50 protein-coding genes, 2 tRNA genes and 1 other RNA gene (2 of these 53 cut by a window edge) are annotated in these 57671 nt (G+C 65.4%); 27 read left to right on the top strand and 26 right to left on the bottom strand.

Going from position 1 to position 57671, the window contains the following annotated elements; genetic code table 11:
- A protein-coding gene (locus AC13GF_RS02910; protein ID WP_483003180.1) for a glycosyltransferase family 9 protein crosses the window boundary here: on the bottom strand, positions 1-673 show its 5' portion. It extends 374 nt beyond the left edge of the window; 673 of the gene's 1047 nt are visible here — the first part of the coding sequence; its start codon is at positions 671-673; its stop codon lies off the left edge, out of view.
- A gap of 20 nt (positions 674-693) precedes the next feature.
- On the opposite strand from AC13GF_RS02910, the gene AC13GF_RS02905 reads away from it, so the two are divergent.
- From AC13GF_RS02905 to AC13GF_RS02895, 3 genes are read left to right on the top strand one after another with little or no spacing between them, the layout of a single operon-like run.
- Complete coding sequence (locus AC13GF_RS02905) at positions 694-1443, top strand: 3-deoxy-D-manno-octulosonic acid kinase (protein ID WP_295554485.1); 750 nt, start codon at positions 694-696, stop codon at positions 1441-1443.
- The gene (locus AC13GF_RS02900) at positions 1443-2210 is read left to right on the top strand and encodes an MBL fold metallo-hydrolase (RefSeq protein ID WP_126930337.1); all 768 of its coding nucleotides are present in this window, start codon (positions 1443-1445) and stop codon (positions 2208-2210) included. Before AC13GF_RS02905 ends, AC13GF_RS02900 begins: the two co-directional genes overlap by 1 nt.
- Complete coding sequence (locus AC13GF_RS02895) at positions 2207-2596, top strand: nuclear transport factor 2 family protein (protein WP_483003177.1); 390 nt, start codon at positions 2207-2209, stop codon at positions 2594-2596. The genes AC13GF_RS02900 and AC13GF_RS02895 overlap by 4 nt, the downstream gene beginning before the upstream one ends.
- A gap of 78 nt (positions 2597-2674) precedes the next feature.
- Here AC13GF_RS02895 and ffs read toward each other — a convergent pair.
- An RNA gene (ffs, locus tag AC13GF_RS02890) (signal recognition particle sRNA small type) lies at positions 2675-2771 on the bottom strand.
- 300 nt (positions 2772-3071) lie between these two features.
- On the opposite strand from ffs, the gene AC13GF_RS02885 reads away from it, so the two are divergent.
- The gene (locus AC13GF_RS02885) at positions 3072-3389 is read left to right on the top strand and encodes a DMT family transporter (RefSeq protein WP_099553816.1); all 318 of its coding nucleotides are present in this window, start codon (positions 3072-3074) and stop codon (positions 3387-3389) included.
- Positions 3390-3747: 358 nt separating this feature from the next.
- On the top strand, positions 3748-14631 hold the full coding sequence (locus tag AC13GF_RS02880; RefSeq protein WP_483003175.1) for an autotransporter-associated beta strand repeat-containing protein: 10884 nt from the start codon (positions 3748-3750) through the stop codon (positions 14629-14631).
- Positions 14632-14687: 56 nt separating this feature from the next.
- Here AC13GF_RS02880 and AC13GF_RS02875 read toward each other — a convergent pair whose 3' ends face one another.
- From AC13GF_RS02875 to AC13GF_RS02865, 3 genes are all read right to left on the bottom strand, one after another.
- Positions 14688-15131 carry a GNAT family N-acetyltransferase gene (locus AC13GF_RS02875; protein ID WP_483003173.1) on the bottom strand — a complete coding sequence of 148 codons (444 nt, stop codon included), beginning with the start codon at positions 15129-15131 and terminating at the stop codon, positions 14688-14690.
- A 75-nt stretch (positions 15132-15206) separates the two neighbouring features.
- Positions 15207-16316, bottom strand: coding sequence for a DUF3667 domain-containing protein (locus tag AC13GF_RS02870; protein WP_483003702.1), 1110 nt, complete (start codon positions 16314-16316; stop codon positions 15207-15209).
- Positions 16317-16945: 629 nt separating this feature from the next.
- Positions 16946-17038 (bottom strand) — tRNA-Ser (locus AC13GF_RS02865).
- A 144-nt stretch (positions 17039-17182) separates the two neighbouring features.
- Here AC13GF_RS02865 and dnaX point away from each other — a divergent pair.
- The 4 genes from dnaX to AC13GF_RS02845 all read left to right on the top strand — a co-directional run bounded on the left by dnaX (position 17183) and on the right by AC13GF_RS02845 (position 20737).
- The gene (gene dnaX, locus AC13GF_RS02860; protein ID WP_483003701.1) at positions 17183-19243 is read left to right on the top strand and encodes a DNA polymerase III subunit gamma/tau; all 2061 of its coding nucleotides are present in this window, start codon (positions 17183-17185) and stop codon (positions 19241-19243) included.
- 6 nt (positions 19244-19249) lie between these two features.
- Positions 19250-19570 (top strand): YbaB/EbfC family nucleoid-associated protein, encoded by a 321-nt coding sequence (locus AC13GF_RS02855; protein ID WP_004154630.1) that lies wholly within the window; start codon positions 19250-19252, stop codon positions 19568-19570.
- Between the two features lie 141 nt (positions 19571-19711).
- Positions 19712-20311 (top strand): recombination mediator RecR, encoded by a 600-nt coding sequence (gene recR / locus AC13GF_RS02850; RefSeq protein WP_057501949.1) that lies wholly within the window; start codon positions 19712-19714, stop codon positions 20309-20311.
- Between the two features lie 66 nt (positions 20312-20377).
- Positions 20378-20737 (top strand): histidine triad nucleotide-binding protein, encoded by a 360-nt coding sequence (locus tag AC13GF_RS02845; RefSeq protein WP_126930620.1) that lies wholly within the window; start codon positions 20378-20380, stop codon positions 20735-20737.
- Positions 20738-20817: 80 nt separating this feature from the next.
- On the opposite strand, the gene AC13GF_RS02840 is transcribed toward AC13GF_RS02845, so the two are convergent.
- Genes AC13GF_RS02840 through AC13GF_RS02825 form a run of 4 tightly spaced genes read right to left on the bottom strand, consistent with a single transcriptional unit; the run spans position 20818 to position 25184 of the window.
- Positions 20818-21345, bottom strand: a complete 528-nt coding sequence (locus tag AC13GF_RS02840; RefSeq protein ID WP_032127773.1) for a Slp family lipoprotein — start codon at positions 21343-21345, stop codon at positions 20818-20820.
- The gene (locus AC13GF_RS02835) at positions 21342-23291 is read right to left on the bottom strand and encodes a transglutaminase TgpA family protein (protein ID WP_483003170.1); all 1950 of its coding nucleotides are present in this window, start codon (positions 23289-23291) and stop codon (positions 21342-21344) included. The genes AC13GF_RS02840 and AC13GF_RS02835 overlap by 4 nt, the downstream gene beginning before the upstream one ends.
- Positions 23284-24198 carry a DUF58 domain-containing protein gene (locus AC13GF_RS02830; protein WP_483003699.1) on the bottom strand — a complete coding sequence of 305 codons (915 nt, stop codon included), beginning with the start codon at positions 24196-24198 and terminating at the stop codon, positions 23284-23286. The genes AC13GF_RS02835 and AC13GF_RS02830 overlap by 8 nt, the downstream gene beginning before the upstream one ends.
- A 32-nt stretch (positions 24199-24230) precedes the next feature.
- Entirely contained in the window at positions 24231-25184 is a 954-nt protein-coding gene (locus AC13GF_RS02825) for an AAA family ATPase (RefSeq protein WP_049400642.1), read from the bottom strand.
- A gap of 42 nt (positions 25185-25226) precedes the next feature.
- Between AC13GF_RS02825 and AC13GF_RS02820 the strand changes: the two genes are divergently transcribed.
- Positions 25227-27062 carry a glycosyltransferase family 39 protein gene (locus AC13GF_RS02820; protein WP_483003168.1) on the top strand — a complete coding sequence of 612 codons (1836 nt, stop codon included), beginning with the start codon at positions 25227-25229 and terminating at the stop codon, positions 27060-27062.
- Between the two features lie 102 nt (positions 27063-27164).
- On the opposite strand, the gene AC13GF_RS02815 is transcribed toward AC13GF_RS02820, so the two are convergent.
- Positions 27165-27734 (bottom strand): Maf family protein, encoded by a 570-nt coding sequence (locus AC13GF_RS02815; RefSeq protein ID WP_483003166.1) that lies wholly within the window; start codon positions 27732-27734, stop codon positions 27165-27167.
- A gap of 113 nt (positions 27735-27847) precedes the next feature.
- Here AC13GF_RS02815 and AC13GF_RS02810 point away from each other — a divergent pair, with 113 nt between their 5' ends.
- The 15 genes from AC13GF_RS02810 to AC13GF_RS02740 all read left to right on the top strand — a co-directional run bounded on the left by AC13GF_RS02810 (position 27848) and on the right by AC13GF_RS02740 (position 39655).
- Positions 27848-28357, top strand: a complete 510-nt coding sequence (locus AC13GF_RS02810; protein WP_032127767.1) for a YceD family protein — start codon at positions 27848-27850, stop codon at positions 28355-28357.
- A 107-nt stretch (positions 28358-28464) separates the two neighbouring features.
- Positions 28465-28659 carry a 50S ribosomal protein L32 gene (rpmF, locus tag AC13GF_RS02805; RefSeq protein ID WP_004154640.1) on the top strand — a complete coding sequence of 65 codons (195 nt, stop codon included), beginning with the start codon at positions 28465-28467 and terminating at the stop codon, positions 28657-28659.
- 91 nt (positions 28660-28750) lie between these two features.
- On the top strand, positions 28751-29728 hold the full coding sequence (locus AC13GF_RS02800; protein WP_049434317.1) for a beta-ketoacyl-ACP synthase III: 978 nt from the start codon (positions 28751-28753) through the stop codon (positions 29726-29728).
- Positions 29729-29805: 77 nt separating this feature from the next.
- Positions 29806-30588 carry a BUD32 family EKC/KEOPS complex subunit gene (locus AC13GF_RS02795; protein WP_126928557.1) on the top strand — a complete coding sequence of 261 codons (783 nt, stop codon included), beginning with the start codon at positions 29806-29808 and terminating at the stop codon, positions 30586-30588.
- Positions 30589-30755: 167 nt separating this feature from the next.
- Positions 30756-31700, top strand: a complete 945-nt coding sequence (gene fabD, locus AC13GF_RS02790) for an ACP S-malonyltransferase (RefSeq protein ID WP_483003164.1) — start codon at positions 30756-30758, stop codon at positions 31698-31700.
- An 82-nt stretch (positions 31701-31782) separates the two neighbouring features.
- On the top strand, positions 31783-32526 hold the full coding sequence (gene fabG / locus AC13GF_RS02785) for a 3-oxoacyl-ACP reductase FabG (RefSeq protein ID WP_004146899.1): 744 nt from the start codon (positions 31783-31785) through the stop codon (positions 32524-32526).
- A 152-nt stretch (positions 32527-32678) separates the two neighbouring features.
- Positions 32679-32918 (top strand): acyl carrier protein, encoded by a 240-nt coding sequence (acpP, locus tag AC13GF_RS02780; RefSeq protein WP_005415509.1) that lies wholly within the window; start codon positions 32679-32681, stop codon positions 32916-32918.
- A gap of 143 nt (positions 32919-33061) precedes the next feature.
- Entirely contained in the window at positions 33062-34324 is a 1263-nt protein-coding gene (gene fabF / locus AC13GF_RS02775) for a beta-ketoacyl-ACP synthase II (protein ID WP_333579293.1), read from the top strand.
- A 191-nt stretch (positions 34325-34515) separates the two neighbouring features.
- The gene (locus AC13GF_RS02770) at positions 34516-35880 is read left to right on the top strand and encodes an aminodeoxychorismate synthase component I (RefSeq protein WP_483003162.1); all 1365 of its coding nucleotides are present in this window, start codon (positions 34516-34518) and stop codon (positions 35878-35880) included.
- 214 nt (positions 35881-36094) lie between these two features.
- The gene (gene mltG / locus AC13GF_RS02765; protein WP_483003161.1) at positions 36095-37156 is read left to right on the top strand and encodes an endolytic transglycosylase MltG; all 1062 of its coding nucleotides are present in this window, start codon (positions 36095-36097) and stop codon (positions 37154-37156) included.
- Entirely contained in the window at positions 37153-37818 is a 666-nt protein-coding gene (tmk, locus tag AC13GF_RS02760) for a dTMP kinase (RefSeq protein WP_005408317.1), read from the top strand. The genes mltG and tmk overlap by 4 nt, the downstream gene beginning before the upstream one ends.
- The gene (locus AC13GF_RS02755; protein WP_483003159.1) at positions 37815-38771 is read left to right on the top strand and encodes a DNA polymerase III subunit delta'; all 957 of its coding nucleotides are present in this window, start codon (positions 37815-37817) and stop codon (positions 38769-38771) included. The genes tmk and AC13GF_RS02755 overlap by 4 nt, the downstream gene beginning before the upstream one ends.
- Positions 38768-39121: a PilZ domain-containing protein gene (locus AC13GF_RS02750; RefSeq protein WP_005412452.1), complete on the top strand. Its 354-nt coding sequence runs from the start codon at positions 38768-38770 to the stop codon at positions 39119-39121. The genes AC13GF_RS02755 and AC13GF_RS02750 overlap by 4 nt, the downstream gene beginning before the upstream one ends.
- A 133-nt stretch (positions 39122-39254) precedes the next feature.
- A tRNA-Val gene (locus tag AC13GF_RS02745) sits at positions 39255-39329 on the top strand.
- 101 nt (positions 39330-39430) lie between these two features.
- On the top strand, positions 39431-39655 hold the full coding sequence (locus AC13GF_RS02740) for a hypothetical protein (RefSeq protein ID WP_483003157.1): 225 nt from the start codon (positions 39431-39433) through the stop codon (positions 39653-39655).
- A 716-nt stretch (positions 39656-40371) separates the two neighbouring features.
- Here AC13GF_RS02740 and AC13GF_RS02735 read toward each other — a convergent pair.
- The 3 genes from AC13GF_RS02735 to AC13GF_RS02725 form a co-directional block, all read right to left on the bottom strand.
- A complete protein-coding gene (locus AC13GF_RS02735; protein ID WP_483003155.1) occupies positions 40372-42864 on the bottom strand; it encodes an SIR2 family protein in 2493 nt (830 codons plus the stop codon).
- A gap of 171 nt (positions 42865-43035) precedes the next feature.
- Complete coding sequence (locus AC13GF_RS02730) at positions 43036-43410, bottom strand: hypothetical protein (protein WP_483003153.1); 375 nt, start codon at positions 43408-43410, stop codon at positions 43036-43038.
- A gap of 10 nt (positions 43411-43420) precedes the next feature.
- Positions 43421-43834 carry a hypothetical protein gene (locus AC13GF_RS02725; protein ID WP_483003152.1) on the bottom strand — a complete coding sequence of 138 codons (414 nt, stop codon included), beginning with the start codon at positions 43832-43834 and terminating at the stop codon, positions 43421-43423.
- Between the two features lie 584 nt (positions 43835-44418).
- Here AC13GF_RS02725 and AC13GF_RS02720 point away from each other — a divergent pair.
- Positions 44419-44628: a YegP family protein gene (locus tag AC13GF_RS02720; protein ID WP_099783034.1), complete on the top strand. Its 210-nt coding sequence runs from the start codon at positions 44419-44421 to the stop codon at positions 44626-44628.
- A 286-nt stretch (positions 44629-44914) separates the two neighbouring features.
- Here AC13GF_RS02720 and AC13GF_RS02715 read toward each other — a convergent pair whose 3' ends face one another.
- On the bottom strand, positions 44915-45811 hold the full coding sequence (locus AC13GF_RS02715) for an AbiTii domain-containing protein (protein ID WP_483003150.1): 897 nt from the start codon (positions 45809-45811) through the stop codon (positions 44915-44917).
- A 531-nt stretch (positions 45812-46342) separates the two neighbouring features.
- Here AC13GF_RS02715 and AC13GF_RS02710 point away from each other — a divergent pair.
- A complete protein-coding gene (locus AC13GF_RS02710) occupies positions 46343-46723 on the top strand; it encodes a tautomerase family protein (RefSeq protein ID WP_014036197.1) in 381 nt (126 codons plus the stop codon).
- A 31-nt stretch (positions 46724-46754) separates the two neighbouring features.
- Here the strand turns inward: AC13GF_RS02710 and AC13GF_RS02705 are convergent, their stop codons facing one another.
- The 12 genes from AC13GF_RS02705 to AC13GF_RS02650 all read right to left on the bottom strand — a co-directional run.
- A complete protein-coding gene (locus tag AC13GF_RS02705; protein ID WP_483003149.1) occupies positions 46755-47828 on the bottom strand; it encodes a phage late control D family protein in 1074 nt (357 codons plus the stop codon).
- Positions 47819-48034 carry a tail protein X gene (locus AC13GF_RS02700; protein ID WP_483003148.1) on the bottom strand — a complete coding sequence of 72 codons (216 nt, stop codon included), beginning with the start codon at positions 48032-48034 and terminating at the stop codon, positions 47819-47821. The genes AC13GF_RS02705 and AC13GF_RS02700 overlap by 10 nt, the downstream gene beginning before the upstream one ends.
- On the bottom strand, positions 48018-48485 hold the full coding sequence (locus AC13GF_RS02695) for a phage tail protein (protein WP_483003147.1): 468 nt from the start codon (positions 48483-48485) through the stop codon (positions 48018-48020). The genes AC13GF_RS02700 and AC13GF_RS02695 overlap by 17 nt, the downstream gene beginning before the upstream one ends.
- A gap of 2 nt (positions 48486-48487) precedes the next feature.
- Positions 48488-50959 (bottom strand): phage tail tape measure protein, encoded by a 2472-nt coding sequence (locus AC13GF_RS02690; RefSeq protein ID WP_483003145.1) that lies wholly within the window; start codon positions 50957-50959, stop codon positions 48488-48490.
- A 120-nt stretch (positions 50960-51079) separates the two neighbouring features.
- Entirely contained in the window at positions 51080-51370 is a 291-nt protein-coding gene (locus AC13GF_RS02685; protein ID WP_005412456.1) for a phage tail assembly protein, read from the bottom strand.
- 80 nt (positions 51371-51450) lie between these two features.
- A complete protein-coding gene (locus AC13GF_RS02680; protein ID WP_005412457.1) occupies positions 51451-51954 on the bottom strand; it encodes a phage major tail tube protein in 504 nt (167 codons plus the stop codon).
- 2 nt (positions 51955-51956) lie between these two features.
- Positions 51957-53156 carry a phage tail sheath C-terminal domain-containing protein gene (locus AC13GF_RS02675; protein ID WP_010483787.1) on the bottom strand — a complete coding sequence of 400 codons (1200 nt, stop codon included), beginning with the start codon at positions 53154-53156 and terminating at the stop codon, positions 51957-51959.
- 107 nt (positions 53157-53263) lie between these two features.
- On the bottom strand, positions 53264-53860 hold the full coding sequence (locus AC13GF_RS02670; RefSeq protein WP_483003143.1) for a hypothetical protein: 597 nt from the start codon (positions 53858-53860) through the stop codon (positions 53264-53266).
- Between the two features lie 4 nt (positions 53861-53864).
- Positions 53865-55382: a tail fiber protein gene (locus AC13GF_RS02665; protein ID WP_483003142.1), complete on the bottom strand. Its 1518-nt coding sequence runs from the start codon at positions 55380-55382 to the stop codon at positions 53865-53867.
- Positions 55383-55389: 7 nt separating this feature from the next.
- Positions 55390-56691: a phage tail protein I gene (locus AC13GF_RS02660; RefSeq protein WP_483003140.1), complete on the bottom strand. Its 1302-nt coding sequence runs from the start codon at positions 56689-56691 to the stop codon at positions 55390-55392.
- Positions 56684-57580 carry a baseplate assembly protein gene (locus tag AC13GF_RS02655; protein WP_483003139.1) on the bottom strand — a complete coding sequence of 299 codons (897 nt, stop codon included), beginning with the start codon at positions 57578-57580 and terminating at the stop codon, positions 56684-56686. The genes AC13GF_RS02660 and AC13GF_RS02655 overlap by 8 nt, the downstream gene beginning before the upstream one ends.
- A 2-nt stretch (positions 57581-57582) precedes the next feature.
- Positions 57583-57671, bottom strand: partial view of a GPW/gp25 family protein gene (locus tag AC13GF_RS02650; RefSeq protein WP_483003137.1) — the end only. The gene runs 250 nt beyond the window's last position; only the last 89 of its 339 coding nucleotides appear in the window; the start codon falls outside the window, past its right edge; it ends in the stop codon at positions 57583-57585.

Genomic DNA, 57671 nt, shown 5'->3' with positions numbered 1-57671 from the left:
CGGCCATGCTGCGCTCCAGTTCGCTGCGGCCACCGCACAGCACCACCTGCCAACCGCGCTGTGCGGCGTGGTTGGCCACGGCTGCATAGCGGTCTGCATACCAGTTGCGGCGCACGTGGCTGGAACAGGGCGAGATCATCAGCACCGGGCGGCCATCGTCCTGCCATTGCGCGGCGGCCCACTCATACGCGGACTGCGGCACCGCCAGGTCCCAGCTGACCTCGGTCTGGCGCAGGCCAAGTGGTTCACAGAAACTGCCGATGGCGTCCAGCACATGGATGCCGGGGCGGTCGGGGATGCGCTCGTTGACGAAGAGACCGTGCAGATCCTTCGATCGGCTGCGGTCGTAGCCGATGCGGCGCTCTGCGGGAATGAAGGCCGACAGCAGGTTGGCGCGGAATGCCACCTGCATCTGCAGCAGCGCTTCAAAGCGCCCCGGCGGCAGCTGCCTGCGCAGTTCCTTGACCCCGGCCATGCCGCTCTTCTTGTCGTAGGCATGGAAGGTGACGCCGGGCAGGCCGTCGAGCAGCTTGTGGCCGGCCTTGTCGATGATCCAGTGGATCGGCGTGTCCGGACGCGCAGCCTGCAGGGTGCGCACAAGGGGCACCACGTGGGTGACATCGCCGAGTGCAGACAGGCGCAGGAGGCACAAGGAGGAGGACGCTGATGCCATGTGTTGTTAGACTCAATGAAATGGTCGCATTCGACGCCAATGAAGCGCTGACGCCATGCCGCGAGGGTCGCGGCATCGGGGCCATTCTGTTCGACCGCGAGCGGCTGCGGCAAGCCGAGATCGGCCTGTTCTCGCCCCAGCACTGGGGAAGCAGGGCCCGGCCGGTGGGTGAGGGCGGCCGTGGCAGCGCCTGGTTGGTTGATGCGCCGTTCGGCCCCAGTGTGCTGCGCCACTACCTGCGCGGTGGCCTGGCGGCGAAGATCAGCCATGACCAGTACTTCTGGCGTGGCGCGGACCGGACCCGCAGCTTCGCCGAATTCCGGCTGATGCGCGCGCTGCGCGAGAAGAAGCTGCCGGTGCCACGGCCAATCGCCGCGTTCTACATGCGCGAGGGCCTGCGCTACCGGGCCGCGATCCTGATGGAGAGGATCGAGGGTGTCCGTTCGCTGGCCGACCGCGCGCTGGTCGCCGGCCGGGGCGCACCGTGGGAGGAGACCGGGCGGCTGATCGCCCGCTTCCATCGTGCCGGCCTGGACCATGCCGACCTCAATGCGCACAACATCCTGTTCGACGGCAATGGCCATGGCTGGCTGATCGACTTCGACCGCGGGGTGATCCGCATCCCGGCCACCGCCTGGCGCGAACGCAATCTCAAGCGCCTGCTGCGCTCGCTGATCAAGCTGCGCGGCGAGCGCAGCATGGAAGACGTGCAGAAGGACTACGCGCGGCTGCGCCGCGCCTATGACATGGCCTGGAACCGGGGCACCTGATGGACTGGTCGTTGCGTTTCCTCGGCGTCGGCAATGCGTCGGCGGTCGAGCTGGGGTCGCCGATGTCGGTGATCGAGCGGGACGGGCGTCCGTGGCTGACCATCGACTGCGGCGGCGAAGGCCTGACCGCGTTCAAGGCGCACTACGGCCACATGCCGCAGGCGTTGTTCGTCACCCATGTGCACCTGGATCACGTGGCGGGCTTCGAGCGGCTGTTCGTCGATACCTTCTTCAACGCGCACCGGCGCGGCAAGGTGCGCCTGTATGTGCCTGCCACCGTGGTGCCGCTGCTGCACAGGCGCATCGGGGACTACCCGAACGTGCTGGCCGAGGGCGGCGCCAACTTCTGGGATGCCTTCCAGCTGATCGTGGTGGGGGAGGCGTTCTGGCATGAGGGCGTGCGCCTGGAGGTGTTCCCGGTGCGCCACCACTGGCCGGAGACCGCCTATGGCCTGCGCCTGCAGGGCGCGCTGACCTGGAGCGGCGATACCCGGCCGGTTCCGGAGATGCTGGCCCGCTTCGCCAATGACAACGAACTGATCGCGCACGACTGCGGCCTGCACGGCAACCCGTCGCATACCGGCGTGGACGACCTGGAGCGCGAGTACAGCGCGGAACTGCAGGCGCGGATGATGCTCTACCACTATGCCAGCGTGGCCGATGGTCAGGCGCTGGCCGCGCGCGGCCACCGCGTGGCGCAGCCGGGGCAGTGCGTGCCGCTGGCCAACCCCACTGCACCGCACGTGCTGGCGCAGGATCCGCCGTGAGCGGTGCCGGCCAGCCCGCCGACGCGACGCTGGCCGCCGAACTGGAGGCGCTGGAGCGCGCGCTGCATGCGCCGCAGGTGCGGGGTGATCGCGCGTCCCTTGCGGCCCTGCTGGACGAGGATTTCAGCGAGATCGGCAGTTCCGGGCAATGCTACGGCCGTGATGCGGCGTTGCAGGAAATCCCATTGGAGCGCGCGCAGGTGCTGATCGAATCGGAACAGTACGCGGTGTGGTTGTTGGTCGAGGATCTGGCCCAGGTGCGCTACCGCAGCCGCTATCACGTCGATGGCCAGGCGCAACGCTGGGTGCTGCGCAGCTCGCTGTGGCGCCGGCATGGGCAAGGGTGGCGCGTGGTGTTCCACCAGGGCACGCCCGAGGCACGGTAGCACCGGGCCATGCCCGGCGAAGGGCGCCAACCAAGGCTGGCATCTACCAGAGGCGGGGCGTCGCCGGAAAAGGCGATGGCCCCGCCGGCTGACCTCGGCGCCCGCGTCGATCGATACCGTTGCTGCCTTCCGGCCCTGGCGGGATTTTCGACCTAGCGTCGCGAGGGGCCGACGGGGCCACCATAGAGACGTTGGCCGCCCAGTGGGCGGCCGGTTCACGGATCAGGGGAAGCAGCGCGCGATGCGCCGGAGACCACAGCCGGACTGCACATCGGCTGGCCGATGGCAGACGACAACTATAGCGCAGGCAGGTACATCGACGCCAGCTTCGTGCACTGAATCGGCTGTAACCCGCGTCTGCTGGCAACGCCCCGGGCCGACCGGCGTTGCTAGAATGCCGGCCAGGAGGAACGACCTCCCCCACATTGGGAATCAATGACCAGGACGGCCTGGCCCTACCAAGAGGAGGGCTGTCATGGCCTGGATCTATCTGTTGTTTGCCGGCCTGCTGGAAATCGTCTGGGCCGTGTCCATGAAGCAGTCCGAAGGCTTCACCAAGCTCACCCCCACCGTGGTTACGATCATCGGCATGATCGCCAGCTTCTGGCTGCTGGCGGTGGCCATGCGCAGCCTGCCGCTGGGCACCGCCTACACGATCTGGACCGGCATCGGCGCGGTCGGCGCGTTCGTGGTCGGCATCGTCTTCCTCGGCGAGCAGGTCAACCCGATGCGCATCGGCGCAGCGGTATTGATCGTTTCCGGCCTGGTGCTGATGAAACTCTCGAGCAGCTGAACGCATCTGGTTGGGCGGAGAAGGGAATCTCCGCCTGCTGCAGGTATATGCATTTTCGGCAAAATCATTTTGTCCGCCCGTTTTATTTGACGCGCGTCATGAAAATAACGAGCGTGATTCACATGCCGCTGGCGCCATCGGCCGCACAGTGCGGCCATTCGTCATGCGAAATCGGGGAGTTTTCGCCTTGACGGACACGTTGGCCTGCCTGTTCCAGGTGCGGTCGCGTGAAGATGTGAAGATTTTCAGAAGTTAATGGAGCCAGGCCTTGTTCCCGTGCCGGGAGCCGGGGTGGGCCGCATTGTCTTCAAAAAAACCTGCCTGCAATGCCATCCGGTCTTTTCATGGAGATTTACCGATGAACCGCATTTACCGTCTGGTTTTCAATCGTGCCCTCGGCGTAATGCAGGTTGCTTCGGAGGTCGCCCAGAATCCCGGCGGAAGCGCGGTCTGTACGGCACGGGTGCCGCGATTGCGGGCGCACCAGCTGGCGGTGGCACTTGCGGCCACGATGGCCAGCGGATCGGCATTCGCGGCGTGCAACACGGTGACCAACACGGTGACCTGTGACCCCGGAACCACCATCAACAACTACAGCAACAGCACGTCAGGCATCACGCTGAATGTCCTGGCGGGCGCGACACTGCGCACGCCGCCCGTTGTCGGCGGCGGCAACGCAGCAACGCTGACCGGCGACAACGTGACGGTCAACAACAGTGGCACGATCGATCCGAGCTCGATCATCCTCGCGTCGCCCGGCCTGGTGGTCGGCAATGGCCTGGCCAACAACAGCGCGATCATCGTCAACAACAATACCGGCGGGCAGATCAAGGGTGTCGTCAACCTTGCAACCCTGCTGGGTTTTGGTGGGCAGGCACTGGTTGCGCAGAACGTCAACGGCACGACCACCATCAAGAATGATGGCCTGATCAGCATGTCGTTGATCGGGCTGGGTAGTGTTTCCGATGCGACTTCGGTGGTGACCTATGGTGGCGCTGCCGCCAACGTGACCAACAACGACACGATCAACGGGCGGGTCGGCCTGGGCGCTTCGACGGGCAATACGTTCCTCAATGCAGGAACGGTCAACGGCAGCGTGCACCTTGGCGATTCGACCGGGGGAAATACCTTTACCGCGCTGGCCGGCTCTGCCATTTCCGCCGCTGGAGGCGTTGCCGCCGCCGGCACGATCACCGGCGTTACCGGGGTCAAGGTTGCCGCTGCAGGCACCGTCAATGCAGGTGCCGGTACCGGTGCCGCCAACAACACGCTGGTACTGCAGGACAACGCCACCAACAACGGTCCGCTATCGAGCATCGGATGGACCAACTACATCGGCTTCCAGAAGCTGACCGTCAACAGCGGCACCTGGAACCTGCAGGGACCGTGGTCGGGAGCCGGCGCGGTGACGCTCAATGGCGGCCTGGCCAACTTCAACGATGCCGGCGCTTTCGGTTCCGGCACGATTACAGGTGCCGGCGGCAGCATCGCTGCGAGCACCGGCGGCCTCAATCTGGCCAACAACTTCACGCTCAACAGCGGCCTGGGCCTGACCCTCGGCGGCAGCAACGCCTTCAGTCTGGGCGGTGTGCTGGCTGGCGCTGGCGGCCTGGCGATCAACAACACCGGCATCGTCACTCTCGGCGGCGCAAACCTGTTCTCCGGCGGCGTCAACCTCAATGCCGGCGGCCTGCTGCTGGGCAATGCGGGGGCTCTGGGCTCCGGCGCCCTCACCGTTGGGGGCACGGCGTCGCTGGACACCACCGCCGCGTTCAACCTGAGCAACAACCTGATCGTCAGCGGGGGCGGCACGCTCAATCTGCTCGGCAACAACAGTCTTGGCCTCAACGGTTCGATCTCCGGCGCCGGCAACCTGGTCAAGGCCGGTCCGGGTACGCTCACCCTGAATGGTGCCAACCTGCTCACGGGCTCCTTCTCGATCACCGGTGGTGCGTTGGCATTGGGTGCCGGTGGCAGCCTGTCGCCGACCAGTGCGATCTCGTTGAGCGCAGGTACCAACCTCGATCTCTCGGTTGCGGCCAGCCAGACCATCGGCTCGCTTGCCGGATCCGGTGCGCTCAACCTCGGCGCGCGCAGCCTCACGTTGGGCGGCCTGAACACCAGCACCACCTTCTCCGGCGTCATCGGCGGTGTCGGTGGCGCGCTGGTCAAGGTCGGCACGGGTACCCAGACCCTGTCTGGTGCCAATACCTTCACCGGCGGCGTCGCGCTCAACGGCGGCGGCCTGCTGCTGGGCAATGCAGGCGCGCTGGGCACCGGCGCACTCAGTGTCGGCGGCAACGTGTCCCTCGATGGCACCGGGCCGCTTGCTCTCGCCAACGCGGTCAATCTGGGCGCCGGCAGCATCCTCAGTCTGTCCGGGAACCAGGCGTTGACCTTCAACGGCGTCATCGGCGGTACCGGCAGCCTGGTCAAGAACGGCGCGGCTACCCTGACCCTCAACAACGCCAACACGTTTGGTGGAGGGCTGTCGCTCACCGCCGGTGGACTGGTGCTCGGCAACGGTGGTGCGCTGGGAACCGGCGCATTGAATGTGGGTGGTGCAGTGACGCTTGATGCCAGCTCGGCACTGACCGTGGGCAACGGCATCAACCTGGGGTTGGGTGGTTCGCTCAATGTGCTGGGGGGCAACGCGCTGACGCTGGGCGGCGTGATCGGTGGTACCGGCAGCCTGGTCAAGAACGGCGCCTCCACGCTGACGCTGGGTGGGGCCAACGGGTTCACCGGCGGCCTGAACGTGAATGCAGGCAAGGTGGCGTTGGCCAGTGGCGGCAGCCTGGCGGCAACCGGGGCGGTGAGCCTGGCGGGGGCCGGCGCCGAACTGGATATCTCGCTCGGTGGCAACCAGACCATCGGTGCGTTGTCCGGTGTGGTGGGCAGCACGCTTTCGCTGGGCAGCAGTACGCTCACCTTCGGTGATGCCACCAACCAGACCTTCGCCGGTGCGATCGGCGGCACCGGTGGCCTGATCAAGCAGGGCACCGGCGTGCAGACGCTGACCGGCGCCAATACCTTCAGCGGTGGGGTGAATCTTGCGGCCGGTGGCCTGGTGCTGGGCAATGCCGGTGCGCTGGGAAGCGGTGCGCTGACGGTCAGTGGCACCGGTTCGCTGGACACCACTGCTGCGCTGAACCTGGGCAATGCGATCAACCTCGGCGCGGCGCTGACCCTGCCGGGCAGCCAGAACCTGACGCTGGGCGGCGACATTACCGGCACCGGCAGCCTGGTCAAGAACGGCGCGTCGACACTGACCTTGAATGGCACCAACACCTTCAATGGTGGCTTGAGCGCAAGCGCCGGCGCCCTGCTGCTGGGCAACAGCGGCGCACTCGGCACGGGGACGCTGGGCATCGGCGGCAGCGTCTCGCTCGATGGCAGCGCCCCGCTGAATCTGGCCAACAATGTGTCCCTGGGCGCGGGTGCCGCGCTGTCGCTGCCCGGCTCGCAGGCGATCACGCTGGGTGGGGTGGTCTCCGGTGCGGGCAGACTGGTGAAGAACGGCGCCACCACCTTGACCCTCAATGGCGCCAACACCTTCGGCGGCGGGGTGACCGTCAACGGTGGCGGCCTGCTGCTGGGCAATGCCGGTGCGTTGGGCACCGGTGCACTATCGGTGGGCGCCAATACCACGCTGGACAGTTCGGTGGCGCTGAATCTGGCCAACAACGTCAACCTTGGGACCAGTGCCGTACTGAACCTGCTGGGCAGCCAGAACGTTTCACTGGGCGGTGTCATCAGCGGCACCGGCAGCCTGGTCAAGAATGGCGCGGCGACACTGGCGTTGAATGGGCCCAATACCTTCAGCGGGGGTGTTGGCCTCAACGCGGGTGTGCTGCAGCTGGGCAATGCACTGGCATTGGGTACCGGTCAGCTGGACGTGGGCGGCAACGCTTCGCTGGACGCCACAACGGCGCTGACCGTAAGCAACAACATCGGCCTCGCTGCCGGTGCCAATCTTTCCGTGCTGGGCAGCAATGACCTGACGCTCACCGGGCCGGTATTTGGTGCAGGTGGGTTGACCAAGGATGGCGTGGCACGACTCACCCTGTCCGGTGCCAATCTCTATACCGGCGGCACCACGATCAATGCCGGTGTGCTGGCGTTGGGGGCAGGCGGCAGTCTGGCCGCGACCGGTGCGGTGAACCTTGCTGGTGCGGGCGCGATACTGGACATCTCCGCAGCCGGTGCAGCACAGACCATCGGCACCCTGAGCGGCGTGGCGGGCAGCCAGCTTGCACTGGGCGCGCAGTCGCTCACCTTCGGCGGTGCCAGCAACGGCAGCTTTGCCGGTGTGATCGGTGGTACCGGTGGCCTGATCAAGACGGGTACGGGCGTGCAGACGCTGTCCGGTGCAAACACCTTCAGTGGTGGCCTTGCGCTCAACGCGGGCGGATTGGTGCTGGGCAATGCCGGCGCCCTGGGTACCGGTGCGCTGGGCATCGGCGGCACCACCACGTTGGACAGCACGGTGGCGCTGAACCTGGCCAACGCGGTGAACTTTGGCGCAGGCACGCAGCTGACCCTGGGCGGCAGCAGCGATGTCACCCTCGGTGGCGTGGTGGCCGGCAACGGCAGCCTGATCAAGAACGGTGCCGGCCTGCTGACGCTCAACAACACCAATACCTTCGGTGGCGGCCTGACCTTGAACGGCGGTGGCCTGGTGGTCGGTGCGAATGGTGCGCTCGGTACCGGCGCGCTGGCGGTGAATGCCAGCACCACGCTGGATGCGGGCGCGGCGGTGACGCTCGGCAATGCGGTCACGCTGGGCTCGGGCGTTGCACTGACGTTGCCGGGCAGCAATGCGCTGACGCTGTCGGGTGTGGTCGGTGGCAACGGCAGCCTGATCAAGAACGGCGCTACCACGCTGACGCTGTCCGGTGCCAATACCTACACCGGCGGCACCACCATCAATGCCGGTACGCTGGCGCTGGGCACGGGCGGCAGTCTTGCCGCAGCGGGTGATATCACGCTGGGCGCAGGTGCTGGCTTCGATATCTCCGGTGCCGGCAGCAGCCAGACCATCGGCGCGCTCAACGGTGCGGGCGGAAGCACGCTGACGCTGGGCGGCAATTCGTTGACCTTCGGCACGGCCGGCAATGCCGCCTTCGACGGCGTGATCAGTGGCGGTGGCGGTCTGGTCAAGGTAGGCGCGGGCGTACAGACGCTGTCCGGCGCCAACACCTTTGGCGGCGGCGTGACGCTCAACGCCGGCGGGCTGGTGCTCGGCAATGACGCGGCCCTGGGCACGGGGGCATTGACCGTCGGCGGTGCCGCCACGCTGGATACCACCGGCCTGGCAACGCTGGCCAACAACATCGCGCTCAACGCCGGGCTGACCGTGCTCGGCAGCAATGCGCTGACGCTCAACGGTGTTCTTTCCGGGGCCGGCAGCCTGACCAAGAATGGCGGCGCAACGCTGACCTTGAATGGCATCAACACCTATACCGGTGGCACCAACATCAACGCCGGCACGCTGGCGCTGGGTGCTGGTGCCAGCCTGGCGGCGAGCGGTACCGTCAACCTCGCCACCGGTGCCACGCTGGATCTGTCTGCTGGCAGCGGCACGCAGGTGTTCGGCACGCTGGTCGGCAACGGTACGGTGAACCTCGGTGCCAACTCGATCGAAGTCGGCGGCGCCACCAATGGCACCTTCAGTGGCTCGATCGCAGGTACCGGTGGCCTGACCAAGGTCGGTACGGGCATCGAAACGCTGACCGGTGCCAACACCTACACCGGCGGCACCTTCATCAATGCTGGCACGCTGGCGATTGGCCCGGGCGGCAGCCTGGCGGCGACCGGTGCGGTGACGCTGAGCGCTGCAGGCACCGGCTTCGATATCTCCACCGCAGGGGCCAACCAGACCATCGGGTCGTTGAACGGCGTGGCCGGCTCGACGGTGAGCCTGGGGGCACAGACGCTGACACTCGGTGGTGTGGGCAGCAGCCTCTTCGATGGCGCGATTTCCGGCACCGGTGGCCTGGTCAAGAACGGCGCCGGCATCCTCACGCTGGGCGGCGCCAATCTGTTCAGTGGTGGCGTTGCACTCAACGGCGGTGGACTGGTGGTCGGCAACAACGCTGCGCTCGGCAGCGGTGCGTTGACGGTCGGAAGCAACGCGACACTGGATGCATCGACCGGCGTCAACCTGGCCAACAACATCAACCTCGCATCGGGTGCCAATCTTGACCTGCTCGGCAGCCAGGCGCTGGCGCTGGGCGGCGTGATCTCGGGTACGGGTGGGTTGATCAAGGACGGTGCGGCCACCGTAACCCTGAGCGGTGCCAACACCTACACCGGTGGTACCACCATCAACAGCGGCACGCTGGCGATCGGTGCCGGTGGCAGCCTCGCCGCAACCGGCGCGGTGAACCTGGCCGGCACCGGCACGCTCGATATCTCGGCGGGCAACCAGGCCATCGGTTCGCTGGCCGGCGTGGCTGGCAGCACGGTGGCTCTGGGCGGCAGCACGCTGACCCTGGGCGGCACGGTGGACAGCACCTTCAACGGTGCGATCAGCGGCAATGGTGGCCTGATCAAGAACGGCGCAGGCGTGCAGACGCTCAATGGCGCCAGCACCTTCAGCGGTGGCGTGGCGCTCAACGCCGGTGGCCTGGTGGTCGGCAACAACGCTGCGCTGGGCACCGGTGCGGTGACGGTTGGAGGCGCGGCTACGCTCGATTCGAACACCGCGGTGACGCTGGCCAACAACTTCATCCTCAACAACGGATTGACCGTACTCGGCAGCAACAACCTCACCCTCAACGGCAACCTGAGTGGTACCGGCAGCCTGACCAAGGAGGGAGCAGCGACGCTGACCTTGAACGGCACCAATACCTATACCGGTGGCACCAACATCAACGCCGGTACGTTGGCACTGGGCGCCGGCGCGAGCCTGCACGCCAGTGGCATCGTCAACCTGGCCTCGGGTGCGACCTTCGATCTGTCGGCGGGTAGCGGCACGCAGCAGTTCGGTACCCTGATCGGCAGCGGTACGGTGAACCTGGGCGCGAACACGCTGACGATCGGAGGCGCTACCAATGGCACCTTCAGTGGTTCGGTGGCGGGCTCCGGTGGCCTGATCAAGGAAGGTTCGGGTACCCAGACGTTGACCGGCACCAACACCTTCACCGGTGGCACCACCATCAACGCTGGCACGCTGGCGATCGGCGCCGGTGGCAGCCTGGCTGCGACCGGTGCGGTGAACCTGGCCAACGCCGGTACCGCCTTCGACATCAGTGCGGGTGGCCCGCAGGCCATCGGCTCGCTGGCCGGCGTGGCCGGCAGCACCGTGGCGCTGGGTGGCAGCACGCTGACACTCAATGGCGTGGGCAACACTACATTCGCTGGTGACATCACCGGCACCGGCGGCCTGGTGAAGAACGGCGCTGGCATCCAGGGCCTGACTGGCAGCAATACCTTCAGTGGCGGCGTGGCACTCAATGCCGGTGGCCTTGCCTTGGGCAACAACGATGCACTGGGAACCGGCACGCTGACCGTGGGCGGCAATGCCAGCCTGGACGGCACCACCGCGCTGACCCTGGCCAACACCGTGCAGCTGGCCAGCGGCACGCTGACCCTGGCCGGCAGCAATGCGCTGACCTTGAACGGCCCGATCAGCGGCGCTGGCGGCCTGCTCAAGGATGGCGCAGCGACGGTCACCCTGGGCGGTGCCAGCACCTATACCGGTGCCACCACCATCAACAGCGGCACGCTGGCGGTGGCGGCCGGTGGCAGCCTGTCCGGTGCCAGCACGGTGAACCTGGCCGGCGCTGGCACGTTGGACATCAGTGCCGGTGGCAGCCAGAGCATCGGTGGCCTGGCTGGCGTAACCGGCTCCAGCGTGGTGCTGGGTGGTGCAACCCTGACCACCGGCGGCAACAACGGCAGCACCACCTTCGGCGGCGTGCTCAGTGGCACCGGCGGCCTGGTGCAGAGCGGCACCGGCACGCTGACCCTGAGCGGCGACAACGTCTATACCGGCGGCACCACCATCAATGGCGGCAGCACGCTGCAGATCGGCAACGGCGGCAGCACCGGCTCGGTGCTGGGAGACATCACCAACAACGGCAGCCTGGTCTACAACCTCGGCACCACGGCAACCGTGGGCGGCGTGGTCAGCGGCAGCGGCGGGCTGACCCAGGCCGGCGGTGGCACGCTGGTGCTGACCGGCAACAACACCTACACCGGCGGTACCACCATCAATGCCGGTGGCACGCTGCAGGTCGGCAACGGCGGTGCGAGCGGTGCGATTGTCGGTGACATCACCAACAACGGTGCGCTGGTGTCCAACGTGACCGGCAACGCCACGCTGGGCGGCACCATCAGCGGCGCTGGTGGCCTGACCCAGGCCGGTGCCGGCACGCTGACCCTGACCGGCAACAACACCTATACCGGCGGCACCACCATCAATACCGGTGGCACGCTGCAGGTGGGCAATGGCGGTGCGACCGGCGCCATCACCGGCAACGTCGCCAACAACGGCAGCCTGGTGTTCAACGTCGGCGGCAACACCACGGTCGGTGGTGCGATCAGCGGCAGTGGTGGCCTGACCCAGGCCGGCGCCGGCGTGCTGACCCTGGTCGGCAACAACAGCTACACCGGCGGCACCACCATCAATGCCGGCGGCACGCTGCAGGTGGGCAACGGCGGGGCAACCGGCGCCATCGCCGGTGACATCACCAACAATGGTGCGTTGATTTCCAACGTGGCCGGCAACACCGCGCTGGGCGGCACCATCAGCGGTACGGGTGGCCTGACCCAGGCGGGCAGTGGGTCGCTGGTGCTGACCGGCACCAACACCTACACCGGCGGTACCACCATCAACGCCGGCGGCACGCTGCAGCTGGGCAATGGTGGTGCGACGGGGTCGATCGTCGGTGACATCACCAACAACGGTTCGCTGGTGTCCAACGTGGCCGGCAACACCACGCTGGGCGGCACCATCAGCGGCAGCGGCGGCCTGACCCAGGCTGGCAGCGGCACACTGACCGTGACCGGCAACAACACCTATACCGGCCCGACCACCATCACTGCCGGTGGCACCCTGCAGGTGGGCAATGGTGGCGCCACCGGTGCGATCGGCGGCAGCGTCACCAACAACGGCAGCCTGGTGTTCAACGTGGGGGGCAACACCACCGTCGGCGGCGCCATCAGCGGCAGCGGTGGCCTGACCCAGGCCGGCAGCGGCACACTGATTCTGGGCGGCAACAACACCTATACCGGCGGCACCACCATCAACACCGGCGGCACGCTGCAGGTTGGCAACGGCGGCGCGAGCGGATCGATTGCCGGCAACGTCAGCAACAATGGCAACCTGGTGTTCAACGTCGGTGGCAATACCACCGTCGGCGGCACCATCAGTGGCAGTGGTGGCCTGACCCAGGCCGGCAACGGCACCATCACGTTGACCGGCAACAACACCTACACCGGCGGCACCACCATCAATGCGGGTGGCACGGTGCAGGTCGGCAACGGCGGGGCCAGCGGTTCCATCACCGGCAACATCAGCAACAACGGTGGCCTGGTCATCAACACCGGTGGCACCACTACGCTGGGCGGCACCATCAGCGGTGGCGGCAGCATCGTGCAGGCTGGTCCGGGCGGTCTGAACCTCGGCGGCAACAGCGGTGGTTTCAGCGGTACCGGCCAGGTCACCGGCGGCGGCCTGAATGTCACCGGCAACATCGGCGGCCAGTGGACCATCGGCAGCGGCACCACGCTGTCCGGCACCGGCACCATCGGTGGCACCGGCGGTGGCGTGACGGTATCCACCGGCGGCGTGCTGTCGCCGGGCAATGGCCCGGGCAACGGCAGCGGTGCGGGCAATGGCACCAGCACGATCACGGTGGGGGGCAACCTGACCCTGTCGCCGGGCAGCACGCTTGGCATCGATCTGGGTGCCACCGGCAGCGACACGGTGCAGGTGGGCGGCAGTGCCAACGTGGGTGGCAGCACTGTGCAGGTGAACACCATTTCGCCGAGCACCAGCTACCAGCAGGGCCAGCAGTACACCGTGGTCAACGCGGGCGGTGGCGTGAGCGGGCAGTTCGCCTCGGCGACCACGCCGTCGGCCTTCCTGACCATCACCCCGGTCTATACCGCCAACACGGCCAACCTGCAGATCGACGTGGCGCAGACCGCGGCATTCACCACGGCGGCGAAGACGCGCAACCAGTACAACACCGCTGCAGCGCTGGACAGCCTGCCGCAGAGTGGTTCGGCACTGGGCCTGTACAACACGCTGTTGATGTATGACGCGGGTACCGCGCGCGCGGCGTTCGACCAGCTGTCCGGTGAAGTGCATGCGGCCAGCCGTGCGGTGCTGCTGTACGACAACTACCTGGAAGAGGGCATCCGCCAGCGTCTGGGCAGTGAGCTGCCGACCGTGCGTGGTGAGCGTGCCTCGGCCTGGCTGGCCGGTAGTGGCAAGGTGTTCCGCCAGGACGGTGACGGCAACGGCGATGACATCCGCTCCAACCGCAATGCGCTGATGGCGGGCGTGGACTGGCAGCTGGGCGAGCACGTGGTGCTGGGCGCGGCCGCAGGCAACGAGCGGCTGGATACGCGCCTGTACGATCGCAGCTCGCGGGCCCGCCTGCGCGGCAACACGTTCGGCCTGTATGCGCAGGGCCAGTGGAACAACGGCTTTGCGGTCGGTGGCAGCGTATCGCGCGGTGATTACCGCACGCGTACCACGCGTGAGGTGCCGCTGCTGGGCCAGACCCTGTACAGCCGCCAGGACTCGGATGTGACCATCGCGCAGGTGGAGGGCAGCTGGACCTGGACCCACGGCAAGACCCAGCTGCAGCCGTACGTGCAGTTCACCAAGCACTGGGTCGACAGCGATCGCGCAGTGGAGCAGGGCGGCACCGCTGCACTGGAGCTGGAAGGCGGCAAGGACACGCTCAATGTCAGCACCGTGGGCGTGCGTGGACGCTGGGACGTGGGCAGCGGCGAGCGCTTCCCGGCGCAGCTGACCGTCGGCCTCGGCTGGCAGCACGCTTCGGGTGACACCGATGTGGCCAGCCGCAACCGCTTCGCCGTCGGTGGCAATGCCTTCGACGTCTACAGCGCGGTGATGGCACGCAATGCGCTGGTCAGCCAGGTGGGCGTGGCGGTTGGGCTCGGCCGCAACAGCCAGCTGTCGATGTTCGTGCAGGGCCAGCACGGCGATGGCCGCCGCGATGTCGGCGGGCAGATCAACCTGCGCGTCGGATTCTGAGCAGGGGATGCCAGCGGTAGATCCACGCAAGGCGTGGATCTACCGGCCGCAGGAGGCTACAGCACCCGTTCCATGTCCACGGCGTCGATCCCGGCGCCGTGGCCATCGGGCACGATCCGCGTCACCTGGAAGCCCAGGCCGGCATAGAAGCCCTGGGTGTGCTGGCTGGTACTGAGCGCGATGCGCTTGATCGAGGGATCCGCTTCGGCCTGGCGCAGGCGTGCCAGCGCCAGTTCGCGGCCCAGTCCATGCCGGTGCAGCGCGCGCTGCACCATGCCCCAGCAGAAACCGGCACTGCCATCGTTGCGTCGCGACAGGCCGCCACAGGCAACGATGCTGCCATCGCGCTCGATGACCTGGAATGCACAGTCCATGGCCTGTTCGCGCAGGAAGCGTTCGAAGTCGCTGCGCTCTTCGGGCGCGAAGAATGTGGGTACGTTGCTGTCGAAGATCGACAGGCAGGCGCTGGCATCTGCGGGGCGGTAGAGGCGGAGGTTCATGGGCCCACGATAAACGATGGTCAGCAGATCCACGCCATGCGTGGATTCATGGGCCGGATGCCGTGCGTGTTTCCCTCAGGCCGAAATTCCCGCCAGCACCGCATACATCACCACGAAGCTCACCAGGAACAGGTAAACGCCGCCGATGGCCAGGTAGCGCAGCACGGTCAGCGCCTTGTTGCCGCCGTACACGCGGTGCTGCATCCACAGCAGATAGACCGGGACTGCCAGCCACAGCAGTGCATACAGCCATTGGCTGACGGTGCCGAATGCGGGTGATGCGAACGCGCTGCTGACGCCAGCGATGAGGAAGGTTGCCAGCAGCACCATCATCAGCCAGCAATGGCTGTACAGCGCCACCACCAGGTGTTCCAGATAGCCCATCGCCCGCGGAATGTAGGCGACGCGCAGTACCAGTGCGAACACTGGCATCAGGAAAAACAGGGCGCCGGGCAATGCGGTCAGGATCGCCTGCATGTACAGATCGGTCTTGCTTCCCATGCGCTGGATGTTGGCGTTGCCGTTGTGCAGGCGCTTGTTGAGCCAGTTGTTGGCGAACCGGGGCCAGCCGGCCACCACGATGGGGTTGGTGTCAGCGTCCCACGGTTTGCCGTTGACGGTGTGGTTGAAGAAAGTGCCGTTTTCCGTCGTGGCGGCCTCCTTGCCGGCACCGGTGAGCTCGGCGTTGCGCTGCGCGGCTGCGGCATTCACTGCAGCCCTGGCCATGGCGAAGCCGGCGTTGCCGGTGGCGGGTGAGTTGGCCTGCTGGCGATCGATCGTCGCGAGCTGTTCCGCGCGCGCGGCTTCGACCTGCTCCACGGTTGTGGCCCTGGTATACGCCGAACCGCTGTTGCCGCCCATCTGGATGTCGTCGACATGCACGAACAGCTTGCCGATGAAGAACGTAAACAGAGTGAGGATGACGAACAGCCGCAGGGGCTGTACGTATCCCACGCGACGCCCATTGAGGTAGTTCAGTGCGATGCGGCCGGGAACCCAGAGATCGCGCAGCGTGCGGAAGATACGCCCATCGAGATGCCAGAAGGATTCGAACACTTCTTCGATGGCATGACCCACATGCTTGAGCGGGTTGTGCGCCGATTGCCCGCAGCGATGGCAGTAGTGGCCCTGCAGGGCGGTGTCGCAGTTCTCGCAGGCGGCGTGCGCGCTGTCGGTCGAGCTCATGGGCAATGGGCCAGGCGTCGGTTGAAGGCGCCTACCATAGCGAAATTTCAGGTTTCGTTCAGTTTTGTTTTGTGGTGCCCGGAGCGTGCGGAAGGCGACCAAGAGCATCCACGCATGGCGTGGATCTACTGATCTGTCCCCGAGAGCGCGGAAGAGGGGGATTGTCGGGTGCATCCATCGGGTGCATCCATGCACCCGATCCCGGTGCGCGCTGCGCCCCGGGACCCGCCTGGGGTGGTCTGTCCGTGCATATCGCGTATCTGGAGGAACAAGCCCCTCTGTTGAGGGGCTGCCCCGACAGGGGCGGGGAGAGGCAGGCAAAGGGAGGGGCCCAAAGGTTGCGCAGCAACGTTTGGGGCGAAGCGCGCGCAGCGCACTTCGCGTCCCGCGCCAGATAACTGAAAAAGGCCGCCCCTGAGGGCAGCCTTTTTCAGTTATCTGGCGGAGAGAGGGGGATTGTCGGGTGCATCCATGCACCCGATCCCGGCGCGCGCTGCGCACCGGGACCCGCCTGCGGCGGTCCGGTTCTGCTCCTGCAGAACCGTCGAACCCCGGCGGGGCTTCTCTCGCCCAATGCTCTCCGCCAGACAAATAAAAAAGCCGCCCACTGGGCGGCTTCTTCATTTATCTGGCGGAGAGAGGGGGATTCGAACCCCCGAAGCGCGGTTTAGACGCTTACACACTTTCCAGGCGTGCTCCTTCAACCACTCGGACACCTCTCCGGATCCCTGCCATCGGCAAACGCCTCAGCAGGGGCGCAGATTCTAGCGGGCTGCGCGACACTTCACAAGCACCCCAGTCAGGAACCTGCGAAGGACGTGCCGGAGGCGAGGGGGCTGGACAGGCATGGCACAATGGAACATCCGATGGAAAACGGTGGCCTGATGTCCTATCTCGTCCTTGCCCGCAAGTGGCGTCCGAAGCGTTTTGCCGAGCTGGTGGGCCAGGAACACGTGGTCCGTGCGCTCAGCAACGCGCTGGACAGCGGCCGGGTCCACCATGCGTTCCTGTTCACCGGTACCCGCGGCGTGGGCAAGACCACTATTGCGCGCATCTTCGCCAAGTCGCTGAACTGCGAACAGGGCACCAGCGCCGACCCGTGCGGCCAGTGCGCGGCCTGCCTGGACATCGACGCCGGCCGCTACATCGACCTGCTGGAAATCGACGCCGCGTCCAACACCGGTGTGGATGACGTGCGTGAGGTGATCGAGAACGCGCAGTACATGCCCTCGCGTGGCAAGTACAAGGTCTACCTGATCGACGAAGTGCACATGCTGTCCAAGGCGGCGTTCAACGCGCTGCTGAAGACGCTGGAAGAACCGCCGGAGCACGTCAAGTTCCTGCTGGCCACCACCGACCCGCAGAAGCTGCCGGTCACCGTGCTCAGCCGCTGCCTGCAGTTCAACCTCAAGCGACTGGATGAGGATCAGATCCAGGGCCAGATGACCCGCATCCTGGCGGCAGAAGAGATCGAGGCTGACGGCAGCGCCATCGTGCAGCTGGCCAAGGCCGCTGATGGCAGCCTGCGTGACGGCCTGTCGCTGCTGGACCAGGCGATCGCCTACGCCGGCGGTGCGCTGCGTGAGGACGTGGTACGCACCATGCTGGGCACGGTCGACCGCACCCAGGTGGCTGCGATGCTCGATGCGCTGGCCGAGGGCGATGGTCCGCGCCTGCTGCAGGTGGTGGCTGCGCTGGCCGAATTCTCGCCGGATTGGAGTGGCGTGCTGGAGGCATTGGCCGAAGGCCTGCATCGCATCCAGGTGCAGCAGCTGGTACCGGGCGCCGCAGCGGCCGCCGAAGGCCTGGACGCGACGGCGTTCGCCGAACGCCTGCGCCCGGAAGTGGTGCAGCTCTGGTACCAGATGGCCTTGAACGGCCGCCGTGACCTGCCGTTGGCACCGAGCCCGCGCGCGGGCTTTGAAATGGCCGTGCTGCGCATGCTGGCGTTCCGCCCGGCCGCGGCGGTCCCGCCGGTGCCGAAGTCGGTGGAGGGTGCAGGCAGTACGCCGGGGGGCACTGCTGCCGGTGGTGGCAGCGGTGCGGGTACCCATGAAGCGACGCCGGCCGCCGCCGCCGCTTCGGCAACCCCGACCGTGGCGGCGCAGGTGGCCGCTCCGGTGCAGGCCGCGCCGCGTGAACCTGAACCCGAACCTGAGCCGGTCCCGCAACCCGACCCTGAGCCGACGCCGGAGCCCGAGCCCGAGCCGGTTCCGGTGGAAGAGCCCGTGTCACCGCCGCCGGTGAAGGCCGAAGCAACGGCGCCGCCGTCCGTTGAAGCAGAAGCGGGCGACGACCTGCCGCCGTGGGCCACCGACGAAGCCGAGGCGCGTGACGAGGCGCTGGCGGCCGAGATGGCTGGGCCTGACGCCGCCATGGTGGCGCCCTGGCATGAATCGCCAGCGCCCGTCGCGGCTCCCAGCGAGCCTGCACCATCCGAGCGCCCGTTCCGCACTGAAGGCATTGCCATCGCGCCGGCCGAGCCCGCGCCAGTGCAGGAGACCGCGCCGCTGGAAGGTGTCAGCGACCTGGCCAGCGCCGAGGACTGGCTGGATCTGGTCGCCAACAGCGGCCTGAGCGGCCCGTCGCGGCAGCTGGCGGCCAACGCTGCCTTCATCAGTTGCCAGCACGGGACCTTGAAACTGGGCCTTTCGCCCGGATTTGAATACCTGCGTTCGGAGCGCGCGCTGGCCGCCCTGGGCGAGATGCTGGAGAAGGCCCTCGGCCAGGCGCCGAAGATCGTGGTCGAGACCGTGGAAACCGAACACGTTCCGGCCGAGACCCTGCACCAGCGTGCCGATCGCCAGCGTGGCGAGCGGCAGCAGGTGGCAGAGGCTGTTTTCATGGACGATCCGGAAGTGCAGGTGCTGATCCAACAGCACGGTGCCCGGGTTGTTTCCGATTCCATCCGTACTTTTGACGAGTAAGACACCATGCGCGGAAACATCGCCCAACTGATGCAGCAGGCCCAGAAGATGCAGGAGAACCTGCAGAAGGCCCAGGAAGAAATCGCCAAGATCGAAGTGACCGGCAGTGCCGGTGGCGGCATGGTCAGCGTGACCCTGACCGGCGCCAAGGAATGCCGCAAGGTGCGCATCGACCCGTCGCTGGCCAGCGACCCGGAGATGCTGGAAGACCTGATCGCCGCCGCCTTCAACGATGCCTCGAACAAGATCGATGCCGAGTCGAAGTCGAAGATGGGTTCGGCCACCGCTGGCATGCAGCTGCCGCCGGGCATGAAGCTGCCGTTCTGATTTTCAGCGTGGCATCCGTGTAACCGGGTGCCACGGATCCCGTAGAGTCGAGCTTGCTCGACTGTTCCAACCTTCAGTCGAGCATGGCTCGACTCTACAAACAGCTGTCGAGCCTGCTCGACGCCATCAAAGCATGCCGCCGTGTCCGCACCCTTGCTTGAACAATTGATCGATGCACTGCGGGTGCTGCCTGGCGTAGGCCAGAAGACGGCGCAGCGCATGGCCTACCACCTGCTCGAGCGCGAGCGCGAAGGTGGCCAGCGCCTGGCCGAGGTGCTGGCGCTGGCGGTGGAACGCATCGGCCACTGCGCGCAGTGCCGCGATTTCAGCGAAACCGAGCTGTGCCCGACCTGTGCCAACAGCAGTCGCGAGCGCAGCCAGCTGTGCGTGGTCGAATCGCCGGCCGACCGCCTGGCCATCGAAAACGCCACCGGTTTCCGCGGTGTCTACTTCGTGCTGCAGGGCCGCCTGTCGCCGCTCGATGGCATCGGCCCGCGCGAGCTGGGCCTGGAGCAGTTGGAGCGACGGCTAGCCGAAGGCGAGGTGCAGGAGCTGATCATCGCCACCAGTGCCACTGTCGAGGGCGAGGCCACCGCGCATTACCTGGCGCAGCTGGCGCGCGCACGCAAGGTGCAGCCCAGTCGCCTGGCGCAGGGCCTGCCGCTGGGTGGCGAACTGGAATACGTCGATCGTGGCACGCTGTCGCACGCGTTCGGGACGCGCAGCGAATTCCGCGATTGAGCAACAGCCGGCATGGCCGGGCGTGAGCGGCCTACAATGCGGGAGACATCCCCGCCGAGGCCGACCATGAGCAACGAAACCCTCTTCAGCAAGATCATCCGTCGCGAGATCCCGGCCACCATCGTCTACGAGGATGACGAGGTGCTGGGCTTCAAGGACATCGCACCGCAGGCGCCGGTGCACGTGCTGTTCATTCCGAAGAACGAGATCATTCCGACCCTGGATGACCTGCAGCCGTCGCAGGCGCACCTGATCGGGAAGCTGGCGCTGGCTGCCGCCGAGTACGCGCGCCGCGAGGGCTTCGCACAGGACGGCTACCGCATCGTGATGAACTGCCGCGAGGATGCCGGGCAGACCGTGTTCCATATCCACATGCACCTGCTGGCCGGCGCGCCGCTGGGGCATTTCGGTGCGCCGGGGCGTTGAGCGCCCGGTATCCACGCCACGCATGGATGAAAAAAGGCCGCCCGAGGGCGGCCTTTTCCGTCATGCCTGTGCGGTGACGATCACCACCAGCCCCAGCGACCATAGCCGCCCCAGTACGGGCCATACGGGCTCGGGCCCCACGGGCCATAGGGGTAGGGCACCACGTCGACCTGGCGCTGCTCCGGCCACAGGTAGATCACATCGGCCGACAGCTTCGGCAGGCGGTAGTCGTACTCGCCGATGCGGGTGTTCTGGTAGCCGTCGATCTTGCCGATGAAGGTCACGTCACGACCGGCTTCGAATACCGCCGGGTCGTAGAAACCGGCACGGCAGGCGATGAAGCGGCCGTCGCTGGCGTCGGACGAGGTGGTGTTCGGGCGGCCACTGCCATTGAGCGGGCGCGAGATGATCTGGAAGCAGGTCTCGCCCTGGCCGGGCTTGGTTTCGATGATGCGACCGCCCCAACGGACCGGCGTGCCGACCTGCTGGGTAGCGACCGAGTCGCGAGGGGAGACCAGGCTGAACTGTCCCTGCAGCGGCTTGGGGGCCGTGGCGCAGGCCGACAGGGCCAGCGTGGCCACAGCGGTGAGAAGGAACTTGGTGTTCATGGGGAGGCTCCGGAAGTCGGGCGATGCCTGCGCAGGTCCCGCAATAATGAAGCGAGGTCGGTGCAAGTTCCAGCGTAGCGCGCGTCGGCGAAACGCTGGCTGAGTGCGAGCAGGGGCGGGTCGGGGCGCTGCCGGTGCACCCGCTGTGCCCAGTCCTGTGCGGTTTCGTGCGGTTCACGGGCCAGGCCGAGGCGGGCGTAGCGCCGTCCGAGCCGGTGCCAGGCGCGCAGCAGCGGGTCGCGTTCGCGCTCGCCACGGGCCAGCAGCCAGGCCATCCATGCCAGCGCCAGCAATGCGGCCACCACGAAGGCCGCGACCAGTTGCCCGGGGCCCAGATCGTCCAGCCCGAACGGCTTGAGCAGTTGCTGCTGGCGGCGCGCATCGAAGGACAGCACCAGGTCGTTCCAGCCGCGGCGCAGCCAGTCGCCCATCTGGCCCAGCTGCAGCCAACGCTGCTGCAGTGGCGTGTCCGTGCCGGCCTGCAGGCGGTCGTCCAGTGTGTCCAGGATGCGTTCCGGTGCCACGGCTGCGGTCGGGTCAACCCGGACCCAGCCGCGCTGCGGCAGCCATACCTCGGCCCAGGCGTGGGCATCCATCCGTCGCACCACCCAGTAGTCGCCGATGCGGTTGCGGGTGCCGCCGGCGAAACCGGTCACCACCCGCGCCGGGACGCCGGCGTTGCGCATCAGCACCACGAAGGCCGAGCTGAAGTGTTCACAGAAGCCGGCCTTGTAGCCGAACAGAAACTCGTCGATCGGGTCGCGCCCCGCCGCAGGGGTGTCCAGCGTGTACGAGAAATCGGTGGTGATCCACTGCAGCGCGCGGCGCACGATGGCCTCGTCATCGCTGCCAGCCTGCTGCCGCCATTGCTGCGCCAACGTGGCGGTGCGCGGGTTGAAGCCGCCCGGCAGCTGCAACGTTGCGCGGCGCAGATAGGGCGACAGCGTGCTGTCGAAGCGCAGTGGAGGGGACGAATGCAACCGCCAGCGGCTGAGCGAGGCCAGCGGGCGTTCGCTGCTCAGGCTCATGTCCGCATCCAGTACGCTGCCGGCAGGTGCGCGGCTGGGCAGGTCCAGCGCCACCAGCTGGCGGCGGTCGGTGGGCTCGTAGTCGATCTGGTAGTCCCAGCCCTGTGTACCGGCTTCAACCACTGCAGCAGGTCGCCGCGCGCTGGCGCGGTCGCGTGTCCAGCGCCGTCCATCGAAGGCGGTCAGTACAGGGCCGCGCCAGTAGCGCTGCGCCGGCTCGGGTGGAGCGCCGAAGAACTGCACGCGCAGCGCCGGGCTGTCGTCGGCCATCAGGTCCAGCCACTGGCCGGGCTCCATGCTGTCGGACAACCCCGGCGTACCCACGGCGCGCTCGGGAACACCCCACAGTGGCGTGGCCAGGCGCGGGAACAGCCAGAAGCAGGTCAATGCCAGCGGCAGGCCGATCGCCAGCAGGCGGCCGACACCATGCAGCTGCCCACGCAGTGGCAGGCGGCCGGCGTGGCCTTCATCCTGGGCCAGGCGTTGCAGCGCGATCAGTGCGCTGCCACCGGCCAGCGCGGCCAGTACTGTTGTCAGCGGCCCCTGGTCGAGCAGGAATGCTGCAAAGGGCGAGAACAGCGCGAAGCCGAGCAGGCTGCGGGCGTCACGCAGGCTGCGCAGCTCGCTGGACTTGATCGCCAGCATCGCGGCCAGCAGCGCGCAACCGGTATCGCGTCCTGGGCGCACCATGCCCATCTGCCAGACGATGGCGCCGAGCATGCCCAGTACCAGCAGCAGGCGTACCGGCATCGGCAATACGGTCCGCCACGACAGGACGGCGGTGATGATCGCCGCCAGCGCGATCACGCCAGCCAGCACTGGCGGCAGCTGCAGCAGCAACGGCAACAGTGCCAGCGCCGCGCTGGCCAGGGTCCAGTTGCGGGCATTGCGGTCGAGCAGGGCCGGGGTCTCAGTCATGCGGCATCAGCGCCAGCGCGCGCAGGCACAAGTGATGGTGGCTGGCGCCCTGGCCAGGCCCGAACGGCGGGTGTGCAGGCAGCAGCAGGGTGTAGCGGCGGCCCTCGCGCTCGGCCACATCCACCCAGCGCGCCAATCGAGCGATGCGTGCTTCATGGCCCAGCGGCGCCAATGAGCGCCAGTCGAGGATCACTTCGATGCCGACCGGCTTTTCGTACTCGCGCACCAGCAGGCTGTCGCGGCGAGCCGAGTGCTTCCAGGAAATGCTGCGCGGCGCATCGCCCGCCCGGTAGGGACGCAGCTGATGCAGTTCCTCGCCGCTGGCGTGGGCGCGGGTATGCAGCGGATCGTTGCCACTCTCCGGTAGCGCAGGGCTTAATGTTTCGGCCAGTGGATAGACCAGCAGCGGCTGTTCCGGCCACACCCACGACCACGCCCGCACCAGGCCCAGGGGCTGGGTGGTGGACAGGCGGATACGCGGCAGTTCCAGCCAGCCACGGCGTTCGCTGGGAACGTCCAGTTCCACTTCGCCACGGCCGTGCGCAGGCAGCGAGGTCCAGGCGTTGCTGTCACCCAGCTGCAGATGAAGGCCGTGCCGCGCACGCGGATCACGCAGTGAGAGGTCCACGCGCAGGCGCAACGGTTGCCCGGCCGGTACCGGTTCGGCGGAGATCGCATCGATCTGCACGCCGGACAACTGGAGATGTGCGGCAATGGCACTGGCGATTGCCGCGGCCGCCAGCAGCAGGGCCAGCAGCAGCGCCGGATTGTTGTTGTAGTTCAGCGCGCCCAGCAGCATCGCTGCCAGCAGGGTGGCGACGAACAGGCCGAAGCGGGTGGGCAGTACGTAGATGCGGTGGCGGTCCAGCCGCTGCGGCAGCGCTTCGGGCCTGCGCGGGCGAGCCATCAGCTGCAGTCGTGCCCAGCGCGTGGCCACGCTCAGTCGACCGCAACGGTCTGCAGGATCGCGCGCGCCAGTGCCGGCCCCGAGCTGGATTCGGCCTCGGCCACCAGGCGATGGCCCGCTACCGCCACGAACAGGGTCTGCACATCCTCGGGCACTACATGGCCGCGCCCCAACAGCAGCGCGTGCGCCTTGGCCGCGCGCAGCAGGGCCAGGCCGGCACGGGGTGACAGGCCGACGCGCACGCCGGCGTGCTGGCGGCTGCGGGTCAGCAGGGCCTGCACATAGTCGATCAACGCGTCGCTGGCGTGCACCTGGTTCACCGCGTCGCGCAGCGCGCGCACCTGGGTGTCATCCAGCTTCGGTACGGCACGCGCGATCAGGTCGCGACGGTCGCTGCCACGCAGCAGTTCGCGTTCGGCCTGGGCACTGGGGTAGCCCATCGCCAGCCGCAGCAGGAAGCGATCCAGCTGTGAATCCGGCAGCGGGAAAGTGCCGGACAGGTCCACCGGGTTCTGCGTGGCGATCACGAAGAACGGGTCGGGCAGCGGATGCGTCTGTCCGTCCAGGGTGACCTGTTGCTCGGCCATTGCTTCCAGCAACGCGCTCTGCGTGCGCGGTGGGGCACGGTTGATCTCGTCGGCCAGCAGCACGTGGGTGAACACCGGGCCAGGGTGGAACTGGAACTGGCGGCTGCCGGCTTCATACACCGACACGCCCAGCACATCGGCGGGCAACAGGTCGGAGGTGAACTGCACGCGCTGGAAGCTGAGGCCGAGGCTGCTGGCCAGTGCATGCGCCAGCGTGGTCTTGCCCAGGCCGGGCAGATCTTCGATCAGCAGGTGACCGCCGGACAGCAATGCGACGAACGCCAGCCTGACTTCCGGCACCTTGCCCAGTACCAGTGCGTTCACCTGATCCTGTGCCTCCCGCAGGGCCTGACGCAATTGATCGGTTAGCATGCTGGGGTTGGGGGACGAAGCTGGCATGATCGTCTCAGATCTGGAATCCACTCGATTATCCATAGAGCAATGCAAGGCGAACAGCGCGCACGGACGATATTTCTCTGGTTATGGACGCTGGTCACAGCGGCCAAGCTGATCGTTGCCGCGCGCCTGCCGCTGTTCGTCGACGAAGCGTTCTATTGGCAGGAAGGCCAGCATCTGGCCGCGGCCTATTCGGATCTGCCCGGGCTGACCGCCTGGCTGGCCCGGCTCGGCGTGGAGATCGGTGGGCATCACGTGCTCGCGCTACGCCTGCCGTTCCTGGCCATCGGTGCGCTGCTGCCGCTGCTGGTGGTGCGCACGGCCACGCGCTGGTTCGGCAATGTGGCCGGTTGGCAGGCGGGCAGCCTCACGCTGTTGATGCCGTTGTCGGCGACGCTGGGCCTGCTGGCGGTGCCGGACGTGCCGATGGCACTGGCGGCGGTGATCTGCCTGCACGCCGGTGCGCGCCTGCTGCACAACGTCGATGCCTCCTCGGCGATGAAGCTGGCGCTGGGCCTGCTGATCGGTGCACTCAGCCACTACCGTTTCATCGGTGTCATCGGCGTCGGTTTCATCGCCCTGCTGGCATTGCCGCAGGGGCGGCGCATGCTGGCCGATCCGCGCGTGTGGGTGGCATTGGCGGTGGGCGTGCTGGCATGGTTGCCACTGCTGGCGTGGAATGCGGACAACCACGATGCCGGCCTGAAATTCCAGGTGGTCGAGCGTCATCCCTGGGCCTTTGAATGGGGCGGGCTGTGGTTCCTGGTGATCCAGCCGATGCTGGTGACGCCGATTCTATGCATGGCGATGTGGAAGGTGGCGCTGGCAGGAACCCGGAGCGGTGGCGGTGCGCGCGTGCAGTGGCGCTATTTCGGCCTGGTGGGCGGCGTATCCACGCTGGGTATTTTCGTGCTCGGCTTCTTCACCGACGTCGAGCGGATCAGTTTCCACTGGCCGCTGCCGGGCTACCTCGCGCTGCTGGTGGCGGTGCCGGTGGTGCTCAACGGCTGGCCGCGCTGGCTGCGCCGCACCGGCTGGTGGCTGGCCGGCGCTGGCATGGTGCTGGCCTTCAGCTACTACCTGATGGCATCCACGCCGGCACTGCGCGAGCAGATGGCCGGCAGCAAGTACTACCCGCGCAACTTCGCCGGCTGGCAGCCCCTGGCGGTAGCGGTCCACGAAGAGCTGCGGCAGATGCCAGAAGGGACGCGCGTGCTGGCCGGCAACTTCAAGGTCGGTGCCGAGCTGGGTTTCCAGCTGGGCAATGGCAACATCGAGGTGCTGCCGCATCCGCTCAATGACAAGCATGGCCGCACCGCGCAGCTGGCGCAGTGGGGCCTGCTGCATGAGGGCGAGCGCACGGCGCCGATGCTGCTGGTGCTGTCACCCAGCGACCAGCGCTATCGCGAACTGCTGGAGCGCTATCACGCCATCTGTGATCAGGTGGGGCCGATGCCTGCGCCACGCGTGGTCAGCAGTGATCACGGGTTCCAGCGCTTCCTGCTGTTCCGCCTGCCGGTGCGGCGCGCGGAAGGGCCGTGCGTGACGCCGGCGATGGCGTGGCTGGATGCGCCGTCCAATGGCGAGAAGGTGTCCGGCACGCTCGCGATCAAGGGCTGGGCGTTCAAGGATGGCGTCGGCCTGGCACGCGTGGAGATGCTGCTCGATGGCCGCTCGATCGGTGACGCCCGCTATGGGCGTGTGTTCGACGTCCGCCACACCTGGCCGGACAGCACCGATCCGCAGCATCCGGCGGTGGGCTTCGATGCGTCGCTGGATACCGCCACGCTGGCGCCGGGTCGGCATTGGCTGGGCCTGCGCCTGCACGGCCGCGACGGCAGCGTGGAGGAATGGCAGGAACAACCGTTCGAGGTTCGTTGAGGTCCTCTGGTCCTGTAGAGCCGAGCCGATGCTCGGCTGCTTCTGATTCAGATGGCAGGCAGCCTCGAAAAAAGCAGCCGAGCATGGGCTCGGCTCTACAGTTCAGGGCACCGCGAAACCGGCCCTGCGCAGCAATCCGCATACCGCGATCAGCGGCAGGCCGACCAGTGCGGTCGGGTCGCGGTTGTCGATGGCGTCGAACAGGCTGATGCCCAGGCCCTCACATTTGAAGCTGCCGGCGCAGTCCAGTGGCTGTTCGGTGGCCACGTAGCGGGCGATCTCGTCCGGTTCCAGTGTGCGGAAGCAGACTTCGGTCAGATCGACGGCCGTGAATGATTCTCCATCACGGCTGAGACAGACGGCGGTGTGGAAGCGGACGGTCTGCCCGGACATCGCTGCCAGCTGAGCACAGGCGGCCTCGACCGTACCCGGTTTGCCCAGCGGCTGGCCGTTCAGGTCCGCAACCTGGTCCGAACCGATCACCCATGCGCCGGGATGACGGGACGCCACCTCGGCCGCTTTGGCGGCGGCCAGGCGGGTGGCCAGGGCCAGTGGCGCTTCACCGTTCAACGGGGTTTCATCCACCTCCGGGCGCGCGCAGTCGAAGGCCAGGCCCAGTCGCTGCAGCAGTTCGCGGCGGTAGCGGGAGGTGGAGGCCAGGACCAGTGACATGCGAGAATACCGGGGCAGGGCATGGCAGTCTGGCGTGTCCGCAGCGCCAGCGGCAAGTCCTGTATGGCGGGCATTTGACAGTCGCCGCCCCGATCCTTAGTATTCAGCGGCTTATGTCCGCGAACGTGCCCGAAACGCTGGATGCCTGGCGGATGGTTGTAGCGCGAAGGCGCTTCGACGGTCAGGTCTCCCTGGCTGAATTGACCCGCCTGCAAGGGTTGGTCGCAGATACCGACGGCGAGTGCAATTACTCGCTTGAATTCGGTCGCGACGACGTCTTGCGGGTATCCTATGTGGAATTGACCATCGACACCGCGTTGCCGCTGACCTGTCAGCGCAGCATGCAGCGATTCCTGTTGCCGGTGAAGATGACCCAGAGGCTTGGCCTGATCCGCGACGAGGACGAGGAATCGTCCCTGCCGGAGGAGTACGAGGCGTTGCTGGTGCCGGAAGACGGCCAGCTGCGTCCGCTGGACCTGGTCGAGGACGAGCTGGTGCTGGCGGTGCCTGTGGTGCCGCTGTCGCCCGACGGTGAAGCAGTCGACAAGGACTGGGCGCCGAGCGAAGAAGAAACAAAGCAGGCCAACCCGTTCGCGGCGTTGGCGGCACTGAAGAAACAATAGCAGCCGGATTGTCGTCGGCGGCTGCGGCGAAAGCGAAAGTGTGCTGGGCGCTGGCGTCCTGCGCGACGATACGACGAAGCAAAACGAACCGAGTTTGGAGCAATCCCATGGCTGTGCAGAAATCCCGTGTCACCCCGTCCCGCCGCGGCATGCGTCGTGCGCATGACGCCCTGAGCGCCAAGCAGCTGTCGACCGACCCGACCACCGGCGAAGTGCACCTGCGTCACCACATCACTGCCGATGGTTTCTACCGCGGCAAGAAGGTCATCCAGACCAAGACCTCGGCCGTCGAAGAAGATTGATGTGCCGGGAAGGCCGCTGCCTCCGGGCAGCGGCCTTTGCCTTCTTTCCCGGGTGTGCCGGTGATCGGCGGCCCGCGCAACAGGAAACATGATGAGCAAGCGGATCTATTCGAGGATCGCGGGCACCGGTAGCTATTTGCCGGAAAAAGTCCTGACCAACGCCGACCTGGAAAAAATGGTCGAAACCTCGGATGAGTGGATCCAGTCGCGCACCGGAATTCGTGAACGGCACATCGCGGCCGAAGGCGAAACCACCAGCGACCTTGGCTACAACGCCGCCCTGCGCGCGCTTGAAGCCGCAGGCATCGACGCCTCGCAGCTCGACATGATCGTGGTCGGCACGACCACCCCTGATCTCATTTTCCCGTCCACCGCGTGCCTGATCCAGGCCAAGCTCGGTGTTGCGGGGTGCCCTGCCTTTGACGTCAACGCAGCCTGCTCCGGCTTCGTGTTCGCGCTGGGCGTGGCCGACAAATTCATCCGTTCCGGTGACTGCAAGCATGTGCTGGTGATCGGCACCGAAACGCTGACCCGCATGGTCGACTGGAACGATCGCACCACCTGCGTGCTGTTCGGCGATGGCGCTGGCGCCGTCGTGCTCAAGGCCGACGAAGAGACCGGCATCCTCAGTACCCACCTGCATGCCGATGGCAGCAAGAAGGAGCTGCTGTGGAACCCGGTCGGTGTCTCGACCGGCTTCAAGGACGGCGCCAATGGCGGCGGCACCATCAACATGAAGGGCAACGACGTGTTCAAGTACGCCGTCAAGGCGCTGGACTCGGTCGTGGACGAGACCCTGGCCGCCAACGGCCTGGACAAGTCCGACCTGGACTGGCTGATTCCGCACCAGGCCAACCTGCGCATCATCGAAGCCACCGCCAAGCGCCTGGACATGTCGATGGACCAGGTCGTGGTGACCGTCGACAAGCACGGCAATACCTCGTCCGGCTCGGTGCCGCTGGCGCTGGACGCCGCCGTGCGTTCGGGCAAGGTCGAGCGCGGCCAGCTGCTGCTGCTGGAAGCCTTCGGCGGCGGCTTCACGTGGGGTTCGGCTCTGCTGCGCTATTGATAGTGCAAGTTACGACAACGTGAAGCTTTGTCGTTGCGGCCCCTCTGGGGCCGTAACGCGTTTAAGGAGGACCTGTCATGGTTGAGCCCATCGTCATCGAAGGGCAACGTGCCTGGCTGAAGCAGTACGGCAAGGGAAGCCGGGCGCTGGCCCTTGGCCTGCTCAATTTCGTTGCCCGTCGTTTTCATCTGGACGCCCTGCGCCCGCCGCCGCACCGTGGCGGTGATGCCGCACGCGAAACCGAAGCCCGTCGCCTTGCAGAACTGCAGGCGCAGGGCGTGAACGTGCCCGATGTGCTGGGCACCGGGCATGCCGCGCTGGTGATCGGCGACAACGGCAGTTCGTTCAATACCTGCCTGCGCGAAGCCGACGAGGCAGGCCGCGACCGCCTGGTGATGGCGGCGATGCTGGCCATTGCCGCAGCGCATGAGCGCGGCGCCTATTTCGGCCAGCCGTTGCCACGCAATCTCACCTGGGATGGCGAGAAGGTCGGTTTCATCGACTTCGAGGAAGATCCGCTGGAAGTGATGGATCTGTCCGAAGCGCAGGCCCGCGACTGGCTGATGTTCGGCTATGGCGTGGCCAAGTACTATGCCGACCGCCCCGAGCACCTGCAGGCGATGATGGCCGAGGCGATGGGCGATGCCCAGGCGCCGGTGCGCGAGCACGTGCACGCGGTCAGTGGCCGCCTGCGCAGCCTGGCCCGGGTCTGCATGAAGCTGGGCCGCTCAGCGCGCGCGCTGGCCCATTCGATCTTCATCGCCCATGGCGCCAGCACCGCGGGCGTGCTGATGCTGGTCGGCCTGTGCGTGGATTTCCTCGCCGACGGCGATCTGGACGTCCTGCAGTTGTTCTGCTGATCAACGGCTGGGGCCGGATCCCTTTTCCCATGGAGAGGGATCCGACCCCGGATCTCCAGCGCGTTGCGACAGCCCTTCACCATACGCGTGCATACGCGCACGTACAGACGACACGGCATGTTCCCCCTTATCATGGCCCGCTTCGATTGCAACAAGCGGATGACCGCGTGACCGTATCCACCCTCGCTTTTGTCTTCCCCGGCCAGGGCTCGCAGTCTGTGGGCATGGTGGCCGAGCTGGCTGAACTGCACCCGCAGGTGCGTGACGCCTTCACCGAGGCATCCGATGGTGCCGGCGTCGACCTGTGGGCGCTGTCCCAGGGCGGCCCGGAGGAAATGCTCAACCGCACCGAATACACCCAGCCGGCCCTGCTGGCCGCAAGCATCGGCGTGTGGCGCGCCTGGAACGCCGTGGGCGGTCCGCGCCCGTCGGTGCTGGCCGGCCACAGCCTGGGCGAATACACCGCCCTGGTTGCCGCTGGCGCGCTGAGCCTGCATGACGGTGCGCACCTGGTGCGCCTGCGCGGCCAGCTGATGCAGGAAGCTGCACCGGCCGGTGTCGGCGCCATGGCCGCCGTGCTCGGCGCCGAAGACCAGCTGGTGCTGGACGTCTGCGCTGAAGCGGCAGGCAGCCAGGTGGTGGTGCCGGCCAACTTCAATTCGCCGGGCCAGATCGTGATTGGTGGCGACGCCGACGCGGTCGACCGTGCGCTGGCGCTGCTGGCCGAGAAGGGCGTGCGCAAGGCGGTCAAGCTGGCCGTGAGCGTGCCCTCGCACACCCCGTTGATGCGCGAAGCCGCCAACCGCCTGGCCGAAGTGATGGCCGGCCTGGCCTGGCAGGCGCCGCAGCTGCCGGTGGTGCAGAACGTCGACGCCAAGGTGCATGACGGCATCGACGCGATCCGTACTGCGCTGGTCCAGCAGCTGTACCAGCCGGTGCAGTGGACCGGGTGCGTGCAGGCGCTGGCTGGCCGTGGCGTCACCCAGATCGCCGAGTGCGGCCCGGGCAAGGTGCTGACCGGCCTGGTCAAGCGCATCGACAAGACCATCGACGGCCGTTCGCTGGCCACGCCGGGCGACTTCGAAGCCGCCCGCGAGGCATGGTCGGCCTGATCCCCCTTGTTCCTGCCGAGCGTACCGGTGGCCGCTGCAAGCGGTACGGGTACGGCGGCCGTCCCAGCCTGAGGAAAACATCATGAGCAAGCCCCTGCAGGGTGAAATCGCACTGGTCACCGGCGCCAGCCGTGGCATTGGTGCCGCCATCGCCGATCTGCTGGCCGCCCAGGGCGCCACCGTCATCGGCACCGCCACCACCGAATCCGGCGCTGCCGCAATCGGTGAGCGCCTGGCCGCCCACGGCGGTCACGGCCGCGCGCTGAACGTCACCGACGCCGCTGCGCTGGACAGCGTGCTGGACGGCATCGCCAAGGAATTCGGCCCGATCTCGATCCTGGTCAACAACGCCGGCATCACCCGCGACAACCTGCTGATGCGCATGAAGGACGAGGACTGGGCGTCGATCATCGACACCAACCTGACCAGCGTGTTCCGCACCAGCAAGGCGGTGATGCGCGGCATGATGAAGGCGCGCAAGGGCCGCATCATCAACATCGCATCGGTGGTGGGCGTGACCGGCAATGCCGGCCAGGCCAACTACGCGGCCGCCAAGGCCGGCATCATCGGCTTCAGCAAGTCGCTGGCCAAGGAAATCGGTTCGCGCGGTGTCACCGTCAATGTTGTCGCACCTGGCTTCATCGACACCGACATGACCAAGGCGTTGCCGGAAGAAGCGCGTACCGCGCTGATCAACGACATCGCCCTCGAACGCCTGGGTTCGCCGGAAGACATCGCCCATGCGGTGGCCTTCCTGGCCGGCCCGGCTGCCGGTTACATCACCGGCGAAACCCTCCATGTGAACGGTGGCATGTACATGCCGTAAGCAAGGGGCGCAGGGATTGCGCCGCAAGTGGTTGATCTGCTGAGGTTTTTGCTGCGATGCAAGGCCGCGCCGGTTTCCACTACACTATCCCACGGCCATCGCCTTTGATGGCGACCACTTTTGAACCACAACTCCATCTGGAGCGAGATCCCATGAGCACCATCGAAGAACGCGTCAAGAAAATCGTCGTCGAACAGCTTGGCGTCAAGGAAGAAGAAGTCACCAACAGCGCATCGTTCGTCGATGACCTGGGCGCTGACTCGCTGGACACCGTCGAGCTGGTGATGGCCCTGGAAGAAGAATTCGAGTGCGAGATCCCGGACGAAGAAGCCGAGAAGATCAGCACCGTGCAGGCCGCCATCGACTACATCAAGGCCCACGTCAAGGCCTGATGTCAGACGGCAGTGCGCGCGCGGGTTCACGCTCGCCGCGCACCGCACCCCATGGGGCCGCTGTTGCGGCCCCGTGTGTTTGAGCATCACACCGAAGCAAACCGAGTTGCCCGTTGAAATCATCCGGGCCAGGAGAATCAGCAATGAAGCGTCGCGTCGTCGTAACCGGCCTGGGTATCGTCTCGCCGTTGGGCAATGATCTGGCCAGCAGCTGGGAAGGCATCACCCATGGTCGTTCGGGCATCGGTCCGCTGACCAACGTTTCTGATGCCTACCTGGATCGGTTCACCACCAAGATTGCAGGTGAGGTCAAGGGATTTGACATCACTGCCGACAATGAACTGTTCGGCAAATTCCGGGTCAGCGGCAAGGATGCCAAGAAGATGGACCCGTTCATCCATTACGGCCTCGGTGCCTCGTTCATGGCCCTGCACGACTCGGGCCTGGAGATCACCGACGCCAATGCCGAGCGCATCGGCGCCATCGTCGGCGCCGGCATCGGCGGCCTGCTCGGCATCGAAGAGCAGACCATCGAGTTCCATGAGGGCAAGAAGATCTCGCCCTTCTACGTGCCCAAGACCATCATCAACATGCTGCCGGGCCAGCTGAGCATCATCACCGGCCTGAAGGGCCCGTCGTTCTCGGCGGTGTCGGCGTGCGCGACCTCGAACCATTCGATCGGTACCGCGATGCGCATGATCCAGTACGGCGATGCCGACGTGATGGTGGTCGGCGGTGCCGAGCGTGGCTCGTCGCCGACCGCACTGGGCGGCTTCTGCGCGATGAAGGCCATGAGCACCCGCAACGATGCGCCGGAACAGGCCTCGCGCCCGTGGGACAAGGATCGTGACGGCTTCGTGCTGGGCGACGGTGCCGGCATCCTGATCCTGGAAGAGTACGAGCACGCCAAGGCGCGTGGCGCGAAGATCTACTGCGAACTGGCCGGCTTCGGCGCCAGCTCTGACGCGTACCACATGACCGCACCGAGCGAGAACGGCGAAGGCGCCGCGCGCTGCATGGCCATGGCCATGAAGGACGCCGGCGTGACCCCGGAACAGGTCGGTTACCTCAACGCGCACGGCACCTCCACGCCGCTGGGCGACCTGGGCGAGACCATGGCGATGAAGACCGCCTTCGGCGACCACGCCTACAAGATGATGGTCAGCTCCACCAAGTCGATGACCGGCCACCTGCTGGGCGCTGCCGGCGGCGTGGAAGCGATCTTCTCGGTGATGGCGCTGCAGGACAACGTCATTCCGCCGACCATCAACCTGCAGCAGCCGGGCGAAGGCTGCGACCTGGACTACGTGCCCAACGAAGCGCGCCAGGCCAAGGTCGACGTGGTGATGTCCAATGGTTTCGGCTTCGGCGGCACCAACGGCACGCTGATCTTCAAGCGCGTCTGACCGGTGCGGTAGGTTGTAGAGTCGACTGTTGGTCGACTGCTCTTCGCGGGAAGCCAAATCCCCGCGCTGCGCGCGCTAGTCGACTGACAGTCGACTCTACCGTTCGGCGTCCGGAGAATCGGATCAACGCCGTGCACCACGGAGCCGCCGCAAGGCGGCTTCCGTGCATCTGAACCCCCGAACTGGCTGCCATGACCCACGCACCATTGATCCACCCGCTGCCGCACCCGATCGATCTGCTGGCCCTGCAGCAGCATGACCCGGCGCGCTTCCCGCTGCTGATGGAATCCACCGCCTCGGGCACCGCCCAGGGCCGCTGGAGCCTGCTGCTGGCCGCGCAGGGCGATGGCCTGCGGCTGGATGCCGATGGCCAGGTGCGCGACCAGCACGACGCGGTACACACTGGCAGCTTCCTGCAGGTGCTGGATCGCGCCTGGCAGCACGAACGCCTGCCGCACGACGGCAGCCACAGCCTGCCGTTCCGCGGCGGCTGGGCGTTGATGCTGGATTACGAAGTGGCCAGCCAGATCGAACCGGTGCTGCCGGCGCGTGCACGCGCGGACGGCCGCCCGACCGCGCTGGCACTGCGCTGCCCGGCCGCGGTGCTGCACGACCATCACAACGATGCCAGCTTCGTCATCGCCGAAGCCGGCGAGCAGGCGTTGCTGGATGCGCTGGTGGCACTTGCCTCGGCCGCGCTGCCCGAAGCCGGGCAGGGCTGGCAGCCGCCGCAGTCGGTGGGCGAGGATGCGCCGCAGCGCTTCACCGACGGCGTGCGCCGGGTGATCGAGTATCTGCGTGCCGGCGATGTGTTCCAGGTGAACCTGTCGCGGCGCTGGAGCGCCCAGTTCGCTGCGCCGGTCAGCCCGCAGGCGCTGTACGCGCAGCTGCGCCGTGCCAACCCAGCACCGTTCGCCGGCCTGTTCAGCGCGCACGGCCGCCATGTGGTCAGTTCCTCGCCGGAGCGGCTGGTGTCGGTGCACGCCGGCCACGCGCAGACCCGTCCGATTGCCGGCACGCGTCCGCGCTTCGAGGGGGACGATGATGCCGCGCGCATCCAGGAGCTGGTCGGCCACCCCAAGGAGCGTGCCGAGCACGTGATGCTGATCGACCTGGAGCGCAACGACCTGGGCCGCATCTGCCTGCCCGGCACCGTGGTGGTCGATGAGTTGATGACGGTGGAAAGCTACGCGCACGTGCACCACATCGTCAGCAACGTCAGCGGCCACCTGCGCCCCGAGGTCACCCCGGGCGAGGTGATCGCCGCCACCTTCCCCGGCGGCACCATCACCGGCTGCCCCAAGGTGCGCTGCATGCAGATCATCAGCGAACTGGAGCAGGTGCCGCGTGGTGCCTACACCGGCGCGTTCGGCTGGCTGAACCGCGATGGCGACCTGGACCTGAACATCCTGATCCGCACCGCCGAAGTGGATGGCCACGAGGTGAGCTTCCGCACCGGCGCCGGCATCGTGGTTGATTCGGACCCGGACAAGGAACTGGACGAGACCCGCGCCAAGGCCCGCGGCCTGCTGCGCGCGCTCGGCCAGCAGGGCTGACGCGGCCGGTTCGGCTTCGGTGGGTGCCGACCTTGGTCGGCACGGATGCCGCCATGGCCGTTCATCCACGCATGGCGTGGATCTACTGATCGCCGCGCCATGCATGGATTGTGGTGGGTGCCGACCTTGGCCGGCACGGGCACATGCCCCCGGTCATGACCCCAATCCACCGGCAAGGTATCCTGCACGACGGAATCGAGTTCAGAGGTAGTCCATGGCGGGAGCCAAGCGCGGGTGTCTGTTCGTGGTAACGCTGGTGGTGGTGCTGGCCGCCGTCGTGGCCGGCGCGGGCGCGTGGTTCTTCTACCAGCAGACCCGGTTCGCCGATGCCCCGATCACCCCGTCCGCCGAGAGCATGGTGATCGCCAGTGGCGATGGCATGAACAGCGTGCTGCGCAAGCTGCGCGATGCCGGTGTGGACGAGGGCCAGGACACCCAGTGGCAGCTGTTGGCGCGCCAGCTCGATGCGGCCGGCAAGCTGAAGGTGGGCGAGTACGCGCTCAGTGGCGACCTGACCCCGCGCGAGCTGCTGCTGCGCATGCGCGCCGGCAAGGTGCTGCAGCACCGCGTCACCATCATCGAAGGCTGGAACATCCGCCAGCTGCGTGCCGCGCTCAAGCGCGCCGAGCCGCTGCTGCACACCACCGACAACCTGGATGATGCCGCGTTGATGCAGCGTCTCGGATTCGGTGGTCAGCATCCGGAAGGCCGCTTCCTGCCGGAGACTTACGTCTACCAGCGCGGCGACAGCGATCTGGACGTGCTCAAGCGCGCCCACGCCGCGATGGAAAAGGCGCTCGATGAAGCCTGGGAGAGCCGCGCGCCGGACCTGCCGATCAACACGCCCTACGAACTGCTGACGATGGCGTCGATCATCGAGAAGGAAACCGCGCTGGCCAGCGAGCGTCCGCAGATTGCCGGCGTGTTCATGCGCCGCCTGAAGATCGGCATGCGCCTGCAGACCGACCCGACCGTGATCTACGGCATCGGTGCCGCGTATGACGGCAACATCCGCCGCCGCGACCTGACCACCGATACGCCCTACAACACCTATACCCGTGCCGGCCTGACCCCGACCCCGATCGCCATGCCCAGCCGCGATGCGCTGATGGCGGCCGCACAGCCGGCACCGGGCGACGCGCTGTACTTCGTCGCCGTGGGCGATGGCAGTGGCGCGCACGTGTTCTCGCCCAGCCTGGACCAGCACAACGCCGCAGTGGCCCGCTACCTGCAGCAGCTGCGCCAGCAACGTACCAAGGAGACCCCGGCGCAATGAGTCCCGCGCTGCTTCGCCACCCGCGTTTCGTCAGCCTGGAAGGCGGCGAGGGCGCGGGCAAGACCACCGCCATCAATGCCATCCGTGACTGCCTGCGCAGCCATGGCCACGAGGTGGTACTGACCCGCGAGCCGGGCGGTACGCCGCTGGCCGAGCGCATCCGCGGCCTGGTCTTGAAGCCCGATGCCGAGATCGCTGCGGAGCCGCTCAGCGCCGAAGCCGAACTGTTGTTGGTGTTCGCCGCACGCGCGCAGCATGTGCGCCAGGTGATCCAGCCGGCGCTGCAGCGCGGCGCCTATGTGCTGAGCGATCGCTTCACCGATTCCAGCTATGCCTACCAGGGCGGTGGCCGCGGGCTCGATCCGCAGTGGATTGCCGATCTGGAACGTCGCGCGGTGGGCCTGCTGCCGGGCCTGACCCTGCTGCTGGACGTGGACGTGGCAGTGGGCCGTGCACGCGCCAATGGCCGTGACCTGTGGCCGGACCGCATCGAGAGCGAACAGGACGATTTCTTCCAGCGCGTGCGCGAAGTGTTTCGCAGCCGCGCGCAGCAGGACCCGCAGCGCTTCGCGCTGATCGACGCCGGCCAGGTACAGGCGCGCGTGGCGGCGGATGTGGTCGCGCGTGTCGAGCGCTGGCTGCAGGACGGGGAGGGCGCATGAGCACGTTTTCGCCGTGGCAGCAGCGCGCGTTCGATCAGACGGTTGCCGCGCTCGATGCTGATCGGCTCGGTCATGGCCTGCTGATCTGCGGCCCGGCGGGGCTGGGCAAGCGCGAGGTGGCGTTGGCCTTGGCCGACCACGTGCTGGCGCGCGGTGATGCCGCGCATGCCACGCGCACGCGCCAGCTGATCGCCGCCGGCACCCATCCGGATCTGCAGCTGGTCAGCTTCATTCCGAACAAGAGCGGCGACAAGCTGCGCACCGAGATCGTCATCGAGCAGGTGCGTGAGATCACCGACAAGCTGGCGCTGACCCCGCAGTACGGCGTGGCGCAGGTGGTGATCGTGGACCCGGCCGATGCGATCAACCGCTCGGCGGCCAACGCGCTGCTGAAGACGCTGGAAGAGCCGCAGCCCGGCCGCTACCTGTGGCTGATCAGCAGCGACCCGGCGCGCCTGCCGCAGACCATCCGCAGCCGTTGCCAGCGCCTGGAATTCAAGTTGCCGCCGCAGCACGAAGCGATGGCCTGGTTGCAGCAGCAGGGCCACAGCGAAGCATCGGCGCGCGAAGCGCTGGACGCCGCGCGCGGCCATCCCGGCCAGGCCGACAACTGGCTGCGTGAAGATGGCCTGAGCCTGCGCCGCGAAGTAGGGCGCGAGCTTGAACAGCTGGCCGCCGGCAAATCCGGTGCGGTGGAGCTGGCGCAGAAGTGGTGTGGCGATGACAACGCGGCGTTGCGCCTGCGCTTTGCCGCCGACCTGGCGCTGGCCCAGGCCAGCACCGATGCCTTGACCACGCCGGAGCGATTGCACAAGCTTGCAGCCTGGTTCGATGCGGCCAACCGCACCCGCGACCTGCTACGCACCACGGTGCGTGCAGACCTTGCCGTGGTCGAGTTGCTGCTGGCCTGGAACAAGGTGAACGAGCGGCCTGCCGCAAGGGGAAATCGATGAGTGCCAGCAACGCCCGCCAGGGCATCCTGTCCCTGGCCGTGAAGGACAAAGCCGCGCTGTACAGCGCGTACATGCCGTTCGTGAAGAATGGCGGCATCTTCGTGCCCACGCCCAAGCGCTACTTCCTGGGCGACGAGGTGTTCCTGCTGCTGACGCTGCCCGATTCCAGCGAGCGCCTGCCGGTGGCCGGCAAGGTGATCTGGGTGACCCCGGCGGGCGCGCAGGGCAACCGCACCGCCGGCATCGGCGTGCAGCTGGCCGACGGTGCCGAAGGCGAGGGCGTGCGCCACAAGATCGAGACCCTGCTGGCCGGCCTGACCGGCTCGGACAAGCCGACCCATACGATGTGAGGCAGCGCCGGGCGGTTCTGTAGAGTTGAGCCATGCTCGACTGCCGTTGCCCGAAGACACCCGTGAACACGAATGTGAAAAACGGTTGACGGCCTCTGAAAAGCCCCTATAATGAGCGGCTCAGCAACACACCGGGCGGTTAGCTCAGCGGTAGAGCATTGCCTTCACACGGCAAGGGTCACAGGTTCGATCCCTGTACCGCCCACCAAATAGAACCCTGATTTTTCAGGTGTTATGAAGAAGCCGGCCTTGAGTCGGCTTTTTCGTAACTGCGTGGTAACAGCATTATTTCCTGCACCGGAGGGCGTAATGACCAAAGCTGAAGTTCGTCGTCATTTCCCTGCATTGCTCGCCGCCTGGCGCGTCCTCACTGAAGTGCGTGAGTTGGATGAGCAGAAGCTCCGATTCTCCGAATTCTATTCTTGGCTGCGTTCGGCGCATCCGGACGCGGTCAGGTTCCGGTCTGTGAGGGGCCATCGTGACGACCTTGAGCAGTGGTTTGACGAGGCAACTCACCAAAGCTGGCGAAACTAGGCGCCCTGGCCGGGGCGTAACTGCCAGATCCAGATCTCTGGGGTATGCCGGGTTGGGCTGCCAAGCAGAGTTCGGCCGGAACTTGCGACGGGCGTCACATTCTTGATTGAATGCACTGCGCAATGACGCGCTTTGCAAGGATGGGAGGTGGTAATGGCTATTTACATGATTGGCCATGACCTCAATAAGGCCGGTAAGAACTACGAAGGATTGATTGCCAAAGTTTAGCAACTGAGCCTTCTCTGATGGCATTACCTGGATTCCACTTGGTTAATCTCCAGTAGTAGCAGTTCGATAGATATACGAGATGCACTTCGTCCGTATCTGGACGCGGACGATGAACTACTGGTCGCCGCTCTCGCCAAGGGCGATGCGGCGCGGGTCGGTTTCAATACGGAAGCCTAAAGCTGGCTGAAAAGCCAGCTTTAAATGCGGATGTGCCGCCCCCTGGGTTCAACCCCGGGGGTGCTTATGTCTACAGGCGTTTTCGAGCCACGCAAAGCGAGACGCTACGGACCATGTCTTAGAAGTGCGAGCAGGTCGGCACCCTGCATGGCCTCCCGCGTGGATAGGCTGTGGAATATTTCACCACCGCCGTAAAGACTGAATTTCTCAGGCCATCCTTCGCTGCGCGACGATCTCGGCTCAGTCGCTACAAGCGAGCGACACCTCAGACAGATGCGCGCCAGTGGTTCATTCACTGACGCGCATGAGTATCAGATCGTCGCAGTGGTTCCGCGAGCGACGCGCGCGCCCTCAATGACCCGTTCAAGCTCGATGAGCACCCTTCTTGGCAGCTTCGTATCGGCCAACGCCATTGCGGGATCTGAGACCAAGCGGTTCGCGTCGCCAATCATTGCACGGCAAGCCTGCTCGAAATAGGCTTTACCCGTGCCATTGAAGCGTGAGTACAGCTGGGCGTATATCCCAGTGTACAAATCCACTTGGCGGTAGCGATGGACGTCATTTGGGGTGCTTCGCAGGAGTTTGTTCGCCTCTGCGAACAACTTCTGTGCGTCGACTATGTCAGGGACTTCCAGCGCGCGCATCAAATTGAGCCTCGCTTGCTGTGTGTCGATATGCGCCGTGTGATAGCCATTCTTGCGTTCCGCAAACGAGTACGCCTGCTTAAAGAACTTCTGTGCGGTGTCATAGTCCTTATAGGTTAGCTGCGTCATGCCATACTGAAGCCAAAAGTGTGGATCCTTGCCCAGCCACTGCACCTGTCGTTTGACGCTGTCGTAGTACCTTACGAGATTTGTCTTCCGCTGCTTCTCTGGCAACATTCGCTCGATCACCGAGAAGCGTAGGAGACTCTTTTGAATTTCCTTCTTCTCTTTCAGCTCACCCCAGCCATCGCCGATCTTTGACACAATTCGCAACAGTTGATCCACAACATACGTTGGGTTGAACTGATGTGAGATTAGCGCCAGGGCGAACGGGCTGGATTTCGTTCTGATCTGATTTCCGCTCAGTACAAACATCTGCTGGAACGCAGGGTCGTTCCGCAATTCGGACGAATAAATTTCGTCATTCATTGCGATGTCGGCAACCAGGCTGGACGTAAGTTGCAGGTCCAAGAATGAAAGAAGTGCAATGGAGAAGATCGTGTCCTTTTTCTTCGAGTCAGCAAGTAGGTGTGACACCAGTCCTCTGACTCGCTCGACAATCTGAGGGGCGTTGAGCACGCCAAGAAGCGCGAGCGAGAACTGACGCTTGTGGTCATTGGCGACAACTGAAAATTTTTCTCCGGGGCTTCTTCCGGCCTTCTCGCCCCAAAATCCTGCGTTCTCAAAAATTTCAATTAACCTGTCGACTTCACTTGTCTCGAGATCGTCAACAGAGAATTCGGCAAGTTTTATCGAATGATTGCTAAAAAGCGATCTGTTCCGTTCGTGGGTGGAAGTTCTTGCGGCAAGAAGCAGAGTGATGTTCGACGGATCGATCGCTGCAAAGCTCTTGATCAATTCCAAGTTCAAATCGTAGGAGTCTACGATGACGAAAACCTTAGCACCCGCCCTCGTGAGCTTCTCCAAGTCATCATGCTGGTGTGGGTTTGCTTCACTTGCGACGTACACGGCGTGACCTTCGAGTGCCAGCGACGACCTCAGCATTCGGAGAAATAGACTCTTTCCATTGCCGAATTCGCCTGTAACTACGATGTGCGCTCCGGATTTCACCATTTCTTTGGCTTGATACATTGCAGAGCGATGAACCAGAATCGGAGCGCCACGATCTCCCGTAAGCGCGCCATCCAGAAGATCATCGCTGATCTGGCCAAACAAGAAGAGGTTTGATACGTCGCTGTCGCGAATCTGCGGGGCTGACTGATCAATCGAATATGGCCATAGGCTCGCAAGAGGCTCACTCTCTGTGCTCTCTCCCGCGGGCAGCGGGGAGCCGATGAGGTCGCCCAAGCCGTCTGCGCCGATGTCGAATGGAATGCCAAACTTTGAGAACGTGAACTCTTGGCGAGAATCCATCGGGCTGCGCGTTATAAAGTAAGTCTTTGCTCGAAGTTCAGGGCTCTGATTGAGTATTTTTTGGATATCAATGTCGTAAAGCGAATAGCCGACAAAGACTATTGCAGTCGCGAACTCGAGGTCCTTCTTGAAAACGTAGTTCCAGCGTGATTCGTTGAACCCGGCAGGCGACAAGTAGGATGACGTCGAGAGCTTGAATTCGCGCTCCAGTGTGTCGGCGGTGAGATTGTTTAGTGAGCCATTGATGTGCACGCAAACGTTAGATAACGCCTGAAAGTTTGCGGGCGGCTGGGAGATGTCGACTGGGATGATGGACTTCCCATTGGCCTGTGCGGATCTTTCAATGCACAGGTCGTAGTTGGTGGTGTAGATGCGCCGCCAGGGCGCGCTCGCGATGTTGCTGTGGTGGGGGTGCCAAGTGTCGACAGAGAAGGTCTTGTGCAGAAGCGCTATCAGGCCTGAAGGACTGTGGTTTTTGAGATAGAAGTCCGCCGCGAATCGCAAATCCTCGTAGGCTTCGAAGCCGCCCGCTTTGCCAATCAAGCCGGCGAGCCGAGATGCGGTAGGCAAGTCATCTTTGATTGCAGCGGCATCGGCCGAAAAACCGGAGCCGACGAAAAGTACGGCGCCGCCTGCTTGAATCTTACGTTTCAGTTCATCCAATTGCTCATTGCTCATCTTGGTCATCCTTGCGATCAGGAGCACGCTCTTGCCGGAGATCGGCACGATTCCCTCCTATTTAACACGATTTCCGAATGACTGCTGTAAGGGGTTTCCCTACGCCGCTCTAGGCAATGAATCAAAAATGCTTGACGCAGGTGTTATCCGTTCACTACGGTGACATTGGCGGTGTTGCGTTGTCCTGCTCATTGCTATGGAAAGCAGGCGGGCACCCGGTCACCGGCGCGAGGTGTGCGGATCCGCAGAACGCCGGCCCGGGCTGCAGGTGTTGTTTGGGACCCCGCCTGCTGGCCCCTCTCTCTGATACAGGGCCTCGACTTCCGCACGAAGACGACTGCGGATGGCGTCCGGGAAGAACATGCACGCATAGGCATGAGGGCTCTCGGGGTAGGCCGACACGGCGTCGCCGCCACCGCCGAGAAAGACATTTGGCCGGATGGTGACTTTCGCGGCCTCGCGCTGGATGTGAGCGTCCGCGGCTGCAAGGGCTGCTTCTTTCGGCGGCATGCCGTCGCGGAGTTCGCGGATGTCGTCAGCTAGCTTTTCAATCTGGGCGCGGACCCGCGCCACCTTGGGCAAGTAGTCGGTCATGATTAATCCCTTACTGGCTAAGGCCCCAATCGGCCATGGTCTGTTGGAGATGCTGTGAGGCGGCCTGGTAAGCCCCTGCGTCGCCGGACGAAGTGCTGAGTTCGTCGTATGCGGCGGCTACTACGGCGTCCACCGCATCGATCGCAGCCATCCAGTGTTTCAACTTGGCCAGCGTCTCGTGGCGATGTCCGTCCAGGGTTTTGCCACCGAGGCTTGTCGGCCTGCCGACGCCCACCTCGAACTGTCTGCCGCTGAAGCTCTTAGATGCGGTCTCCATCTCTTGGCGAATAAACTTTCGCTGATCGTTGAGCTCCTTGCGCCGCTCGCTCAGCGCGCGGCGCGCGGCAAAGTAGAGGTCATTGCGAATTCGCAGGTGCTCCAGCTTCAGCAGGGAGGAAGGGACGAACGGAGATGTACCACTCACGGGGTGCTCCGGGGTTGAGGGAAAACGCTGGAAGACGCTCGGGCCTGGCTGCCAAGGCGTGCTGGAACGCGGGTAGGGTGCGCAACGCATCGGCCAGGAGCTCGGCAGGAGGGATGCCGGCAACATTGGCCGCGTCGTTCATGGCGTCGCAAACCACCTGGGGTAGATCGAGCTCGATTTTCGGCATGGCGGCAAGGCTCTGAGGCAGCGTCTATTGAACGCTGGCCGCCGCTGCACGGCCGGGCTGGAATGCGCAGGAGCGCGCACTTGCTGGCGGCGAATTGGGGAAACGGGAGCTGAGCATTGAGTCCGCCGGCCTGAGGCGGGAATTGCACAAGGCGCGCAGGCGTGAATCATCCGTTTTCCTCGGGGAAACCCACGTTTTCTGCGGACCTGTGGTGGAGCACCCTTTAGGCCGAAATACTGTCTTTTACCGGGGTCCGAATTCCCCCCGGTTGCTGTGGACAACGGCAGGGGCCCCCGCCCGCAATTTTTCAGCAAGTTATCCACAGGTTTGTCCGTGGCGGTGCGTGATCGCTGCCACATATATTCGCCCCGACCATTCCGGTCATAAGGAGAACGATATGACGGGACATCCTCAGCAGTTCGTGATCTACAAGGACAAGGCCGGTGAGTTCCGCTGGCAGCTCTACGCGCAGAACAGCAAACTCATTGCCGATAGCGGCGAGGGTTACAAGAACCGAAGTGATTGCATCCACGGCGCCAGATTAGTTAGCTCGATCGCAGCTGGCGCGTTGATGTGGGACCGGTCAACTCAACAATGGGTTGAGTAGTTGATGCAGGGGCGGCGCAGTTGTGCGCCGCCCCTTTGTCTCAGTTATAGGGTTAAGTCCGTGGCCTGCCCTGCGCCAGCCCAATGGCGTCAAGCGCGCTTCGTTGTGCGGGAGACACGCTTGAGGCCAATGCTTACCGAACACCGCCGATGGCAGCGCCTCTCCCACCCACTTACAGCGATTGCGCAGCTGGGCATCGATCGGGAGGTAACGGCCGCGCAGAGCAACGTGCGGCGGCCGGCCGGCGCGCGGCTGCGAGCCTATCAAGAGCGTCTCTGCCTATGCTCTAGCTCGCAAGTGCAGCGAGCTGCGGTAGGAAGGGGGCAACCGCGGTTCCTATGATCTGCATGTGATCTGATACGGTCGAGACAAACCTAACGTATGCCTCGTGGAAGCCCTTCTTGTTCCCAGCCAAGCGCATTTCCTCAACTGCCTGAGTCAGTCGTTGGATGGTGACTTGATCGGCCGCAGAGGTCGAAATTGCCTCCAGAAGCTCTGTGAACAAGGCGGACTCATTGTGTACCGACGTGGCTGTCTGGGTCGTTCCTGGGCTTCCGTTTGCGACGTTCTGCACAGTTCCGTAGATGTTCGTATGGAAAATCTGCTGTACTCGGTCTTGCGCGATAGGTTCAGAGTTCGGCGGCGCCTCCCCCGCTTCTGGCGCAGCCGCTTCTATGTCGATAGCAAAATTTAGGACCTTTGTACGAACCGTGTCTAGAACACCCACAATCGCTGCGACCGGAATGACCTTCCACGCCTCCATGCAGTTCATGCCGTCATAAATTTCTTGTCCAAAATGTGCCACAAGGTCAGGGTTCCAAGGCTCCTGCAGGGTGCCCCCACTTGCGTTGCTCACAAGGCTCTCAAGCGCAGCGATTCCACTTTGAATGTATGTGTGGCTGAGCATCGCTTGGAAATCGCTTGGCAAGCAAGACAAGGGGATGTTTGCGTTTCTAAGGCCTGACTGAAAAGGTCCAGAAAAATGACCTTTAGAGATGACATTCGCAATCCGATAGGGAGGGAGTTCGTCCTTGGAGTTGTAACCGTCGAGTTCGTTTGCAACCCAGGATCTCAACTCTTCATTCCGAAGCCGCGCAGCCAGTAGTGTGCATTTGCGTAGCAAGTCCGAGAGTGGGATCGAAGAGTCGACTGCTGCCTGCTGGATATCTCGGAGAAGTGACATAGCGTTTTTCGGCTGCTCTGGGGCTGTGTTGTTAGACGTATCCTAGAGCAGAGGTGCGTCCCCATGTAAATCGGATGTGTAGTCGATTAGCCTCTCAGCGGAAGCTCTCGCCGGATTCGATCCACGCAAGCAGGTCGCCCAAGTAGTACCAAGGCGTTTTGGCGGGCTGGAAGAAGCGTGGACCCTTTCCCTCCAGTCGCCACCGTCGAAGGCGGCTAACAGGGCAGGGGATCAGCGTTGCCGCGGTCTGTTCGTTTATCCGACCATCGATCGTCACGTAGTGACCTGTCGCCTCCAAGCGCTCGCGCACGTCTGTGATCGAAGTCGGGAGACTGCTGCCGTGGGCAGCGCGTGGTTGTTGACCGTGACCCGTCCTGGTCATCACCGGCGAGGAGCGTATCGAGGCCGGAGAGGAACATCTGCTGCCATGACGATGATTGCCGCTCTTCCTGCGCGCCATGCGCTGTCCCGCCACCCCAGGCAGGCGTAGTCTCAGCCCATTGCTGTGCCCATCTACTCTGGAGTGCCACCATGCCGCTCGCCCGCATCGATCTTCGCAAAGGTAAATCCGCCGACTACCTGCAACGCGTCGGTGAAACCATCTACCAGGCCATGCGCGCGGTGGGCGTGCCGGAAAACGATCGCTTCCAGATCTTCCAGGAACACGCGCCCGGCACGTTGATCTACGACCCTGGCTATCTGGGCGTGGACCGCACCGACGACTTCATCTGCATCCAGATCACCTGGAACGAAGGGCGCACACTGGAGCAGAAGAAGGCACTGTATGCCGGCATCGCTGATGGCCTGCACGCGGCGGTGGGCATCCGCCGCGAGGATGTGTTCATCAACCTGGTGGAAGTGAAGAGGGAGAACTGGTCGTTCGGTAACGGGGTTGCGCAGTACGTGAGTTGATGCGCGAAAAGCATCCACGCATGGCGTGGATCTACACCTCGCTGCCGACCTGCTCGCCTTCGGCAGCTGCCGCAGTGCGGGCCGCCTTCACTGCGTCGGCGCTGTTGGGTTGTTCGCACTCGATGCTGGTCACGTAGCCGTCGTGGCTGATGTTGTGCTCGGCGCGCTTGACCAGCCACTGCCCATCCACGCCATCGCGGAAGCCTTGCATCACTACCGTGGCTTCGGCCATGAGCGTCTCGCGGCCGGGCAGGGTGTAGCTGAGTGTCCGCGTCTGCCGGGCTTGTTCCTGATGCTTGGCGCGCGCTGCGGCTTCGGCGGTTTCGCGGTCGGCGTAGGCCATGCGCAGGCGCACGATCGGCTCACCGCTGCCCACCTTCACCTCCTGGCGCTTTGCACCACGTACATCACGGTAGTAGGCGATGGTGGTGCCGGTCTTCTCGCGCGAGGCGATGTTCACCTTGTAGGCACTGCCATCGGCGGGGGTAAGGGTGACGTCGGGAATGCGCTCACCGCTGGCACTGGTGGATTCGCCGCGTTTGACGAACATCAGGCGGCCGCCGCCCGGCTTGGCGATGGCATCGTGCTGCTTGGCCAGGCGCAGCAGCAGGTTCATGTCCGACTCCTGCGATTGCACTGTCAGCGGCAGCGCGATCGACGCCAGCGATCCGCTCACGGCCGCGCTCAGTCCGTGCTCGCCGGCCATGCGCTGGACCATGCCGCCGATCGTCGTGCCCTTCTTCCAGGTGCGCGTCTTCTGCGTCTGCAGATCGTTCTTGCCGCCCTTGCTGGCCTCGAACGGTGCGGCGCGCGCGCGCAGGGTCATGCTGCCCGGGAAGCCGGAAATCTCCACCTCATCGCAGATGTACAGGCCCATGCGCCGTACTTCGCCGTCGTAGCCGATGAAGGCTTCCAGCTCCGCACCTGCCAGCGGCAGCTGGATCGGATTGGACGGATCATGGTCGGCCAGTTGCAGCTCCAGCATGTCCGAGGTGTTGTCGGTCTCGTCGGTGATGCGCAGTGATTTGAAGCGCGACATGATCTTGTCGGTGATGTCCTGGCTGTTGGCCACCACGCGGAAGGCCGGTGCGATGTTCAATCCCACAGGGCCACTCCCTTGCGTTCGCTGGCGGGGCGCTGCACGTCCGGCAGGGTGATCGCGATGCCCGCAGGCAGTACCGCGCCGCGCGCGGCCAGGCCCGGGTTGGCATCGAACACCGCGCGCAGAATGGCCGGTGATTGTTCGCCATAGTGCGCATACGCGATGCGGTCAACGACGTTGCCGTCGCGGGTGTTATACGTTCGTGCCATCGCTGTGCTTCCGCAGGGAGAGGGTGAATTCGTGCCGCTGGATTCCCGCATCGACGGTGAAGCCGGAGGCAGTGGCGTCGATCTTGTCGATGACCCACAGCCCCAGGTTCCCGCCCTTGCCGGTCAGCAGCCGCTGGGGCTTGCCCTGCGCCGCCAGCTTGCGCAGCTGCGAGAGCTCATTGCCGGCACCACGGAATGCATAGTGGATGACGCCGGGCAGCGTCATGCTGGCCTTGCCGGGGCCGGTGTACTGCAGTGCGGCCATCTGCCCGATGCGCTCCTGCGCAGCCCAGCCATATTCGTTGCTCTGCTGGATCTCCTGGAATACGGCGGTGTTGAGGCTGAACTTGAAGCCACCCAGCATCAGCAGCACCGGGGCGTTGCCAGAGTCGTTGCTCTGGAAACCGGACAACAGCTTGTCGATGGATGCGGTTACGAACTCGCGCTTCATGCTTAGTTCCTGTCTGCCAGGCCACCACGGGCAGCAACCGCGTTGCGTCGCTGCAGCTCGTCGGCCGTGCGACGTGCTACCGATTCGCTGGATTCACCGGGTTGCTGGTGGATGGTGATGTTGTTGGTCTGTTGCTGCTGCACGGTGGTGACGCCGCGCGCAGAGGGCGATGGCATATCGGGTGCGGTGCGACCGCGAGCGGCCTCGCTGATGCCGCCCCAACGCTTGCGCGCCCCCGGCGCGTCCAACGTGGCGACGTCGCCGACCAGGCCCACGGCGTCATCCAGGCCACCTCGGCCGCCGGCCCGCATGTTGGTGTACCCCACCATGCCGTTGCCGATCGCTTCCGCACCACCGGCAAGCACCTCCTTCCCGAAGTCCAGGCCCTTGCCGACCAGCGCACTGACCTTGCCAATGCCCCCTTCGACGAACCCCATCAGCTTCACGACATAGGGCATGAGGAAATCCAGCTTCGGGATGAGCCAGTCGAACAGGGATTCGGCACCGGACTTGATCGCCGTCCACATCTTGCTCATTCCGATTCCGATCCCGCTGGCGACGGTCGTGTACACGTTGCCCATCCAGGCGACGTACTGCACCAGGCCGCTGATGAGCTGGATGTTCATTCTCAGGCCTTCCATCAGAACGGTACCGAGGAAGCTGCCGATCTGGGCAACGCGCGACAGTTCGTTGCCGGTGTACTGTGCAGGTGCCAGCATCTTCGACAGCCAGTCCCAGGCCTGGCCGATCAGCCCGCTCATGACTTCCCAGGCGGGGCGCAGCGGTTCTACCGCGCGCATCAGTTCACCCATCGCTGCGGTGCCTGCACCGCTCAGGCCTTCCCAGACGCCGCCCAGGAATGCCTTGATCGGCTCCCAGTACTTGCGCACCAGGATGGCGCCTGCGGTGATCGCTGCGATGGCGATCGTGATCGGACCACCACTGATGGCGGCCACGGCAGTAGCAACCACACGGAAGCCCGATGCCAGGCGCATGGCCATCGGCCCGAAGCGCCCCATCTGGGCAAGCAGGCTGCCACCCCGGAACAGCTGGAAGGCCTTCTGAACGCCCAGGATCGGGCCCTGCAGGAAGGTCCAGGCATAGCGAGCGCCGAGTACCGCCGTGCGCATGCCCAGCATGCCGACCACGATCTGCGTGGTGTTGGCGATCAGCTTCGGGTTCTCCTGCACGAACGAGGTGACCCCGTTCAACAGCTCGGTCAGCTTGACCGCGGCCTCACCCACCGCGGGCAGCAGTGCCGCACCGAAGGCCTTGGACAGGTTGTCCACGGCGATCCTGGCGCCTTCGATCTTCTGCGGGTCGGTCTGCATCGCGTCGGCATAGGCCGCATCGGTGGTACCCGCCGATCCATTCAAGGCCTTGTCACGGACACGGATGTAGGTGTCCCAGTTCTCGATCATCGGCTGGACGAAGTTCTTCGCCTGCGCATCGCTGAACAGGGTGCCGATTTTCTTCTGGTCGCCCGCAGTCGCCTGGATGATCCCCTGCATCGCAGCATCGAAGGGATTGCCGCCGCTGGTCTGTGCATCGCCGATGATCTTGCGCAGATCCAGGTTCAGGCTCTTCTTGGCCTTCTCCTGAATGTCCGGCGAGAGCACCTCGGACATGAAGCTCTTCATGTTGCTGGCGGCCTTGTCGGCGCCGCCGGCCGAATCCAGCGTGGCCTCCAGTGCCGCACCCAGCGTGGCCGCCGCCGACGTGCCCTGCAGCTTCATCGCCTCGAACGAGGAACCCAGCACCGGCAGCACCTGGGCCATGTCCTTCAGGCCCAGGCCGCCCTGCCGGCTGTTGACCACCAGCACGTCCAGCGCGTTCTGCATGCGCGAGGGATCGATATCGAACGACTGCTGCAGGGCGGCCGCAGCTTGGGCCACATCATCGATGCTGGCACCGGTGACGGTGGTGGTCCGCCCGACAGCACCGAGGCTGGCCTGGGCCGACTGCGCATCCATGCCGGCGTCGATCATTAGCCTGATCGAGCGCTGCAGCGCGTCGGCACCCTGGTTGGTTGCGCGCGATTGTTCCAGGATCGCCTGGCCAAGTGCGCTGACCTGGGCGCGGCTGAGGTTGGCCGCTACGCCGATCTGCTGGTTCTGGCGGGCGAAGCCAGAGGCGTTCTCGACTGGCTTGGCCAGCGCGGTGACGGCGGTGCCGAGCGCGCCGCGTGCTGCCTTGAACGAGCTGCCGAGCTTCTCGCGTTTCTCCAGGTTGGCGGTACGCTTGGCTTCGACACGCTCCAGCGCTTCCTGCGAGGCACGCAACGCGTCGACCTGCGCACGCATACGGGTGTATTCCTTGCTGGTCGTACTCAGGCGGGCAAGCCTGCGGTCCAGCAATGTCAACTCGGTGCCGATATGCTTGATGCCATCGTTGGCAAAGGACAATGCGTCCTTCAGCGACTTGGACACCTCGCCGCCGATCGTGATCGTTGTCGTTTGAACGTTACTGGCCATGTACCGGCAATCCCTGAATCCACCAGATGAACTTCGACACCCGCAGTGTCATGATTTCGCGCAGGCCCCAGCCGGTATGACCGGCCAGGGCGAGCACTCCCTGCCTGATCTGTGGCAGGGTCAGGTGGTAAAAAGCGCGACGCCTGCCTGCAGTCGTGCGTAGTCGCGCAACGGCATCTTGCGCACGTCGTCCGGCGAGATCTCGCACAGGTTGGCGATCATCCGCACCTCACGCTGTGCGTCGCTGCCCTTGTCGTCCTGGTAGCGCTCCATGTCTTCCACGGTCGGTTCACGCATGCGCAGCACGGCGGTTTCCATGCCGTTGACCTGGCGCGGGCGGGTGAGGGTGATCTCGGCGAAACCATCGCGCTCGATGACGGTGTCGGTGGGGGTCTTGGTCTTGCTGGACATGGATGCGTTCCTGGAATTCGGTGCGGTGCGATGGATGCGGGGGCGCGAGGCGCCCCCGGGTTCTTCAATGCGGCGAGGGTTCAGATGCCCAGTGCGCCGCGGATGCCGGCCAGCACGTCCACGCCACCCTGGCGGGCGATCATGTTGACCACGTCGATCTCCTGCACGACCTGGGCGCCATGGGTCAGCTTGTAGTAGCTCAGCGCCAGGCTGACCTTGATCGTGCCCTTCTCGCCAACCTTGGTTTCGCCGCGGTCCAGCAGCTTCACCTTGCCGCGCATGTTGTGCACGACCTGGGTCACTTCGCCGTCATCGCCTTCCAGGGCTTCACGGGCGGTGAAGCCGTATTCCTTGCTTTCGATGACGTGGAACTTGCTCATGATCTCCGCGTCGTCGGAGGCGAACTCGACATCGGCGGTCAGCTTTTCATGGCCGAGCACGATCTCGGTCGGGGCCAGCATGCCGCCGGCCTGGAAGTCCTCGGTCTTCAGCGACAGCTTGGGGGCGGTGAAGGACATCACGCTGCCGGCATAGCCCTTGCCGTCGACGTAGAAGTTGAAGTTTTTGCGGATCTTGCGCGCCATGCTTAGAAGATCTCCGAGACGTAGTTGTTGTTCATGTGCATGCGGAAGGTCAGCTGCTCACCCGGGTAGGTCGGGGTGAAGTCGAAGTCCCAGTAGAAGCGGCCCTGGGCCACGCTGTCCGCTGCGTTCAGGTCGGGGTCGATCCAGCAGTTGCCGCCGAGGATCGCGCCCTGGGTCTTCAGGCCGCGCAGGAAGGCATTGACACCCTCACGCACGTCGTCGACGTAGGTCTTGCTGATGCCGCGGTCGACGGCCCACAGATGGGCGGCCTCGAGGCTGTCGGCAATGATGTCGGCAGTGCGCACCACGCACAGGAACTGCCACTTCTGGTCGCTGCTGGCGGTACGGTTGCCCCACAGGCGGAAGCCACCTTCGCGGATGATGGTTGCCACGTTCGACTGGTTCAGCAGGTTGGCGCGGCTGGTCGCGTCGGACAGGCCGAAGTCGATCGCACGCGCGGTACCGACCACGCCGTTGAGCTCGAGGTTGGACGGCGATGCCCACCAGCCGCGTTCGTTGTCGCTGCGGGCGATGGCGCCGGCCACTGCACCGGAGGCGTAGCGGGTGACGATGGCATCACCGGACTGCACCAGCAGTGCCGGGTCGACCACGTAGACGCGCTTGGAGCCGGTCAGAGCGGTGGTGCTCTTGGCGGCGTCGTCGTTGCTGTTCGGGCCGTCCTTGATGATCACCGCGCGCAGCTTGTCGGCGATGCCGAGCAGTTCGGCCACGACCGGGTTGGCCAGCAGTTCGGTGTCGCGCTTTTCGTGGGTGTGGGTGAAGCCCGGAACCGCCAGGATGCGGGGTTTGATGCCCACTACCGACTTTGCCGCCAGCAGTGCATGCACGCCGGTGTAGGCACCGGTCTGCGCGTTCACGCCGCCCAGCACGTTGGCCAGGGTGTCGTTCTCGGTGGCGCCCTTCTCGACGCGGATGACGACGACGACCGCATTGGACTGGTCGAAGATGGCGTCGAGCTGGCCCGGGAGGGTGCCCTCATCGACTTCGGTCGCGGCGTTGGCGAGCAGCTTGGCTGCCTGCGAACGCGAGGTCACCAGGACCGGAGTGTTGTACGGGAAGGCGATCTTGTCGGCGCGGGGCGCGGTGCCCACGATGCCGATGACGCTGGTCGAGGCAACAGCGATCGAGCGGGAACCACCATCGATGTTGACGACCTGCACGCCATGCAGAAATTCGGCCATGCGTTGTTTTTTCCTTGGTTGGGTGGGTGCTGCGGTCGCGATCTGCGCCGCATGGGTACATGTTCGTATCTGGCCGCGGCTGGATTAATTGCAGCCGTGGCCCGGAATCACGGTTGCGGTTGCGGTTGCGGCAGCGCGGCCGGGTCGGGTTCGGGTGCAGCGACCATCACCCAGGCAGCACGGGCTTCATCGAAGGTGACCGGGTAGCTGCGATCGGCGGGCGGTGCCAGATCGGTGACCGATGACGGCAGCGCGACCCCACGCGCAACGGGAGTAGCGAAGCTGGCATCGTGCTTGTTCCACAGCGGTCGCGTGCTGTAGTCCGGCAGCAGCGTCCATTCGTGGCGGCTGGCATTCCACGCGTTGTATTGCGGGGTGGTGCCATCCAGCTTGAATGGTTCGGACAGCGTCACGTCCTTGGGCAACGGCTCGCCCAGCGCGAGGCGATTGGGTACCGCCATCGCGGTGCGCGTGTCCCACAGCATGTAGTTGCGGAAATCGGCCACTGTTTCCCAGCGTGAGCCGTCATCGGCCAGGCGCAGTGCCTGGTATTCGCCGGCAGGTTGGCGAGGCGCGACGTCCACGGTGAAGTCGGGCAGGTTCCAGGTGCCGTCCGGGGAAGGCTGCAGGCGGACCTTGCCCATGTAGGCGCGGGTGTCGGGATCGTAGGAGTGCGCGAAGCGCGGTTCAGTAGGCAAGCTCATGTCCTCAGTACGCGATGCAATAGATCATCCGCAGGCCGGCAGGCAGGTTGCGGTCGCCACCGGAGTTCTCCACCACGATGGCGTGGGTGTGTGCGCCGGCGTCGGCGGCCGAAGCGGCATGGCCGTGGTCTCCGACCTGGGCGATGGAAATGGTGTGCGAGTGGGCGCCAGCGCCATTCATGCCGATGTTGTGGCCGTGCGCGCCTGCGCCGTCGGTGGTGAAACTGTGTGCGTGGCCACCGGCCGGGCTGGTGTACGGCCAGGGGTTGTCGTAGTCCAGGTTGCCGCGCGAACCCACGTGATTGTTGTAGTCGGCGCCCCACGGATAGGTGGTGCCGGACTCCGCGAACGCGGTGAGGTGCTGGTGATCGCCAACCCAGGAGGTGCCACCGGTATGCCCATGGTGACCCTGTGAATCGGTCCATGCACCATGCGCATGGTCGCCGACGGCACTGGCACTGGCACCGTGGGAGTGCGCGCCGCCGGCACCTACGGAGATGGCATGGCTGTGGCTGCCTGCTGTTGCCGCACTTGCGCCATGGGCATGGCGGATCACCTCACCCTGGGTGAAGCTGCCGACCGCGTCCGGGTTCAACGTGTGCGTGACCACCGTGCCTTCCTGCATCGCCGGCAGGTTGAAGGTGGTAGTGCCATCACCGGCGCCGTAGCGGGTGCCGATGGCGGCGAACAGGGCCGGATAGCTGGCACGCGGAACAGCAGCGCCATTGCACAGCAGCATGCCGTTGGGCGCGGTGGCACCGGCAAACAGAATCACCTGTCCGGGCACGTGCACGCTGGATGGCACGCCGGTCATGTTGCGCCAGTCCAGGTAGTGGGTGCCGTGGCGGCCATCGAGCAGATCGGCATCCAGGCCCTTGTCGGCGCCCTCGTCCTTCAACGCTGCCGATTTCAGCCCCAGAGCGGAACGGAACGCGGCATCGGTGGCGATCGACAGCAGCGTGCGGACGAACTGGGTGGGGGCGCTGGCGCCAAAGCGCTTGTCGATGAAGGCACGCAGCCCGCGCGGTGTCACCGCACGCTGGGCATCTGCCCCATCTTCGGTCTCGGTCGTCGTGGCCAGTTCGACCACGCCCTGCACCTCGGTGGTGGAGGGCGGATAGATGAATTCGGCATTGCCGAACTCGATCAGTGCTGTATCGACTTCACTGAAGCGGGTATCGGTGGAGAGCAGCAGCATCGAGGCGGCGGTCTTCTCCATGATCGGATCGGTCTGGCCGAAGGTTGCAAACAGCGTGCCGTCGCCCAGGTACAGGCCGAAGCCGCGCAGGCTGTAGGCGGTAGCGCTGTCGTCACGGATCGTGACGTGCAGCGTGTCATCGCCCACGGCCTTGCCACCGAACGTCGAGACCCGCTTGATCTCGCCAGGCAGGACGGTCAGCCCTGCCGTCGGCGTGAACGCCGTGGACGTCAGGCCGATCTCGGTGATCAGCACGGCACTGGTGCCGGTGTTGGGTGGATTGACCAGCTTGGCGAAGCCGGCGTCGGTGATTTTCAAGCGCATGCGGGGTTTACTCTCCGATCAGTTGGATGCGGCGGAAGGTGGTGCCATGGGCGCCGGCAAGTGCACCGATACCGGCGCTGGCCTGCATGCCCTGGGTGAACGTGAAGTGCGAGCGCACCGGCTTGGTACGGCTGATCTCGCCGATCACGTCGTCGACGAACTTGGCGGTGGCGGTCTCGCCGCCCTGGTTGGCGATGGTCATCACCGCTTCGAAGGTGTGCGGTGCACCGTGCGGCTGCATTTCCCACCATTCGCGGATCAGGATCGAACCGCCGAATGCAGCCACCACATCGCGGACGCTGCCCCAGGTGCCTTTGCGGCGCTGGATCGCGATCGCGGCGCGCACGCGGGCACGCTTTACCGTCTCCGGCCAGTAGGCCTTCCATTCGTCGACGGACAAGGCCCAGGCCAGCCATGGCAGCAGCGCGGCAGGGCAGCGGTCCGCGTCCCACAGCGCGGTGATGTCCACCGGCAATGGGCGGGTGATCGCAGCGCGGGCCAAGGCCCGCTCCGCGTGGGTGGCGTTGGGCGGCAGCAGGGTACCTGCCATCGGCACCCTGATCAGCGCATCGCCGTCGATGATCGAGCCGGGAGCGGGTGCCTGGGTGAGCGTGATCACGTTGTTGAGCACGCTGTAATCAATCACGCCCACAGGCTGGGGCATGGTGCGGATGTAGCTGGTTGCTTCGCGACCTTCCTCCACCTGCACGCCCCAGAGATGGATGCGGCTGTCCGGCTTCAGGCCGGTATTTCCGGCTGCCCGTCGATCCAGCACGATACTCACGCCCCGGCGGGCGTCATCTGCGGTTGCGGCATAGGTGTAGCTGTAGCGCTTCCACTTGGTGCCCACCTGCAGACGTGTCCTGCCTGCGCCGGTGGTGCGCATGCCGAGGTCGATGGCACATGGCTCGGTTGCGCGCAGCCAGATGCTGACGGTACGCACGGCACCATCGGGAAACGCGCTTCCATCCTCGTCCACCAGACCGGTGAAGTTCTGATTCGGTCCCCCGATCGCATCGGAGACAGGAAAGGAGCAGGCACTGGAACTGCCATCTGGAGCGGGGTGATTGAACGACAGGTTCGCTGGCTTGGTGTAGAAGCCCTTCCACCAGGTGTTACTGAACGCTGCCGAGAAGCGCTGCAGGTTGCGCCGCAGCGTGTCCGACAGCTTCAGCCGCCCCTGCCAATCGGTGCGGTACACCGCCTGCAGGGTGGACAGTGCGCCACCCGGATGGCGGAACTGCAGGTTGTGGCCGTCGATCGCACCGCGCAGGCGCGAATTGACCACGCGTGTGCCGGAATCACTCATCGTTGCCGCCATGTGTCAGAGTCACCGCGGTGCAGTAGGTGGCCTGGGTCCGGTCCACCACCACGTCGTCCGCCGGGCTGGAAATCTCCACGCGCTGCACGCCCTCGGCATGCAATGCGGCGAACAGGCCGGAGCGGGTGACATCGCGGCCGAGCCGATGCGACTCGGCGATGTAGCGATCCAGGCGCGAGCGTGCTTCGGCCAGAACCACCTGCGAATCCGGGCCGGCGTAGGTGTAGAGCGTGGCGGTCACCGCGTAGTTGATGATTGCCGCCGTGCGTACCAGCACGTGGTCCGTCAGCGGACGCACGTCGGCCGCGCTCAGCTTCGCTTCGACGACGTCGAGCAGCGCTTGGGTGGCCGTGCCATCGGCTTCACGCGACAGCACCGAGACCACCACCTCGCCCGGCGACGGACTGGTCGCGCTGGCGTCGAGCACCCGCGGATCGGCGCTCAGCGCGTGGAAGATGTAGGCACCTTCCGGCCCGGCCACACTGAAGCCTTCCGGCCCCAGTTGGATGCGCCGACGGAAATCCTCGTCGTTCTCGTAGCGAGGCGGGATGCCCTCCTGCGGCTTGCCAGGGTCCAGCATCTGGCGGCCTATGCCGAAGATCGCGGCCAGCTGGTCCAGATCGCTGCCGACTGCATAGGCCAGCATCACGCCACGCGCCGCGTCGTTGACCCGCTGGCGATCGAGCAGGCGCAGGTAGGTGCAGACCTCGAGAATCTTGAAGGCCGGGTCCGACGGCAGCAGCGCGTCGAAGGTGGGATCCAGGGCCTGAAGCGCGGTCAGCGATTCATCGAACAGCGTCTCGAAATCGAGCACTTCGATGACCGCCGGTGCAGGCAGCTGGGAGAGATTGACACTGGTGAACGAGCCGGATGCCACGGTTAGCGAACCTCGATTCCTTCGATGGTGATGGCCTCGCCGTCGGGCAGGTGGATCCCGGTCACTGCCAGGATCATCAAGCCGGGGGCGG

Source organism: Stenotrophomonas sp. 22LJNL06-5-1, assembly GCF_056861455.1.
This window is presented reverse-complemented; position numbering and strand designations above follow the sequence as displayed.

Coding starts and splice junctions, on each gene's coding strand:
- AC13GF_RS02905 (WP_295554485.1), top strand. CDS start 694: ATGGTCGCATTCGACGCCAATGAAGCGCTGACGCCATGCCGCGAGGGT.
- AC13GF_RS02900 (WP_126930337.1), top strand. CDS start 1,443: ATGGACTGGTCGTTGCGTTTCCTCGGCGTCGGCAATGCGTCGGCGGTC.
- AC13GF_RS02885 (WP_099553816.1), top strand. CDS start 3,072: ATGGCCTGGATCTATCTGTTGTTTGCCGGCCTGCTGGAAATCGTCTGG.
- AC13GF_RS02880 (WP_483003175.1), top strand. CDS start 3,748: ATGAACCGCATTTACCGTCTGGTTTTCAATCGTGCCCTCGGCGTAATG.
- AC13GF_RS02875 (WP_483003173.1), bottom strand. CDS start 15,131: ATGAACCTCCGCCTCTACCGCCCCGCAGATGCCAGCGCCTGCCTGTCG.
- AC13GF_RS02870 (WP_483003702.1), bottom strand. CDS start 16,316: ATGAGCTCGACCGACAGCGCGCACGCCGCCTGCGAGAACTGCGACACC.
- dnaX (WP_483003701.1), top strand. CDS start 17,183: ATGGAAAACGGTGGCCTGATGTCCTATCTCGTCCTTGCCCGCAAGTGG.
- AC13GF_RS02855 (WP_004154630.1), top strand. CDS start 19,250: ATGCGCGGAAACATCGCCCAACTGATGCAGCAGGCCCAGAAGATGCAG.
- AC13GF_RS02845 (WP_126930620.1), top strand. CDS start 20,378: ATGAGCAACGAAACCCTCTTCAGCAAGATCATCCGTCGCGAGATCCCG.
- AC13GF_RS02840 (WP_032127773.1), bottom strand. CDS start 21,345: ATGAACACCAAGTTCCTTCTCACCGCTGTGGCCACGCTGGCCCTGTCG.
- AC13GF_RS02835 (WP_483003170.1), bottom strand. CDS start 23,291: ATGACTGAGACCCCGGCCCTGCTCGACCGCAATGCCCGCAACTGGACC.
- AC13GF_RS02830 (WP_483003699.1), bottom strand. CDS start 24,198: ATGGCTCGCCCGCGCAGGCCCGAAGCGCTGCCGCAGCGGCTGGACCGC.
- AC13GF_RS02825 (WP_049400642.1), bottom strand. CDS start 25,184: ATGCCAGCTTCGTCCCCCAACCCCAGCATGCTAACCGATCAATTGCGT.
- AC13GF_RS02820 (WP_483003168.1), top strand. CDS start 25,227: ATGCAAGGCGAACAGCGCGCACGGACGATATTTCTCTGGTTATGGACG.
- AC13GF_RS02815 (WP_483003166.1), bottom strand. CDS start 27,734: ATGTCACTGGTCCTGGCCTCCACCTCCCGCTACCGCCGCGAACTGCTG.
- AC13GF_RS02810 (WP_032127767.1), top strand. CDS start 27,848: ATGTCCGCGAACGTGCCCGAAACGCTGGATGCCTGGCGGATGGTTGTA.
- rpmF (WP_004154640.1), top strand. CDS start 28,465: ATGGCTGTGCAGAAATCCCGTGTCACCCCGTCCCGCCGCGGCATGCGT.
- AC13GF_RS02800 (WP_049434317.1), top strand. CDS start 28,751: ATGAGCAAGCGGATCTATTCGAGGATCGCGGGCACCGGTAGCTATTTG.
- AC13GF_RS02795 (WP_126928557.1), top strand. CDS start 29,806: ATGGTTGAGCCCATCGTCATCGAAGGGCAACGTGCCTGGCTGAAGCAG.
- fabG (WP_004146899.1), top strand. CDS start 31,783: ATGAGCAAGCCCCTGCAGGGTGAAATCGCACTGGTCACCGGCGCCAGC.
- acpP (WP_005415509.1), top strand. CDS start 32,679: ATGAGCACCATCGAAGAACGCGTCAAGAAAATCGTCGTCGAACAGCTT.
- fabF (WP_333579293.1), top strand. CDS start 33,062: ATGAAGCGTCGCGTCGTCGTAACCGGCCTGGGTATCGTCTCGCCGTTG.
- AC13GF_RS02770 (WP_483003162.1), top strand. CDS start 34,516: ATGACCCACGCACCATTGATCCACCCGCTGCCGCACCCGATCGATCTG.
- mltG (WP_483003161.1), top strand. CDS start 36,095: ATGGCGGGAGCCAAGCGCGGGTGTCTGTTCGTGGTAACGCTGGTGGTG.
- tmk (WP_005408317.1), top strand. CDS start 37,153: ATGAGTCCCGCGCTGCTTCGCCACCCGCGTTTCGTCAGCCTGGAAGGC.
- AC13GF_RS02755 (WP_483003159.1), top strand. CDS start 37,815: ATGAGCACGTTTTCGCCGTGGCAGCAGCGCGCGTTCGATCAGACGGTT.
- AC13GF_RS02750 (WP_005412452.1), top strand. CDS start 38,768: ATGAGTGCCAGCAACGCCCGCCAGGGCATCCTGTCCCTGGCCGTGAAG.
- AC13GF_RS02740 (WP_483003157.1), top strand. CDS start 39,431: ATGACCAAAGCTGAAGTTCGTCGTCATTTCCCTGCATTGCTCGCCGCC.
- AC13GF_RS02730 (WP_483003153.1), bottom strand. CDS start 43,410: ATGACCGACTACTTGCCCAAGGTGGCGCGGGTCCGCGCCCAGATTGAA.
- AC13GF_RS02720 (WP_099783034.1), top strand. CDS start 44,419: ATGACGGGACATCCTCAGCAGTTCGTGATCTACAAGGACAAGGCCGGT.
- AC13GF_RS02715 (WP_483003150.1), bottom strand. CDS start 45,811: ATGTCACTTCTCCGAGATATCCAGCAGGCAGCAGTCGACTCTTCGATC.
- AC13GF_RS02710 (WP_014036197.1), top strand. CDS start 46,343: ATGCCGCTCGCCCGCATCGATCTTCGCAAAGGTAAATCCGCCGACTAC.
- AC13GF_RS02700 (WP_483003148.1), bottom strand. CDS start 48,034: ATGGCACGAACGTATAACACCCGCGACGGCAACGTCGTTGACCGCATC.
- AC13GF_RS02695 (WP_483003147.1), bottom strand. CDS start 48,485: ATGAAGCGCGAGTTCGTAACCGCATCCATCGACAAGCTGTTGTCCGGT.
- AC13GF_RS02690 (WP_483003145.1), bottom strand. CDS start 50,959: ATGGCCAGTAACGTTCAAACGACAACGATCACGATCGGCGGCGAGGTG.
- AC13GF_RS02685 (WP_005412456.1), bottom strand. CDS start 51,370: ATGTCCAGCAAGACCAAGACCCCCACCGACACCGTCATCGAGCGCGAT.
- AC13GF_RS02680 (WP_005412457.1), bottom strand. CDS start 51,954: ATGGCGCGCAAGATCCGCAAAAACTTCAACTTCTACGTCGACGGCAAG.
- AC13GF_RS02675 (WP_010483787.1), bottom strand. CDS start 53,156: ATGGCCGAATTTCTGCATGGCGTGCAGGTCGTCAACATCGATGGTGGT.
- AC13GF_RS02670 (WP_483003143.1), bottom strand. CDS start 53,860: ATGAGCTTGCCTACTGAACCGCGCTTCGCGCACTCCTACGATCCCGAC.
- AC13GF_RS02665 (WP_483003142.1), bottom strand. CDS start 55,382: ATGCGCTTGAAAATCACCGACGCCGGCTTCGCCAAGCTGGTCAATCCA.
- AC13GF_RS02660 (WP_483003140.1), bottom strand. CDS start 56,691: ATGAGTGATTCCGGCACACGCGTGGTCAATTCGCGCCTGCGCGGTGCG.